Source organism: Pseudoalteromonas shioyasakiensis, from assembly GCF_001550135.1.
Lineage (GTDB): Bacteria > Pseudomonadota > Gammaproteobacteria > Enterobacterales > Alteromonadaceae > Pseudoalteromonas > Pseudoalteromonas shioyasakiensis.
The window spans coordinates 1-57,671 of the sequence record NZ_LRUE01000005.1 but is presented as its reverse complement, the minus strand read 5'-3'; the positions used below and the strand labels follow the sequence as shown (position 1 = coordinate 57,671).

Below are 57,671 nucleotides of genomic sequence, written 5' to 3'. Positions count from 1 at the left end.
AGCTTGTTCATACACGCCAAAGGCAGCAAATTGAGAAATCTCTAAAAATGGCGAGCCTTCATCAAGTAGCGTTTCAATACGGTCACGAACAAACAACTTACCGCGGCCTTGGTGGCGCTCAATCAGGGCTGGGCCACCACCTAAACGGATATCAGCGACTTTTTCACGTAAATCACTTACGAGCGCTGCCATGTTGTCGTGATTTTGCAAAAATTGCGGATCGTGTGGATTTACACTCGATTTTAAAATCGTCATAACAAGGTCCTATCGGCTTTCAGTGAATAATTCGCGACCAATTAGCATGCGGCGGATTTCTGAAGTACCTGCGCCAATTTCATATAGTTTTGCATCACGTAATAAACGCCCTGTCGCATATTCGTTGATATAACCATTACCACCTAAGATCTGAATAGCATCCAGGGCCATCTTAGTCGCCAGCTCTGCGGCATATAAAATAGCGCCAGCGGCATCTTTACGCGTTGTTTCGCCGCGATCACATGCACGAGCTACCGTGTAAACATAAGAACGAGCTGCATTCATTTGCGTGTACATGTCAGCAATTTTGCCTTGAATCAGTTGGAACTGACCAATTGGGCTATCAAATTGTTTACGCTCATGAATATAAGGAACCACAATATCCATACATGCTTGCATAATGCCAAGCGGGCCTGCAGCTAAAACAACACGCTCATAATCTAGGCCACTCATAAGTACTTTTACGCCTTCGTTTAAGTTACCTAGAATGTTTTCTGCTGGTACTTCGCAGTTCTCGAACACTAATTCACAGGTGTTAGAGCCACGCATACCAAGTTTGTCTAGCTTCTGCGCAGTAGAAAATCCTGGTGTGTTACGTTCAACGATGAAGGCTGTGATCCCTTTAGGGCCGGCATTTAAATCTGTTTTTGCATAGATAACAAAGGTATCGGCATCTGGACCATTCGTGATCCACATCTTGTTACCGTTAAGTACAAACACATCGCCTTTTTTCTCAGCTTTTAATTTCATTGATACAACGTCAGAACCCGCATTTGGCTCACTCATCGCAAGGGCACCAATGTGCTCACCGCTGATAAGCTTAGGTAAGTACTTTTCTTTTTGTGCTTGTGACCCATTACGGTTAATTTGGTTAACACATAAGTTTGAATGAGCACCATAACTTAAACCAATCGATGCACTTGCACGGCTAATTTCTTCCATTGCGATTACGTGCTCAAGGTAACCAAGGCCAGCACCGCCTAATTCTTCAGGCACTGTCATTCCTAATAAACCCATTTCGCCAAGCTGTGGCCAAAGTTGATTAGGGAAGGCATTGTCTACATCTGTTTGTTCTGCAAGTGGGGCAATTTCTTGGCTAGCAAAGCTATTAACGTGATCGCGGATCATGTCTGCTGTTTCGCCAAGTCCGAAGTTCATTTCTTTATAAAGTGAAATAGTGCTCATAATGTGTGTTCCTGTGAGAGTCTGTTGACGAGATTGTTGTCAGGTTATTCGTCTAAATTATTAAGGGTTTCACGACAGCGGCGTTCTGCTGTAACCAATTCCATTAGTACAACTTTAATGTCGTCCATTTGTTGGCTCAGGTCCGCTTTTTTCTCTGCGATAAGGTCAAGCATAGTGACTAGCTGTTTAGCGCTCGATTTATCTGCATCGTAAAGTTCAAACAAACGGCCCGTTTCAGCCAAGGTAAAACCTAAGCGTTTACCACGTAGAATAAGTTTTAGTCTTACTTTGTCGCGTTTTGAATAAATACGGGTTTGACCATTGCGATCAGGTGAGATCAGGCCTTGGTCTTCATAAAAGCGGATAGAGCGGGTGGTAATATCAAATTCTTTTGCTAGTTCGCTGATACTAAACGTTTGCTCATTGCTAGCAGGTTCAACTGCTGCGCTTTCAAAGTTTGTTTGATTGTCTTGTTTCATTATTTATTTACCTCATTCGAATAACACCAATATAAGTGAAGTTTACGTAAAGGTAAAGGGTGATTTGGGAGTTATACTTTAGACTTATAAAGATAACTGGTTGGATTTGTTGAAAAGCTTTATTTATCTAGCCTTGTAAGCAGATGTTCGATTTTTCATACAACAAAATACAGATAAGTTTACAGTTTTGCCGGCCGCAAAAATGTTGATTTTAGATTTACGTTGGCGTAAACGTAAATATTATGTATGCTGAATTAAATCGAAATTAAACTATAACAAATTAACTGTTTGGTTACACATGATTTGAACACATGATGATAACCACTTACATGGAGCCAATTATGACTACTGAAGCCGTTGTTATTGTTGCCGCAAAACGTACCCCTATGGGTGGTTTTATGGGCGCACTAAGTGGTGCACACGCAACTGATTTAGGTGCTACAGCTATTAAAAGTAGCTTAGAGCAAGCCGGTTTATCTGCCGATAAGATTGACGAAGTGATCATGGGCTGTGTATTACCAGCTGGTCTTGGTCAAGCACCGGCACGCCAAGCAATGTTAAAAGCGGGTCTTAATCAAGGTACTGGCGCTACAACAATCAACAAAGTATGTGGCTCTGGCTTAAAGGCTGCAATGTTTGCCCATGACTTAATTAAATCAGGCTCTATTAACTCAGCGGTTGCTGGTGGTATGGAAAGCATGAGTAATGCCCCTTATATGTTACCAAACGCACGTTCAGGTATGCGTATGGGTCATGGCGAAGTAAAAGATCACATGATGTGTGATGGCCTTGAAGATGCTTACGACAACAAAGCAATGGGTTGTTTTGCACAAGACACTGCCGATCAATATTCAATTGGTCGTGAACAAATGGATAACTTTGCACTTAGCTCACTGACTAAAGCAAATAGCGCAATTGAAACAGGAGCATTTGCAAACGAGATTGCCGCGCACACTATTTCTACACGTAAAGGTGATGTGACCGTTGCGATTGATGAGCAACCAGGCAATGCACGTCCTGATAAAATTCCAGGTTTACGTCCTGCATTTAAAAAAGACGGCACTATTACAGCTGCAAACTCATCATCAATTTCTGACGGTGCAGCAGCGCTTGTGTTGATGCGTGAGTCAGATGCTAAAGCACAAGGTTTAACACCACTTTGCCGTATCGTTGCTCACAGCACACATTCTCAAGCACCAAGCAAATTTACTTTAGCACCAGTTGGCGCAATGCAATCGCTTTTAGAAAAAGCCGGTTGGTCTGTGAATGATGTTGATTTATGGGAAATCAACGAAGCGTTTGCGATGGTGACTATGCTTGCAATTAACGAGTTAAAACTTGATGAAAGCAAAGTAAACGTAAACGGCGGTGCCTGTGCACTTGGTCACCCAATTGGTGCAAGCGGCGCGCGTATCTTAGTTACCTTAATTCATGCATTAAAGAATCGTGGTCTTAGCAAAGGTGTTGCCTCACTGTGTATCGGTGGTGGTGAAGCTGTTGCTATGGCTGTTGAAGCTATTTAATCGCTTTAGAATTTTAATCTCTCACAGCCGCAACGTATTTTAAAAACTATCATGTTGCGGCCTCTTTATACCCACTGGGGAGGAGTGCCTCATGCACCAAGTACCTTTATTTATCAACGGCGAATTTACCCAATCAAGTTCATCGCAACTGATTGATGTTATCAATCCTGCGAACCAAGAAGTGTTAGCTCAAGTTCCGTGTGCAACAGATGCTGAAATGGATGCAGCCATTGCCTCTGCAAAAGAAACATTTAAAACGTGGAAAGAAGTGCCAATTTCTGAGCGTGCGCGCATCATGATGAAATACGCTGCACTACTAAAAGAAAACCATGACGAGCTTGCGACGATTATTTGTCATGAGCTGGGTAAAACATTTGAAGATGCCAAAGGCGATGTTTGGCGCGGTATTGAAGTTGTTGAGCAAGCAGCCAATGCACCATCACTGATGATGGGCGAAACAATGGAAAACGTAGCGCGTAAAATCGATACTTACTCTTACATGCAGCCACTAGGTGTATGTGCGGGTATTACGCCATTTAACTTCCCTGCGATGATCCCATTATGGATGTTCCCACTGGCTATTGTGTGTGGTAACACCTTTATTCTTAAACCATCAGAGCAAGATCCACTAACACCGATGCGTTTAGCTGAACTATTTGTTGAAGCGGGCGCGCCAAAAGGGGTGTTACAAGTTGTTCACGGTACAAAACCACAAGTTGACCGTTTATTAGAAGACCCAGCAGTACGCGCTATTTCATTTGTTGGTTCGTGTGGGGTAGGTGAATACATCTATTCAAAAGGCACAGCAAACCTTAAACGCGTGCAAGCTTGTGTAGGTGCAAAAAACCACATGGTTATTATGCCTGATGCAAGTAAATCGCATGTTGTAAACAACCTAGTAGGTGCGTCTGTAGGTGCTGCGGGTCAGCGCTGTATGGGTATTTCGGTTGCTGTATTTGTTGGCCAAGCAAAAGACTGGGTTGACGAAATTAAAGCAGGCTTTGAAAACGTACGTCCAGGTGTATGGGATGATGCCAACGCGGCTTACGGCCCACAAACATCAAAAGCAGCTAAAGATCGTATTTTATCACTTATCGCAAGTGGTAAAGAACAAGGTGCAACGTGCTTAATTGATGGCTCTGACTTTACTGTCGAAGGTTACGAGCAAGGTAACTGGGTTGGTCCAACGCTATTTACTGATGTAACCACAGAGATGGATTTATACAAAGAAGAGATCTTTGGTCCTGTACTGGCTTGTATGTTTGTAGATACTCTAGAAGAGGCGATTGAGCTTATCAATAACTCGCCTTACGGTAACGGTACTTCGTTATTCACATCAAGCGGCGCTGCTGCACGTAAATTCCAACATGAAATCGAAGTAGGTCAAGTTGGTATCAACGTGCCAATTCCTGTGCCACTACCGTTTTTCTCTTTCACAGGTTGGAAAGGCTCATTCTACGGTGACCAACACACCTACGGTAAGCAAGGTATTCGTTTTTACACAGAAACGAAAACAATTACTTCACGTTGGTTCGAGGATGATATCGCCTCAGGTCCGAACATGAGTATCAACCTTAAATAAGCCGTAATTAATTTACTGCTGAGCGAGCACACGCTCGCTCAAAGAACACACATTTAAACGACAATAATCGTTATTCACACAAGAATAAGACAACAAAATAGAGGTCTACTATGGACTTTAATTTAACCGAAGATCAGCAAGCGTTTGCTGAAACAGCCCGTCAGTTTGCAGAGTCTGAACTTGCCCCACATGCAGCAAAGTGGGACCAAGAGCACATTTTCCCTAAAGACACCATTAAGGCAGCCGGTGAGCTAGGCTTTTGTGGTTTATATACCCCTGAAGAAGCGGGCGGCTTAGGTTTATCTCGCCTAGATTCAAGCATTATCTTTGAGCAGCTTGCCATGGGTTGTACAGCAACCACCGCTATGTTGACCATTCATAATATGGCAACCTGGATGATTGCAAGCTTTGGTACTGATGACGTTAAAGCCCAGTACTGTGAACAATTAGTAATGGGTGAGTTACTTGCTTCTTACTGTTTAACAGAGCCTGGCTCTGGCTCTGATGCAGCATCACTAAAAACCAAAGCAGTTAAAGAGGGCGATGAGTATGTGATCTCAGGCTCTAAAATGTTTATTTCGGGTGCCGGTGAAACTGATTTACTTGTGGTTATGGCGCGCACTGTTGGTGAAGGCGCAGCTGGTATTTCGGCATTTGTTGTGCCTGCAGATGCTGCAGGTATTGAATACGGTAAAGCTGAAGAAAAAATGGGCTGGAATGCACAGCCAACACGTTTAATTAGCTTTGAAGGTGTCAGAATTCCTGCGGCTAACTTACTAGGTCAAGAAGGCGAAGGCTTTAAGTTTGCAATGCAAGGCTTAGACGGTGGTCGTATTAACATTGCAACTTGTTCAATAGGTACAGCTCAAGCAGCTCTTAATACTGCACGCGAATACTTAAAAGAGCGTGAGCAGTTTGGTAAGCCATTAGCTGCTTTCCAAGCACTGCAATTTAAGATTGCCGATATGAACACCGAGCTTGTTGCTGCTCGTCAAATGGTGCGCTTAGCCGCATTTAAACTAGATACAGGTGACAGCGAAAAAACCACTTACTGCGCGATGGCAAAACGTTTTGCTACAGATGTTGGTTTTAAAGTCTGTGACGACGCACTACAAATTCACGGTGGTTACGGTTACATCAAAGAATACCCATTAGAGCGTCATTTCAGAGACGTACGTGTGCATCAAATTCTTGAAGGCACAAACGAAATCATGCGTGTGATTATCGCACGTCGTATCTTAGCTGAGTCAGCTGGCGACATTCTATAAGGAGCAACCTATGTCTAATCCATCGATTGATTTAAATATTGAAGGTAATGTAGCGGTTTTAACCATGAATAACCCGCCAGCGAATACCTGGACACAAGATACATTAACCGCGCTTAAAGACACTGTGACTGAGCTAAATGCTAACAAAAATGTCTATGCATTAGTGATTACAGGCCAAGGTGAAAAGTTCTTTAGTGCTGGTGCCGATTTAAACGTGTTTGCTAGTGGTGATAAAGGCGTTGCAGCCACTATGTCTAAAGTGTTTGGTGATGCATTTGAAGCTTTAACCAATTTCCGTGGTGTATCAATCGCGGCAATTAACGGTTACGCCATGGGCGGTGGTCTGGAAGTAGCTCTTGCGTGTGATATTCGTATTGCTGAAGAGCAAGCTCAAATGGCACTTCCTGAAGCGAAAGTTGGCTTACTGCCATGTGCTGGCGGTACGCAAAACCTTGCATGGCTTGTTGGTGAAGGTTGGGCAAAACGCATGATTTTATGTGGTGAGCGCTTAAAAGCAGACAAAGCACGTGAAATTGGCCTTGTTGAAGAAGTGGTTGGCACTGGCGAAAGTTTAGCTGCGGCAATGAAACTTGCTAACCAAGTTGGCGAACAAAGCCCGGTTGCTGTGACTGCATGTAAAGAACTTATTCAAAGAGGTCGCACACAGCCAATGTCTCATGCATTGCCATTAGAGCGTGAGTTATTTGTACAGTTGTTTGATACGCAAGACCAAAAAGAAGGCGTGAATGCTTTCTTAGAAAAGCGTAAAGCAAATTGGGTAAATGGCTAATGACTAATGTAACACTACTAAATCATCAAGATGCGCCTGTGGTGTTTGAAACTGCAGAGGCCGAAAGCGGCCTCATTGCAATTGCGACACTCAATGCGCCTAAGTCGTTAAATGCCTTAAATTACGACATGATCCAATTGCTAGAGCCTCAGCTTAGAAAATGGGCTGACGATGACGCCGTTGCCATGGTTGTTCTAAAAGGGGCTGGCGAAAAAGCATTTTGTGCTGGTGGCGATGTAGTAAGCCTGCATAAAGCAATGAGCACAGGTGAGCCTGCTAACTTCATTGAAGACTTTTTTACCCTTGAGTACAAGTTAGACTACCTAATTCACTGCTATGAAAAGCCAATATTACTTTGGGGTAATGGCATTGTTATGGGTGGCGGCCTTGGCTTAATGGCTGGTGCAAGTCACCGAGTGGTAACAGAAACATCGCGTATTGCAATGCCTGAGCTAACCATAGGTTTATACCCTGATGTGGGCGGCAGTTACTTCTTACATAAAATGCCTGAGCAAGTGGGTCTATTCTTAGGGTTAACTGCTGCGTCTATCAATGCTGAAGATGCCTTGTTTGTTAATCTTGCTGATCACTATGCATCAGCAGATAAATATGACGCTATTTTAACGGCTATCACCGCTGAAAACTGGGGCAAAACAGCCTCATTAAACCACGAAAAGCTAACTAACATTTTAATCTCTATTGATAATATTTCAGGCCGTGTTCCTAAAGGCAATGTAAAAGATAACTTAGCGGTTATTCAAAAGCTGGCTGAGTTTGATTCATTGCAGGGAAAAATTGACTACATTCAAGCTTTAGAAACAGAAGATAAATGGCTTAATCGTGCGCAAAAATCATTAGCGCATGGTTGTCCGCTTAGTTGTGCGCTGGTTGAACGTCAATTAGCTAATTCAAAAGAGATGACGTTAGCACAGTGCTTCAAAATGGAGCTAGGCATGTCAGTTCGTTGTGGCGAAGTAGGTGAGTTCCAAGAAGGAGTTCGTGCGCTACTAATCGACAAAGACGGTGCACCAAACTGGCAGTTTAAATCGCTTAGCGATATCGACGAAGCAGTTGTAGATAGCTTCTTTACAGCACGCTGGGATGAGCAATCTCATCCACTTAACTCATTAACGTCATCTTAAGTCCAAGGGGTAAACAAATGGCTAAATTAACAATAGGATTTATTGGTTTAGGCAACATGGGTGGCCCAATGGCGGCAAACCTTGTCAATGCAGGTCATACAGTTCGCGTGTTTGACTTAAATAAAGCAGCGGTTAATGAGCTTGCCGATAAAGGTGCAATTGCTGCTACCGATGCAGCTGAGTGTGCCATTGGTGCTGATATTTTTATCAGTATGCTACCGGCAAGCAAACACGTTAAATCGCTTTACTTAGGTGAAACGGGTCTTATTAACTTACTTGATAGCAAAACCTTAGTGATTGACTGCTCAACCATTGATGCAGAATCAGCGCGTCAAGTGGGTAGTGAGCTTGCTCAAAAAGGCATTGATTTTGTTGATGCGCCGGTATCAGGTGGTGTTGCAGGTGCAACAGCAGGCACTTTAACCTTTATCGTCGGTGGTGAGCAAAGCCACTTTGAAAAAGCCAAACTGGCTTTAGTGGATATGGGTAAAAACATCTTCCATGCTGGTGATATTGGCGCAGGCCAAGTCGCAAAAATCTGTAACAACATGCTGCTAAGCATTTTAATGGCAGGTACTAGCGAAGCACTACAAATGGGCATCAACAATGGGCTCGATCCAAAAGTGTTAAGTGACATCATGAGCGCAAGCTCTGGTCGTAACTGGACACTTGAGCTTTACAACCCATGCCCTGGTGTAATGGAAACAGCACCAGCAAGTAATGATTATAAACCGGGCTTTATGGTTGATTTAATGGCAAAAGACTTAGGTCTTGCTATGGAAGCGGCTCAGCAAAGTAATTCATCTACCCCAATGGGGTCAATGGCGAAGAATCTATACACTATGCTTCAGCATCAAGGTGCGGGTAGTGATGATTTTAGCGCTATTTTTAAATTATTCTCGAAGTAGGAGATTGTTGTGGAAATTAAAAACAACAACATCGTAATTACCGGTGGTGCGCAAGGTTTAGGCTTTGCGATGGCCGAGAAATTTGCATCCCTTGGTGCGAACATCGCTCTTATCGATATGCAACAAGACGTACTAGATACTGCAGTATCAGCGCTTGCTAAGTATGGCACAAAAGTCATGGCGTATGCTGCTAATGTGACCGACGAAGACGCTGTGGTAGCAACGTTTAATACTATCAACAAAGACTTTGGCCATATCGGCGTGTTAATTAACAACGCGGGTATCTTACGCGATGGTATGTTTATCAAAGCAAAAGAAGGCAAAGTAGTTGATAAAATGTCGTTGGCTCAATTTCAATCTGTTATTGATGTGAACCTAACAGGCGTATTTTTAGCTGGTCGTGAAGCTGCAAGCCACATGATTGAGTCTGGCAAAGGCGGCGTTATTGTTAATATGTCGAGTGTTGCCCGTGCTGGTAACATTGGCCAAACAAACTATGCTGCGTCTAAAGCCGGTGTTGTTGCGATGACAACAGGTTGGTCGAAAGAATTAGGTCGCTTTGGTATCCGTGTTGGTGCAATCGCACCAGGTGTTATTCGCACCGCGATGACAGATGCAATGAAACCAGAAGCAAAACAACGCATGATGGCGGTTACGCCAGTGGGTCGTTTTGGTGAAGCAGAAGAAATTGCTCAAACAGCACAATACATTGTAGAGAATGACTTCTTTACAGGTCGTGTTGTTGAAATTGATGGCGGTATCCGCCTTTAGTTTGAAATGGTAACCCTTTACCCATTGAAAGTACCAAAACGGTAAGCCTAGCTTGCCGTTTTTTTATTTTTAAAGTATTTTAAATTCATAATGATAAGGAGATTTGTTATGAACACGGATGGCATTACAGTATCAATGAGCAAGGGAATTAAAGCCAACTTCAAGCTGGGTGAACATTTAATTCAATACTGGGGTTCTGCTTACTCAGGTAAAGAAGTTTTGAAAGTAGACAGTGAATTAATAGCAGAATCACGTAACTTTAAAACTAAATCTGTTCATGAGTTTAATGTTGATGGTAAAGTCTGCCAATTAACAATTTCAGTGACTTTATTCAGGAAGTTTTCTTCTACCATTACATTAGAGTGTGAGGGTGAGCTAGTTCACAGTTATCAACTCACATATGGTAAAACCCGACAAATTGCTTGGTATTTAAAAGCAATCCCATTTTTATTTGCAGGGGTTTTAGGCTGGTGTTTTGCCGCTGATATTCTTACCTTATTAGAGTTGGTTATCTTTTTTTGCTTAACCTTTGCAGTATCAGAACTGGTTCTGAAAGATCAAGGCTGGATCATCGAAGAGCAAAAGCCTTGTAATTAACTGTTTAGCATTCAATAATTAAGCGGTTAAAAGCCGCTTAACTTTGAGAGATGCAGTGAATCCCAAACAAATCCGCAATTTTTATATCAATGAAGAACAGTCTGTTTATTTACTGTCTCACCATGATGCTAAAAAGCACCGTCAATGGCTTAATATTTGTATTAAACAGCTTACTTTGCTTGGTTACAGTGACGTTGAATTAATTGGCTCTGGTGCATTCGGATTTGTTTTTGCCGGTGTTGATGATGAAAACCTACCTTGGGTATTTAAGTTTTCCCGGATAACCCTTGCACAAAGTGTGCGTGACCGTCTAGAAGACGAAGCGTACATGCTCTCGCAAGTTAATAATCCGCTGGTGCCAAAATTTTATGCCTTTGAACGCATTAAAAAGCAAGGCATTTTAATGATGGAGCGCGCTCTAGGTGAAGACTTAGAAAAAATCTCTATCAAACAGGGGCGTTTTAGCGCAGCAAAAGTTATGGCGCTGGCTCTTAGACTACGTAATGTGCTTTTAGATTTACGTGAACACAAAAATGGCTTAAGCCCTCAGCCAATTGTGCATGGCGATATTAAACCCTCTAACATTGTTTATGATGAACAAACCAATAAATTGTCATTGGTAGACTGGGGCAGCTCTGTTTACGCACAAATAGATGCTGAAGGTAATCCGGTTGCCAGCAACTTTATGGATCTTATGTCTGCTGATATTAGCACCACTAATGCACGCATGGGTGATGTGTATTTTATTGGTGATGAGCAAATGTCTGGCGGGCAGTCATCGCCACGTTTTGATGAACAAGGTGTCGCATCAACCCTTTATGCACTGGCCTCTGCACAATCTTGTAGATTTGGTGCGGCGGTTATTCCTGCTACAAGCCTGAATTTACCTATGGAGCTTGCCCGTGTTATTGACGGTATGCTTTCAAAAAATAAGGCCACTCGCGATGGGGCTGGTGATTATTTTATGCGAAACATGCCTACAATGGCTAAAGCTTATCTCCCTGAGCTGCCCCGTAAAGTCATTCGCCCTTATATTCCTTATTGGTTTAGTGAGTTTGATGAACACCCAGATACGGTTGTTTATAGCTCGCGTAAACAATTTTTAAGACAAGCCGACCATAATCAACAATTACTTGATGTAAACGATGCCCAGCTCGACAGATACTACAAAGAGTTTTTATTTGATACCGGCGACACCGAAAAAGCATTTTTAGCTTCTATAAGCCGATTAGCAAAATATCCGGTAGTAGGGGGCTTGAGTTTTCATTGGAAAGAAAACTCACTGTTTGTTGAGTCTTCCCTTATTTTGCATGATGAAACGCTCGGCACAGCGTTTACTGATGCGATCAACAACACAGTAATGCTAGCACAGGGGATTGAACAAAAAGGTCTCTTTAAGTGTTGCTTGTTTGATGCGCGTAAAACCATTCAGCTCGAGCGTGATGGAACAGGTGCGTTTAAATTTGAACACTTACCAGAGCTTGATTATGAAGTGATGGATGTACAAGCCTCAGATGTAACCAGACCGCATTCTTACTTTGAAGATGGTAAAGACCCAGATGAGCAATTACAGCTCCCGAAAAAGGTCATAAAGTGTGTATTTGAACTTAACCAAATACACCATACGGGCTGTATTATTTTCGAAGCCTTACCTGATAGGATGAAAATACATCATTACTATCGACTGCTTGATGCCAGTAAAGAGCCTGAATTTAAACGTTTATTAAGTAAGCTCATGCAATATGCGGTTAGTATCACAGATGTAGGTGTGGCAGGCTTTATGAAGCTACCTTACAAAAATACCCGTGAATTTGATTTGTGCACTAAACAGCCCGATGAGTTTTATCCGCGAGATCCCAAAAGAGTGGAATGCTAAAAGCTGACCTGATTCAAACAGTTAAGGAGAATAATAAACATGGACTACATCCCAAATTATAAAAATTATTCATTAGATGAGCTATTAGATGCTCAAAAGTATATTGATAAAGAAAGCTACCCACAAAGAGCACAAGAGTTAGAATTAGAGATTGCAAATAAATTAAAAGACCCAGAAATAAAAGCAGAGTTTGAAGAGCTAGAAACGAGTAAAAGGTATGCTACTTTTTGGCCTCGTTTTTGGGCTGCTATTATTGATGGCTTAATTTTTACAGCATTACTTTATATCGAATGCTTACTCTTTGACGTTGAATATTCTTACGAAAACTCGATTTTACAAGCTGTTAATGGCTTTCAGTACATTGGCTATGTTGTTTTCATGCATGGGTTTTATGGTCAAACACTTGGAAAGATGGTGATGGATGTTAAAGTCCTCGATCATGAAACCGAAACGAGCATTACGCTTAAGCAATCGGTTCGCAGAGAATCTGTTAATATTGCTATTAACTCGTCTTGGATACTCCTAGTTTTTTCTATTTCAATATCGTTACAACAACTTGGTAGCGTACCTGCGGTTTTAACTTATTTAATTATGGGTCTGAATTCATTAGCTACAGTTTGGGCATTGTCAGAATTTATAACCATGCTGTTTAATGAAAAGCGTCGTGCAGTACATGACTTCATCGGTAGAACGGTTGTTGTTAGATTGTAATAAGGAGATCTACAATGACAACCGTAAAAAACACCTTAATTACCTAATGATGTAGTCGTTAGTTCTTTTTGTAGTGGCTAATAATAGGTATTGTTTATTCATCCTTTCAATTTATCTAAAGGCTTTCAGTGAATGCTAATGTCTAAAGTCCTTGTCGAAAATTTATATTATGATGGGCCAAGAGAGGGTATCACATCTGTTGAGGGGAGACATTACAGGTTTGTTTCAGACTTCAATGATGACAGTGGTTTTACTGATGAGTTTTCTCTTTATTTAATATCAGAATCTGAACTTCAATTAGAGATTGAGCAATGGCAAATTTTTGTTAAATGGAATAAAAAATATCAGTCAGGTGAATTAAAAGCCGATAGTCATCCTGGGCATGGTGGTATATCTCAAAGATGGGATGAAATAGAACAAGCTTTGGCAATTAACAGAAAAGATACGTCAAACTTTAAATTTAAAGCTACAGCGACCTTTACCCGGAATGATCAAGAACTGCAATATGATTTAAATGGCCCTTGTTATGATGTTTCTTGGCACTTTCTTTAATTATAAGTGTATTTAAAAAACGATGGCTACTCGCTAAAAGTTACAGTGTTTTTATTCATTCCAAATAAAAAGCTTTTTATAGAGCCTGACATTCACTTGCTAATGCAAAACATACAAACACTGACTACTACATATCAAAAGCGTAAATTAAAAAACCTGCTAAATAGCAGGTTTTTGGGTAATTAGCTTTTACTTATGCTCTTCAATTATCTCAGTGATCCCTTCAGCAGAAAGTATCTCTATCCAATAACCATCAGGGTCTTTTATAAAGGCTAGACCTTTCATAGAGCCATCGTCTGGTTTTTTGACAAACTCAACATCGTATTTTGCAAAACGCTCGCATGCTGCGTATACGTCTGGCACACTAATACCGATATGACCAAAGCCTTTTGGTTCATCATTACCACTATGGTAACCAGCAAAGCTGTCGTCGTTTTCTGTGCCCCAATTGTGTGTAAGCTCGATAAGAGCAGGGCGGCGAAATACCCACTGTGCTTTTTCTTTATCGCTGCCTGTTGGCATGTCTTGCTCATAACCTAAAAAGTACAGCGTAAACTCCATTTTAGGGAAGTCATATTTACCCAGTAACTTCATGCCTAAAACGTTTTGGTAGAAATCTAAAGAAGGCTTTGGATCTTTAATGCGCAACATTGTTTGTTGCATTACATAACCTTGCGTTGCATTTGCGATTTGTTCAGGTGATTCGTTGTAGTTAGACATACACATCCTTTTTTAATGACATTAATGATGATGAAAGCAGTCTAACATAATCAAGTTACCCTTAAATTAATAACAGATAAACTATGAGCCCTTTGTACTATGGTAAGTTAAAAATCATGGTGCTATAAATTGAAAATAGGGAACGGAGTTTTTGAACTAACGAACAAATGGAATAGCGAGCACATTATGGAAGATTTACAAAATAAAAGAAGCATTTCACAACGGTTCTTTGGTGAATACGCCAGCACTCCAAAGGTTTTGTGGACTATGTCTATCTGTATCATTGCTTTTTTATGGTTGACACGTGAAGGTGGACTTTTTGACATGCTTATTGCTGGTGATTTCAACTCTGCTTTCTTGCTGACAATAATTGGTTATTTATCAGAATTTAGATATCGAATTATAAAAGAATCAAGAAATGATTGACGTATTTAGGTAACCCTTCGATTCTCAACTGCTAACTTGCTAACTTGCTAACTTGCTAACTTGCTAACTTGCTAACTTGCTAACTTGCTAACTTGCTAACTCAAATAAAAAACCGCCCTTAAAGGCGGCTTATTTCAACTAACAGCTTATAGCTCAAAACTTTAAGCTTAATTACCCCAAGGATTACTCGCACTTGAACGTTGTTTACGGGTGCGGGCTTTTTGCTTGGCTTCTTTTTTAGCGTGAATACGTTTAGCGTCGGTAAAACTTAACTCACAAGGTTCACCTGGTTTTTGATCAGCAGGGATCACACGATCGCGCGGCGGTAATTCATAGTTTACATCGTCTGGGCGTGGTAAATTTTTGAGACGATACAAATAAAAGTTCTCGACTTTTTCTTGTGCCCATTGGGTTTTACGTAAAAACTTAACCGCAGATTTTACATCTGGGTTATTCTTAAAGCAGTTCAAACGCATATAGGCGTGGAGTAATTCCCAGCCATATTGCTCGACAAGCTCTGTAACGACTTGCTCGATACCAACACCTTGCAGTGGGTTATTGCTGAAAATTTCTTTATTACTCATTAGACTTTCCGGGATTACAAAACTAGGGTAAGTATAATTGCCTTTACCCTAGTTTTATAGCTAACTTGCTAAGAATGTTTATATTAGAGCTTATTCTTTACAATTGACCACTACACGGCCGCGAATTTCACCTTTTAATAGGGCTTCTGCGTTTGCAACGGCTTCAGAAAGAGGAATCTCTTGCGAAATAGCATCGAGGTACTGAGCTTCAACTAATTCGCTTAAACGTTGCCATGCTTCAATTCGGTCAGCTTTAGGGCGCATTACACTATCTATACCCATTAGACTAATGCCACGAAGGATAAACGGCGCTACCGTTGCCGGAAAGTCCATACCTTGTGCTAAACCACACGCTGTTACAACACCACCGTATTTAATCGATGCACACACATTTGCAAGGGTGTGGCTACCCACAGAATCAATTGCGCCAGCGAATTGCTCTTTAGCGAGTGGTTTCCCAGGTGCTGAGAATTCTTCGCGAGATAAAACGCGTTTTGCGCCTAATTTTTCAAGGTGATCTGCTTCGTTCATTCGTCCTGTTGTCGCAACTACATCAAAACCTAGTTTATTTAACAAATAGATAGCAAAACTACCCACGCCGCCATTAGCACCGGTAACAAGAATTTCGCCACTTTGGGGTGTGATACCTTGTTTTTCTAAAGCGATGATACTCAGCATTGCCGTATAACCTGCAGTACCAATTTGCATAGCCTGTTTTGGTGTTAAATTAGCAGGGAGGGGGATGATCCAATCAGCACTCATAGACGCTTTTGAACTCAAACCACCTAGGTATTTTTCCCCAACACCAAAGCCATTTAACAGAACTTTATCACCTACTTTAAATTCATCGCTTTTAGAGTCTGTTACTGTGCCTGCAAGGTCTATCCCGGGGATCATAGGAAATGTTCTTACCACAGGTCCTTTACCTGTAATGGCTAGGGCATCTTTGTAATTCAATGTACTGTAGTCAACATCAATATTTACATCTTGCTGGTGGATGCTTTCTACAGGAAAGTCTGTGTATTCGGCACGGTAGCCTTGATCATCTTTGTTGATAACTACCGATTTTACTGATGTTGTCATATTGACTCCTTTTAGACCGATCGTCTTTTAATGGTTAAAATAAAACCGTATTTAAACGGCTTTATAAAATTAAGCGTAAAAATTGTGCTGTATAAAGGGTAAGCGGTTCACTTGATTTATCAAGTTTAGAGCGCATCACTGCGCCTTCCCAGCCAATCCAGAAGAACTCAGCAAGCATTTTGCAATCTGATGATTGAGGAATTTGCTTTTGCTTCTTAGCATCAACTAAGCATTGCTCGATTAAAGCTTGCCAGTTGGCGTAAGCCTGTTTTATGCGGTCAATCATAGGCTCATCAAGGTGACTGATTTCTTGGTTTAAATTACCTATTAAGCAGCCGCGTTTAAACTCAAACTTTGCCATGCCTTGTTTGGCGTCATTGGCAAATAGCACAATCCTCTCAAGAGGGGGTGTTGAATCGTTGTTTAGGTGGCGTTTTAACTTTGCATGAAAATAGCTGTCGTAAGCATCAATGAGTGCTAAGCCAAAATCATTCTTACTTTTGAAGTAATGATAAAAAGAGCCCTTAGGTACCTGAGCTGATTTTAATATTAAATCAATGCCGGTTGCGCTAAAGCCTTTTTCGGTTAATACAGCTAGTCCCGTATTAATTAAAAGGGCACGGGTATCTGCATTAGAACGAGCTATTTTTGGTGGCCTGCCACGACGGCTTGGCACAGAGTTATTTGTTTCCATACCGACCATATTAGACCGATCGGTTTTTAATATGCAAGCATTAAATTGACTAAATTGTAATCATCATAAATTTGTCATGATTACAATTTAATTGGGAACTTTGCCGAAATTGGCTTGGTCACAAATAATGAAGCTAAAAGAGCTGTATCGTTTTTAGCTGAATTTAAGTGTATTAATAGATGGTTTTAGTTGAAGAGGTACGACCACCTAGTCATTTAAAATGTTAATTCATTTGAGCATCAGCACGTTAGTTATTGTCAATTTATTTAATTGCTTTTTGCTATTTGAATTTAACAGTTTTATTAACTATTCATTAAATGTAGATGTCAATTTCGCTACATATCTATAAATATAAAAAGGTGAGGATATTACCTATGAAGAGACAGAAAAGAGATCGTTTAGAAAGAGCTCATTCTCAAGGTTATAAAGCAGGCTTGGCAGGCCGTTCCAAAGAACAATGCCCTTATCAACAAATCGACCCTAAATCTGAGTGGTTAGGTGGCTGGCGAGAAGCCATTGAAAACCGAAACATGTTTAAAACTTAATATAGGCACCTTATTTACGCAAAAAAGCCCCATCTAGGGGCTTTTTTGTATCTGCTATTTTGTATCTTAAATTAAAGATTAAAACGCAGATGTATCTTGGAAAAGACCTACTTTAAGATCTTTTGCTTCATAGATTACTCGGCCATCTACTTCTACAGTACCATCAGCCATACCCATGAATAATTTACGTTTAATAACACGCTTCATGTCTAAACGATAAGTTACTTTTTTAGCTGTTGGTAAGATTTGACCTGTGAATTTAACTTCACCTACACCTAGTGCACGGCCAAGACCTGGGCCGCCAGACCAGCCAAGGAAGAAACCAACTAATTGCCACATTGCATCAAGGCCAAGACAACCAGGCATTACCGGATCACCTTTAAAGTGACAATCAAAGAACCAAAGATCAGGGTTGATATCTAGTTCAGCAACAATTTGACCTTTACCGTGCTCACCGCCGTCAGCAGTGATAGAGGTAATGCGGTCCATCATTAACATGTTGTCACTAGGTAAACGACAGTTGCCTTCACCAAACATTTCACCTTGACCACAAAGGACCAATTCTTCTTTTGTATAGCTGTTTTTAGGTTCCATAACTCTCATTCATCGCTTAGAAATTGCCCCGTACTTTAGCGTACACTTGTACGCTAAACAACTCGGAGCAGTTAATTATTTGCTATTTTTAGCTTATTTTATGACCATTTAATTAAACTGTCGCTGATAAAGGGAGATAAAACCGCGCATTGTGAAGTAAAAATCATTATAATTGCTGTGATTCTTTAACCAGTCTAAAGGAAATTTATGATCCTTTTTGTAAACTCACTGACAGTGATTGATTTTTCTTACTTGTGTAATAAACGCGGCGCAGTTGGCGAGAGCTGGATTGTGGATTTAACTCTGCACGGTCAATTAAATGATGAGTCGATGGTGCTTGATTTTGGTTTAGTTAAAAAGCAAATCAAGGGCATTATTGATAACTGTATCGACCATAAACTTGCTGTGCCAGCCACTCTAAACGGTTCACTAACACAGCATGCTGATCACAGCGTGCTAGATTGTCACTTTGGTGATAATTATCACTTAGCTATGAGCGCTCCTAACCAAGCATATTGTTTAATCGATGCTGATGTTATTGATGAAAAATCGGTAACCGAGTTTTTAATTAAAACTATTATGCCTGAGCTCCCTAGCAACATCGAAAAGATTGAAATAAATTTATACCCAGAGCATAGCCAAAGTTTTTATTATCATTACAGCCATGGTCTTAAAAAGCACGATGGTAATTGTCAGCGTATTATTCATGGCCATCGCTCACAAATTGGTATTAGCCTTGATGGTATGGCTATGCCTCGCTTACAAAAAGAGTGGGCAGATAAATGGGAAGACATTTATCTAGCAACAGCTGAAGATGAAATCAATAAATCAGAGCTCAAGCATGTAACTGCACAAGAGAACGATGTGTGCTTTGCATATACATCACAGCAAGGTTATTTTGAAATGGCGATAGACAAATCACGCTGCGACATTTTACCTTGCGATACTACGGTTGAGTGCATTGCAGACTACTTAAGTTCACAAGTTAAAAACCAATACCCTGATTCAGAAGTTAAAATTACAGCTTACGAAGGGGTTGGCAAGGGGTCAATCAGTTATGCTTAAAGGATTATTAATAGCAGCATTTGCAGGGTTGTTTTCTTTAACTGCAAGTGGTGTTGAATTAAAAGGACATTTAACTCAAGGCGGTTTAGTAACAGGCCAAATTGAAGGCGCTAAAAGTGTTAGCTTCAATGGTGAGCCTCTTAAGCTTTCAACAAATGGTGAGTTTGTGTTTGGTTTTGGTCGTGATGCCAAGACAAATCATAGCCTTTCTTGGGTTGATAGTGCTGGTGTAAGCCACGAACAAGCAATTGTGATCACTAAGCGTGATTACAAAATTGATAAAATCACCGGTGTAGCAAAAAAATATGTTTCGCCACCTAAAGAAGTATCTGAGCGTATTAGCCGTGAAGCTGTTGCTGTACGTAAAGCTAGGCAAGTTAATTCTGACCTACGGTACTTTTTAGACCCTGTTTATAAACCGGCAACTGGGCGCATTTCAGGTGTTTATGGAAGCCAGCGTTACTTTAATGGTGAGCCTCGCCGCCCGCACTTTGGTTTAGACATTGCCAATAAAACGGGTAGCCCAGTGTATGCGCCAGTGAGCGGCACAGTTGTTTTTGCTGATGCTGACTTATATTACTCTGGTGGTACCTTGATTCTTGACCATGGCCATGGTGTTACCTCTACTTATATTCATTTAAGCAAATTAGATGTAAAAGTAGGGGACGAAATTAAGCGTGGCGATAAAATTGCCGAGATCGGTGCGACCGGTCGCGTAACTGGCCCTCATTTAGACTGGCGTTTTAATTGGAAAAATGAACGCCTTGACCCTGCGCTAATGATGCAAGACACATTAGCTAATAAAAAGTAGAGACTATGACACAACAAATCGATCGTGACGCTATTATTGCAAAGCGTATTGCTGACTCAACAACGTCGGTAACAAAAACAGTTTTTCCTGGCCGTACCAACCACCACAATACTTTGTTTGGCGGTGACGCGTTGGCATGGATGGATGAAGTAGCGTTTATTGCTGCTACACGTTTTTGCCGTAAGCCACTTGTAACGATTTCGTCTGACCGTGTAGATTTTAAAGAAGCCATTCCGGCTGGTACATTTGCAGAGCTTATTTCTAAAGTGGTACACGTAGGTAACACTAGCCTTAAAGTAGATGTTGAAATCTTCTTAGAAACAATGCACAAAGACGATAAACACTTAGCTATTTCTGGTAGCTTTACGTTTGTTGCTGTTGATGATAACCACAGACCAACTCCGGTAGTGTGCGACAAAATGATCAACGGATTCGAATAAGACTTATAGTGAGTTTTAAATAAATTAAGTACCTTCGGGTACTTAATTTAATACAAAAGAAGAACACATCATACTATATCTATTTTAAGTATATCTCAGCAAGGTACAAAATATGCGGCTATAAATTATCAGAGGGGGAGTGCGATGCGTTTACTATTTTTATTCAGTTATATAGCTATATTAGTGTTAGCTTTTAATCAATTTGATAGTTATTTTTTTGATTTGGCGGCCTCTTTGCGAGGGTTGCTAATTGTATTTAGTTTTCTACCTGCATTTTTTTTGTTGTGGTGGAACAAAAAACTATCTTTGAGTTTAATTGCTCTAAGTATTTGCTTAGTAATATTTCATTTTAAACCTTACTCAACTGATAGAGAGGTTCAAAACACAGATATCAAAGTCGCCCAGGTAAATTTGCAATATAGTAACCCTAACTTAGCAAATATCATCACTAGCCAATTTATAAATGCGCAAAATGATATCTTAGTACTGTTTGAATTTAATGATACGCAGCGGCATGTGCTTGATGAGCTAAACACACAATATCATTTATTTGGTTATGCTGAAGTAGAAGGGGCGCCATTTGGCATTATAGTTCTCTCAAAACTTCCAATCGTACAAAGGCAAATTAAACGCTTTGATAATCCTAAACTTGGCTACGTAAAGCTTAGTTTCTTACACAATAACGTTATGTTAAATAGTGTGTTTTTACATCCTCCATCACCTAGAACTCAAAGTTTGTGGGGTCAGAGAAACTTAGTCTTAAGTGAAGTTGCTAAAGAAATTAAAAATTTAAAGGGCAGTTGGTTAGTTGCTGGTGATTTTAATACAGTACCTTGGTCACGGTTCTTTATAAATAATAAAAGCAGTTGTTTTAATCACGCAGGTTTTTATACGTCTTGGTCTTTGAAAAACCAGCTAAGTGATTTAAAAGTTTTGGGTTTACCAATAGATCATTGTTTAGTGAGTGAAGATGTTTCTTTATCTAATATTGGTGTTAACTCAGTAAACGGCAGCGACCACAAACTGCTGCACTATGAACTCACATTTTCTACGCATTGATTAAATTTAAGGTGACTATTTTCAATTAATATATCAACCAGCATAGTTAGCTCAAAATTATCCCAAGGTTTTGCAGTAATCATATTAGCAATATTATCGTTAAGCGCACTTTTAGAAGCTTCTAGCTCTGCATAGCCGGTAATCAAAAGGCGAGAGCAGTTCGGCTGTAGCAGTTTAATATCCTCTAAAACAGCAAAACCACTGATTGCAGGCATTAACAGATCACAAATGACTAAACTAATTGGGTTCTGTTTCGCATACTCAATAGCCGATAGAGGATCGCTGAAACAAATCACATGGTTATTAGTACCTAATAATCGTTTTAGCGAACGTAAAATTGCTTCATCATCATCGATGATTACAATGTTTTTTTTCATGAATGTGCTCCAAATAAGTGCTTCAAGTCATAGAGCATATGTTTAAAATTTCGTTTATGAGGGAATAGCCAAAAGGCTTTGTTCGAATACATAAGTGCCTTTGAATACTGACCAAGTTCACGGTAGAACTCGCCATAACATTCACTTAAACGTGCTTTGATTTTTTTAAGTTCATTGTTTGATACAACAGATTGGTTACGATTAATAATTTCAACCATAGCCGCTAGTCTATTTTCTCTATTTGATGTTATAGAGTTAGCACGCATTAGATAGTGCATTGCACATAGCGTTGAATAACCAACATAACCTTTTTTAGCTATTTTTAACCAGCAATCTAAATCTGTAGCGCTACTTAACTTATTGTCAAAACCACCCACATCAACAATGGTTGAGCGTTTAACCATGACCGACGAAGTGCCAACGATATTGGTGGTGATCATTTGGCTTATTGGATTATCTAAAAACTGGAAGTCTGTGTTTTCTTTATTACATTTAAACTCTGGCCAGTAATCAAAACAGCCAATTATATCTTCGTTATTTTCATTAAAATGCATGTAGTCAGTAAAACTTAACACACAGTCTGGGTGTTTTTTATGAAATGCAAACTGAGCTGCAAGCTTATCGGCTGACCAATAATCATCGGCATCTAAAAAAGCTAAGTACTCTGACTTTGCTTGTGTAATTGCAAGGTTACGAGCAGCGACAACGCCTTTTCTTTGTTGGCTGAATATGCGTACCTCACTTTTGTCAGCAGCAAGTTGCTCAAGGTATTCTTTACTGCCATCTGTAGAGCCATCATCAACAATAATGATCTCGAATTGCACATTTTTTTGCTGGTAAATGCTGTTAATACAGGTATCTAGATACTGCAAGCAGTTGTAGTTAGGAATGATAATACTGACTTGGCTGTTCATAATATGCTCCAAAAGCATTTCTTCACGTAGTAAAGGATACGCAATTTAGACGCCAGCTTTAAATCTGTATTTTCTGTGAAATTACTCAGCCTTTTCTCTTTGTGCGTTGCATTTTGCAAATCTCCAGCAAAATTTAATCTCATTTCGGGAATTTAAAGGTTTAATAGCCGGGTATGGAACTTGCCATAACTCTTATAACAGTTTTTATAGGAGCGTTTTTATGAAGCACATTGCTATTTTGGTCCCAAGCTTTCCAATTGCATCTGAAACATTTGTTGTAACGGAAATTAAAGCTCTTCTCAATGCAGGGCATAAGGTGACAGTTCTTACATTTGAAAAAACCAGTGTGATGATTAATTTAACCAGTGCTATTGAAGTTAAAAAAATTACTAAACCTGCGTTTAAATTGATCTTACCTTCTATGTTTAACATTTATAAGTTAGCAAGGGCAACGCATACTGCAGCTCAATTTAAATCAATTTCAACACAATCCTTGCTTGCTTATGGTTATCAAATTGCACGTTATATAAAAGCTGCAAAGATAGATCATTTACATTGCCATTTTATGCATGGGCCTCTTGCGTACGGTATCGTTGCGGCAAAACTTGCAGACATTACAGTATCTTCTATTGGTCATGGCCATGATGTTTACGTAAACAACGCAGACTTAAAACCCAAATTAGCTCTTTGTGATTTTTCAATAGCAGTTTGTGAAGAAATGGCTATGCAATTTAAACGCTTTTCGAAGAGCAATGTTAAATTGTTGCATTGTGGTATCGATACTAGCCAATTTAAGTTTGTACCATCGTCCCTAAATGAATCTGTGCGTTTAATTTTTATCGGCCGTCTAGTTGAAAAGAAAGGGCTGCAATTCCTATTACCGGCACTTAAGCATATTCCAAAAGAGTTTGGTATAACCCTTGATATAGTGGGGGACGGGCCAATGCTTAACGATTTAATGTATATGGCTGAAGAGCTTGGTATTCGTAAATCTATTCGCTTTCTAGGTGAAAAACCTCATGACTGGGTTAGCTCAAACCTAATTTATTATTCTGCGCTTATCGCCCCTTTTTGTGTCGCAGAAAATGGCGACCGTGATACAGGCCCGTTAGTTTTAAAAGAAGCCATGGCTTGTGGCCTTCCTGTTCTCACTACCACCTTAATGGGAGCAAACGAAATTGTAACCCCAAGTGTTGGTATGAAATGTATGCCAGGTAGTATCTCAGGACTCAGCAAAATGCTTTATAAATTTCACCAATTATCTCCACATAAGCGTTATCTACTTGGTCAAAATGCTAAGCAACATGTTAACGAGCATTACAACGCAGTTAAGCAAGCTCAGCAACTTTCCAAATGGGTTGAATCTTTATAGGGAGGTTTTATGAGTAACTTAAAACAAATTGGTTACTTTGCTTTAGCCATTTTTGCAGTAAAAGGGTTTGGCTTTTTACTATTACCAATTACAACTCGCTTTTTAGAAAAGAGCGAGTTTGGTGAGCTGAACTTTTTGGTGACCATGTCGGCGCTATGCTCTTTAGTGGTTTCTCTTGGTTTACCTGAGCTACTACTAAAACAACAGTACCCAACTTTTCGTGAAAAAATGGCGTTATTTAGAGACTCTCTGGTATTAACAATCTGCTTTAGTGCGCTTTTTTTAGGCTGTAGCTTTATATTTAGCGAGCAAATTATTGCAACCTTACCTGCGCAAATAAAGGTGATTGATTTTAGGTTACTTATTTTAAATTTAACTTTTGCCTCGGTACTTGCTATCCCGTACACCTACTACAGGTTATTTGGTCACGCGCAAAAGTATTGTTTTTATAGTATTGCGCATGCTGTCATACAAACTTGTTTAACAATCACTTTGTTAGTTCTTGGTTTTAATGTAACCGGTGTAATGGTTTCAGGTGTTGTCTGCACGTTCATTATTATGTGTTTAACCTTAAGTGATATGCGAAGTGCACTTAAAGTGAGTTATTCTCGCTTTAGCTGGAGAATAAAAAAATCACAGACTGCATTCTTAACTTCAATTATCGCATCAGGTTTATTTGTTTATGCCGGTAATGGGGCAGAAAACTGGTTTATCGTTGCTGAATTTGACGAGAGTGTTTTAGCGAGTTATTACGTTGCAGCGCAATTTGCCATTATAACTTCGTTCACATTTGAGCCGATTAGACTTTGGTGGTTCGCCAAACGTTTTAGCTTTATTAAGCAAGATAAAAAGCAATATCAAAATTATGCAATAACCTCATTAAATGCAGGCTTAGCTATGTGTGTTTTGATGAGTTTACTGGCACCAATCGTATTAAACTCAGTACTTCCTGCTCAATACCATGGCAAAGATAGCTGGCTGATTTTATTAATTATTGTTGTTGCCATACGCCATCACAGCGATATTTTCAATATTGGTTGCTACATGCATAAGAATGGTGTGTTTGTATCAATTATAAACTTCTTTACAGCACTTTTAGGTCTTAGTCTGCTGTACTTTTTAGTGCCAAAACTTGGTGTTGAAGGCGCTATTTTGGCGCTAATCATTATGCAAAGTTTTAAATTAGTTTGCCTTTACTCAGTTAGTCAGTATTTCGAGCCTCTAAAGCTAAACTTTGCAGCATTAGTACCAAGCTGGTTAGCATTGGGCTCTATAACAGTGATCACTTTACAGTTTAGCGAACTTAGTTTGGCTAAATGGATCGTATGTTTTATCTATATTGTTGGTTTGGCTTATCAATATAGAGCATTAATTAAGCAAGTAATAAAAAGCTTAATGAAGGAGCATCACCATGCTCAATTACTATAAACAAAATCAGTTATTAATTAATGGCATTTTAGTAACCTTACTTGTGGTTATTACCTATGCCATTTTGGGCCCGATAGCAGTTTTTGCATTGCTGCTATTACCTTTTGCCGCTTTCACTGCAGTAAAGGTAAGTGTGGCTTTTATAATTTTGTTTATTTTATTTAGCTATTTTAGATTACACGAAGCTTTTCCTTTTTTAATGCCTTTTAAAATTCCTAAGTTACTCGCGCTTGCGTCGCTATTGGGAATAGCCTGGCATCTATTTATCTCACAAAAATTAAAGCCACATTGGCATACCAATCATCTGATATTTTTTGTTTGGTTTATTTGGCTGACTGTTTGCGTTTTTAGTGCCTCAAATCGCGGTTTAGCGATGGAGTACTGGTCAGGTGTACTAACAAAAGTACTCATTATGGTATTTGCAATCTCGTGGTGGATGAGCACATTAAAGCATTTTAATGTGGTTAGAATTGGCATCATGATCTCAGGTGCCGCCATTGCTTTAGTTGCCCTGAGTAACAAAATGAATGGTATTGGCCTAGTAGAAGGAACTCGCGTCACTATTTCGCGAGAACTTCGCTCACAACTTGGTGATCCTAACGATTTATCACTTGTAATGATGTTTCCCGTGTCTTTTTTAGCTGCTGAAGTATTTGATTCAAGTGCCCATAAATTTAGACGCATCATTGCATTTATTTGCTTAGTTATTGCAATCAGCGGTGTTATTGCAACGCAGAGCCGAGGAGGCTTACTTGGCATTGCTGCTGTACTTAGTTTCTTTATTTACCAGAAAGTTAAAAATCCTGTAGTGGTCGGCTGTATTGGTGCCGTGGGCATGTTAGCCATGGTTGCTTTTGCAGGTATTGCAGATAGGCAAAGTGGCGGCTCCCATGAAGGCGGTGTTGATGAATCTGCAATGGGTCGTATCTACGCTTGGCAAGCTGCAATCAATATGGCAATACATAATCCATTAACTGGGGTTGGGGTTAATAACTTTGTCGTTAATTACTATTTTTATAGCCCACATTGGGATGGCAAGAATCATGCAGTACACAGTACGTGGTTTCAGGTATTAGGTGAAACAGGCATCGTAGGAATATGCATTTTTGTGCTCGTGATTGCCTGTATTTATCGCACCTTGAACCGTGTTTTCTTAATGAATAAACAGATTAATGACAAACAAATTGATGTAAATGCGAAAGCGCTAAAGGGCGGCCTAATTGGCTTTATGGTGTCAGGCACCTTTTTAACTCAGGCATTTACATGGCCTATTTATATCATTCTTGCTTTAACTATTGCCTTAGAAAAGCTTGTAATTGATAAACAACGGGAGAGCTCACATGAGTGAAAATATTAAACAATGGCTTAAATCAAGTGACAGCCCATTTGCAAAATCACTTTTTCAATTTGCAAAATCGATTCGCAATCCGCAAATGTGGGTTATCCCAGGTATTCATTCATTTATATATAAATTGCATTTATTGGTTAAAACAGTAGTGAGTGAGCTAGGGCGCATTTTTTATTACACACCAGTATTTAAAAGCCAAATCAAGGGCTCAAAAGCAAATTTATACCTGTATTCTGGCATGCCGCAAATTTTAGGAAAACTTGAAATTAGCTGTAATGACAACACACGAATTAGTGGCATCAGTACTTTTTGTGGGCGTAGTCATGGTAATTACACACCCAAACTTATAATTGGCAGTAATGTTGATATTGGTTGGCAGAATGCGTTTTCTGTTGGTCGAAAAATTGTTTTAGAAGATGATGTTCGCCTTGCAGGTCGGGTATTTTTAGCTGGCTTTCCTGGTCACCCTCTAAACTCTGAACGACGTGCTCTTGGTGTGCCTGATGACGAGTCACAAGTTGGCGATATCATTATAAAACAAGGCGCTTGGATAGGCACCGGCGCAACTGTGCTTGCAGGTGTAACAATAGGCGAGGGTGCTATAGTTGCTGCAAGTGCTGTAGTTACTAAAGATGTGCCAGCAAATACTATTGTTGCTGGCAATCCAGCAAAAATTGTTAAACAGCTGGAGGGGACGCTATGAAATTTATTGTATTCGGCGAAGATTGGCAAAGTCACCCAAGTAGTACACAGCACCTATTTAAACAACTAGCAAAACAACATCAGGTTATTTGGATTAACTCGATTGGTATGCGAAAACCAACATTTCGCTTGATTGATGTGAAACGAGTTTTTAATAAATTAAAAAGCCTTTTTTTATCTAAGCGCAATAGGCCAAATGCTAAAACAACGAATACTAGCCAAAACATTAATTTAACAGCACACACATTAGCGGTTTTACCTTGGCACGATAGCGTTATAGCAAGGCTATTTAATAAATGGATTTTTAATCGAAAAGGTTTCATAGATGATGAGCCAATTGTTTATTGGCTTAGTGTACCTACGGCAATTAGTTTAATTTCACCGCGAGAGCAGGATAAAGTCATTTATTACTGCGGAGATGACTTCTCGGCACTTGCGGGTGTTGATCATAAAATGGTCGCGCCTTTTGAAAGTGACCTTATTGCCAAAGCAGACACCATTTATGTTGTGAGTGAGTTTCTTGCCAACAAAATGCCGAAATCTAAAGTTAAAATGCTTTCTCATGGTGTCGATTTAGAACTTTTTACCGCGCAAACCACAAAAGCCGTTGAACTTGAGCAAATAAGCAAACCTATTATTGGTTTTTATGGTTCCTTGAATGCTTGGCTTGATAAAGCCTTATTGTTGAAGCTAGCTAAAGAAAGGCCTGAGTATCAATTAGTATTGATAGGCCACCTTGTCGAAGACTTCTCTGATCTACTCAAGTTAGACAATGTAACCCATATACCGGCTGTAGAGCATGATCGTTTAGCTTCATTTTCTCAGCATTGGCAGGTATCTATATTGCCATTTGTTGATAATGAGCAGATCAGAGCCTGTGATCCACTGAAATTAAAAGAATACATAGCCACAGGCACACCTATTGTGACAACACGCTTTGCTGCGGTTAATCCATACCAAGAGACCATATTAATAGCAGACAACCACCAAGGCTTTATTCAGCGATTAGACTATGCTGTAAGCCTAAGTAAATCAAACAACTTGAATTGGCGAGCAAACCAATCTCAGCAAGCAAAGGATCATAGCTGGCAAGCAAAAGCCAAGTTAGTCTGTAAACAACTTAGGTTTTGCTAAATAAATCTTTCAACCCAAAGCCGCATCTTGTATCGCTACAAGATGCGGCTTTTTTCATTTTGGCTCACTAACTGCAATTAACTAACTATCTATAGAAATCTCGGTTGTTTTTATCAATTTGCAAATTAAAACCGAGCAATTTCGCAAAATGCAAAGCAAAAGGTAAAGTATGTTAGTTAAAGAGCAGATCAAACGGTTAATTTATTTAGGGCTTTATGCGCTTTACACGCGTATTAAGCTCTTTATTATTCCGTTTTGCATTGTGCCAATCGTCGTCATTGCACTTGGTTTATCTGCGCAAAAACAATATACCAATCACGCAACCATCTTAATCGAAGAGTCTGCACTACTTAATCCTTACTTAGATGATCTGTCTTTTTCGTTTCAACTTTCTGATCGTATGGCAGCACTGCGTACCTTAGTTATCAGCCGTAAGGTACTTATTGCAGTAGCAAAAGAAACCCAATTAATAGCTGAAGATGCTACGCCAAAACAAGTTGAAGAAATCCATCAAAAACTATCTAAAGCGTTATCACTTTCGTTAATTGGTGATGAGCTGGTACGTATAAACTTTATTTGGCATGACCAATCACAAATGAAGCCAGTGCTTGAAAAGGTGGTAGAAAAATTTATTGAACGTTTATTAGCACCTACAAAGGCGTCACTTGATACTTCTGAGCAGTTTTTCTTTAAACAGCTTGATAGTTTACGCGAAGAACTTGAATTATCTGAAGAAGCACTGGCTGATTTTAAAACCAAAAATCGTAATACCTTACCCGATGTATTACATAGTAATCGCCAAACCTTCGACAGCTTACTAAGTGAAAAACAACAAAAGCTGATTGCTCTTTCAGGGGCTAAAGCAAAACTGAATGCCTTAGTGAGTAAAGTAGGGCAAGCCAATCCAATTTTAGGCAATTTAGAAGAAAAGATAATTCGTACTGAATCAGAGTTAAGTCTTTTGAGAACACGCTATACCGATAAACATAGCAAGATTATCGAGAAAAAGCGCACACTGGCAAACTTAAAAAGTCGCCAACAGGCGCTGTTAGAATCTAGTGAAGAGCTAAACACAACGGATCTTGATCAGTTATGGCAAATGGTTAATACGCTTCCGTCTGGTGATGGTAAAGAGAGCAGCGTTTTAGTTTCACAACTTCTTGCGCTTGAAGAGGCCCGTAATAATTTACTTCAGCAAGAACAAGAATTTGCAATGCTCGAAGAGCAAGTGCAGCTTGTCAGTGAACGTCTGTTAGTAACCAGTGATGTAGAAAAACAATTACGTAAACTAGAGCGTGATTACGATGTTAAACAGTCACTTTATAAAGACATGCTGAGTCGTTACGAAATGGCCAAAGTTACGGGCAAATTAGTTAAATACGAAGGACCAGACAAAGTTAAAACTATCGAGCGAGCTTATAGCCCAACACAACCTATCAATACCTCAATGCTGATGACCGTTATCGTTGGCATTGTGCTTGGGATTTTCACAGGTAGTGCAAGCGTATTTGTTGCTGCACTTTGTGATAGTCACTTAAAAGATATTAAAACCATCGAAAAACTTACCAGCGCAGAGGTGGTAACAGTACTTCCTATCGTCAATGCCGAAACTAACTTCGGTAATATTGAAGGAGATAAATCATGAATGTCATGCACTTAGTTCAACACCTACAAGTAGGTGGCCTAGAAAAAATGGCAATTACTTTACTCAAAAACAGTCAATTTAGTAGCTCGAGTATAATTGTTTCTCTTGAAGGAGACAGACAATCTGCGTTTGAGCAATGGCCAGAGCTTGAACAATATAGCCATCGAGTGATTTGTTTAAACAAAAAACCAGGCGTGAGTATTTCTGTTATCGCAAAGATAAAGGCATTAATAAAAGAGCATGATATCGATATTATTCACAGTCATCATGTTGGCCCTGTTATTTATGCAGGCCTTGCTTGTGCGTTGACCGGTGATACGGTTCGTCATATATCAACAATTCATGATGCCTGGTATTTAAATAACGTTAAACAATGTACTTTCACTAAGTTACTTAACTCATTAACGAATATTTATTGGGTCGCAGATGCACGAATTGTTGCCGATGAATTTAGAGCTAAAACAGCAATCATTCCTGAGCGCACCATTTTAAATGGTATAGATTGTGATAATTTTGTCGCAATTAATCAATCAACCGCCAGAAATCAGCTCAATTTACCCCACAAAGTTAAGCTAGTTGGCTGTGCTGCAAGGTTAATTGCAGGAAAAGGACACAAAGATCTTATTCATGCATTGCATTACTTACCTGAAGATTACCATATGGTGTTTGCTGGAGATGGCGATCAAAAAGTCATTTTAATGAATTTGGTACGTAATTTAGGGCTTAACGAGCGTGTGCACTTTTTAGGCAACGTTCACGATATGCGAGCCTTTTATTCGAGTATCGACGTGATGTGTTTGTATTCACAGCGTGAAGGTTTGCCATTATCGATTATTGAAGCCATGGCATGTGGTATTCCAGTTGTAGCGTCTGATGTAGGTGGAATTCATGAAGTTGTCACCGATAACGAAGGTGAGCTTGTATCGTTGAACGAGTTTAACAAGCTTGCACCGGCTATTTTGAGAGCATGTAAACTGCCACATGGTCTTTGCATTCGTCATCATGCAATTGCAGTCGCTGATGCAAGAACCATGAGTAGTAAATACGACAATTTATATTCTGCATTAGCAGTGTAGGAGCCAACCATGACTATTTTTACTACATTATTTATCATTTTAATGTGTATTGCTGCATATCATCATATTGGCTACCCATTATTACTAAAGTGTGTTGCAGGCAAAAAGCAAAAACCAAGCAAGCAAACCGTTTTTGATAACAACTACACACCGAATATTGCTGTTTTGATGTGTGCTTACAATGAACAACAGCATATTGCAGAAAAGCTTTATAACCTAGCATCACTAGTATATGACACTCATCATTATTCTATTCATGTTTATTTTGATGGTTGCACCGATAAAAGCTATCAACAAGCTCTTAAAGCACAGCAGGTATTACATAAGCAAGGCGTGCAGTGCTATTTTCACCATCGTGATGAAAACCAAGGGAAAGTACAAGGGTTAAATACCTTGATGGGGATGGCGAAATATCACAATGATATTTTACTGTTCACTGATGTTAGTGCTTTATTGAGCATTGATACATTAAACAAAGTAGCTAAGCAATTTAGTGATCCGCAAGTGGCAATTTCGACAGGTGTTTACACCTTAGATGAAAATGCACCAGATGCGCAAAAAGCCTACTGGCAGTACCAAAACCAAGTGAAAAAATCAGAGTCAAACCTTGGCGCTGTGATTGGCGTACCAGGGGCAATGTTTGCCATGCGCGCTGAGTATGCAAATGAATTAGAGAAAAACACGATTAACGACGACTTCGTGCTATCAATGAAAGCTTTAAGCAAAGGCGGGAAAGCTGTTGTTGATGAAGACGTTGTCATTTACGAGCGAGAATGCGATGAGCAAAGTGAAGATTATAAACGTCGTGTAAGGTTAGGTGCTGGTAATTGGCAACAAATAAAAGCGCTGCTTTTATTACTTAACCCGCGTTTAGGGTGGACATGTATGAACTTTTTCTCGCACAAAGTATTACGTGGGATTATGCCAATTATTTTAGCCTGTATTTATGCTTGTGTATTTATAGAAGTTATCGTCACGCAATCTGTATGGTCACAATTGATTGCTACAGGCATTTTATCGCTTCATACAGTGCAAGCGGTTAAAACTATATTCGCCTTTAAAAAACGTATTCCTATCGTCGATAAAGTTAATTACATCTTAAACAGCTACTTTTTAGCACTTTGGGGGATCATTCGTTATGAACAAGGTTACTTTGACACTCCTTGGCAACGTGTAAAATCTGCGAGTAAAGCACAAACCAAGTCTGTTATTAAAGTCATCAAACGAAGCTTAGATATTGCAGGTGCCTTATTTGCGTTAAGTCTAGTTTGGCCTGTTTGTTTAATTGCAGCGCTGGCTATAAAGCTTACATCTAAAGGTCCTATCATCTTTAAGCAACTTAGAGTGGGTGAAAGCTCAGATGACTTCGTTGAGTTATTTTATGTTTATAAGTTTCGCTCTATGGTGGTTGATGCTGAGTCGCGTTCTGGTGCTGTGTGGGCCAGTAAAGATGACCCAAGAATAACGGCAGTAGGGCGCTTTATGCGTAAAACACGAATTGACGAACTTCCGCAATTAATTAATGTGCTTAAAGGCGAGATGTCGCTAATTGGTCCAAGACCAGAGCGTCCTGTGTTTTATGGTAAATTAGAAAAAGACATCCCTTATTTTTGCCAACGTACTTACGGTGTTAAACCAGGTATTTCTGGCCTTGCTCAAGTGATGAATGGCTACGATGAAACCATAGATGATGCACGAAGTAAAATTGGCTGGGATTACGCCTATTCACTGAGTATGTCATCACCGCGTGCTTGGGCGAAGCTTGAGTTTTCAATTGTGATTAAAACATTACAGGTCGTTTTTACCGGTAAAGGGCAGTAAACCACCTCCATTTTGCAAAATGAATTAAGCAAATCACGTTGCATAATGCAAATTAACAGCAAAAAGTTAATTGCATTATGCATCACCCCATCATTTAGCCTTTAAATTTCAACACCTTATAAACTGGCATTTTAGTTGTACTAGTTACTATGACTAACCAATTTAACTAAGGTGAAGATCATGGCTAACAACACATCATTTTCTAACGATACCAAACTAATTTCACTACCTAGTGACTTTTCTGGTCTAGCCGTCGATGGCTTTAAAGATCAGTTTGAAGAAGTTGCACATGGCAAACAGCAAAGTGTGGTACTCGATTTTAGCTCTACTACGTTTATTGATTCATCTGGCATTGGTGCCATGGTGTTCCTATACAAACGCATCGAGAAAAAAGGGCAAAAATTATCACTGCTTAATGTGTCTGGGCAACCACACAAACTAATGAGTCTATTAAGAGTTGATAAGACGATTCCATTTATCGAACAAGCTGATATCGCGTGAGGTGATTTATGAAGCACATACTATTTACAATCATTTTGCTAACGCTTGGTGGATGTGCTTCTTGGCCTGATGAGGGGCAAGGAGGCTGGGCTGAAAAATATCAAAATTATCCGCTTACTGATGAACAACACGAGATGATTTACGACACACAAGAAACCGTGGTGCTAAGCGAATTTGAACATCATGTTTTAAAGTTAGATTTATTAAAAGCACAAGGGATACAGCAATGTATGCCAGCACAACTGCTAAAAGCACAAATATACGAAAACCGTATAAGACGTCTAATAGCAGCGCAAATGTGGTCTGATGCTGAGCATGATTTACTGATTCACTATCACGGTTTAAATCAGCTTGCGAAGCACTTTGAAACTGTTAATGCGATGAGCCAATGTGCAGGTGTTACTGATACTGAAAAAAACATGACAGCATCTCTTAAAGACCAGATCACTGAGCTTTTAAATAGTGATAACCAGTTCTCACTGAATGATTTTCAGGTTACTCCTAAATACATCACACGTTTAGCACAAGCGGCTGACTTAATTAAACAAGTTGATGAGGTTAACTTACTGCTTGTTGGTCATGCCGACATTAGTGGTCAGCAACAAAACAATTATGAGTTAGCACTTAAGCGTGCCGAAACAGTAAAACACTGGCTAGGTATTTATGGTGTAAACCCAGCAACAATAACAACCTTAACGCAAGGTAGTTTAACACCGTACAGCGACGAACCTGACTCACGCTCAAAACGTCATTCAGATAGACGAGTAGAGGCAATTATTATCGACATGAGTGACGATAAAGCCACTAAACAAAAACATGCATTATCCAGCTGGACCAAAATCTTAAATGGTCCTAAGGAGCAATAACATGAAACAGTTAATCTTACTTTGCTTACTTATATTCGCATTACCTACTTTCGCAGAAGAGATTGAAGTCGGTAATAAACTTTACTTATACCTACCAGGCGAAGCTGAATTTAGCGAACCGTTTGAAGTTGATAAAGAAGGTGCTATTACCTTACCAGAGCTAGGTCGTTTTAAAGTAGCAGGCTTACAGCTTGATGATGTGCAAAGCCAGCTACGCACAGCATTAAGTGAAATGTATGTGGCGATGGATGACTTTTATGTCGAAATTCATTCACGAGATATTTTTATCAATGTGATGGGCTATGTGAACGACCCATCACAAGTAAGTATTCCTAAAGATGGCAACATTCAAATGGTCATCGCCCGTGCAGGCGGCTTAAAACCAGGCGCTCAATTAGACCGTTTACAAATTCGCCGTGGCACCGAGATGATTGAGTTTAACTATAAAGCCTACTTAGATTCAGGCAACATTGACTTATTACCAGCATTACAAAGCGCTGACACAGTCTTTGTGCCAGTGTCTCCGCTGTTAGGTAACGTACAAATTGACTTTGATGCACAAACCTTAAGTGCATCAGGTGATGCAAGTGATAACAGCGCTATTACTTTGCTTGGTGAGGTGCACAACCCTGGTAGCTTTTCATTTAAAGAAAACATGAGTGTACTTGATGCGCTAATGCGTGCTGAGGGTGTAACCCGCTATGCAGATGTAACCAAAATTCGTGTTATCGTAGATAAAACCCCAGTCGTGTTCGATTTAAAAGCGTATTTAGATAAACCTAATAACGACACTATGCCTGAGCTAAAAGCGGGTTCTACTATTTATGTGCCTATCATGGTTGATGATGTAAATACCACTTCAAGAACAGTTTATATCATGGGAGAAGTGCAAAAGCCGGGCGCTTATGAAGCAGGCGAAAGCACAAGCTTTTTAGATATTCTGGCTAATGCAGGTGGCCCAACCCGTTTTGCAGAAACTCGTCAGATTAAGATCTTAACTCCAGCAGGCGAAAGCATCTTATTTGACTTACAAGGTTACAGCGAAGGCATAGTCACAGTAAAAGTGCCAAGCCTTAACCCAGGCGATGTGATTTTTGTACCAGAGAAAACCGATCAAAACGAAAAAAGCTGGTTAAAAGTACCGCCAAAACGTGCCATCAAAATTATTGGTGCCATTTTATCTCCGGGTCGTTATGAGTGGAGCCCTGAAATGGACTTTACTGATTTACTTGCCCATGCCGGCGGCCCAACTAAGGGTGCCAATATCAATGATATTAAAATTGTAAGAAACGGTGAGGTGACCAAACGTTTCGATTTAGAGCAATACACTATTAATGATTCGGGCAAATATGAACTGCCAAATTTAATGGCTGGCGATACCATTATTGTTGAAGAGTTACCAGTTGACCCTGCAGACAATAAATCTCAATGGATCCGTCAAGAATCAAGCAAGTCTATTTACATTATGGGGCAAGTGGGCTCACCAGGTCGCTATGCATTTAATACTAATATGCACTTTATCGACATTTTAGCCGCTGCTGATGGCCCTACAGATAACGCCGATTTACGCAATATTCGTATTACACATCGTAACGGCAATGCAGCAAGAGTCAGTAAATTAAACCTTGCACTGTATTTTGAAACCGGTGATGAAACCTTATTTCCACATGTTTTACCGGGCGATACTATCTATATCCCAGAAAAAGATAAAGACTGGTTACGAACGCCAAAAGAGCAGGTAGTTCGCATCATGGGTGCTGTTGAAAAGCCAGGTCGTTACAGCTTTGATGACACTATGACGGTACTTGACGTATTAGCAGAAGCGGGCGGCCCATCAAGCTCAGCGCTTATCGACAAAATCGTGGTGGTCAATCATTCATGCTGTAAAGAACAGTCTCGTGTATTTGATTTAGAAGAATTCGTTAAAAACCCTAACTCAGCGTATATCCCTGTGTTACGTGCTGGCGATACTTTGTATGTACCAGACAAAGGCCAAGATTTAATGAGCCAGTTTAAATCAAACTTCTTAGACTTTATTACTGTTGTAGCTTTAGTGGTGGGCTTATGAAACTAATACCAGCGCAATACCAAGAACTTGAAGCCGTGTGTAACGAAATAGATAACAGTAAAGCCCGTTGCATCTGCTTTATTTCGTTAACCGGCAACGAAGGCTCTACATCACTTTGTGCTAGTGTTGCACAGCGCTTAAGTTTGCAAGCTGCCAAAGTGCTAATTATCGACTTAAATCCGTTAAATCCATTTAAGTTTGATGAACCAAAAAAACCAGAGTCTTGGTGCTTCAGCGATATTTCGTGTCAGCTTAATATCATCAATACTGAACAGGTAGACTTGCTCACCATGGCGCACCTTAAAGAGCTTGAATCGGTGAAAAATAAAAGCGTACTAAATGATGCAATAGAACGCATAAAACAAGAGTATGACTATATTTTTTTAGATATGAGCCCAGCTCTTAAATGTAATCGGGGCAATGTACCGCTGCATGCGCTTAGTTTATGTACCGAACTGACATTTTTAACGGTATCACTTGGTTATAACGACGAAGAAGCTCTATGTCACGGTATGGCAAATCTAGAACACGCAGGCGTTAATAACGTAAAAATTGTTGTCGCTCAGCATCAGTTTGCTCCATTGGGTAGCCGCATCGTGAAAACGCTCAAAGCGTTTCAACCAAAATGGCCTAAACTCACAGAGTACTTATTAAACAAAGTTATTAAACAGCGTTGGTTGTTTTTACCTTATTGAGAATCTGAATGGACTGCTTATATCAAAAATCATTTAGTTTAGACTGGCCTACAGTTAGTGAGATTCGTCATATTTTAAAACATGTTTTAACAGCGATTAGTGTTAAAAATCAAGATATTGATGCAGCAGGGTTAGTAGCAACCGAGTACCTAACTAATCTGTTACGCCATAGCCAAGAAACGTCAATGCATGTGCAGTTTGCTATGCATAAACTGCCCGATAAACAGCTGCTAATAGAATTTAAAGACAGCATGCCAAGCTATGATTTATTTAATCAACAAGCATCAGGGTGGCAATTAGACAGTGGCGAGTTAGTGGAAGGTGGCATGGGGGTGGCGCTCATCAAGCATTACTTTCCAAACGCTTGTTATAAAACTGTTGGCCAACAGAATACATTCTCTTTTTGTTTAACCAATATAGATAAACGACCCACGCTTATTTACATAGACGATGATAAGGCACAACTTGCTTTACTGAATGCATATTTATCTGAGCATTTTCAGGTTATTTGCTGTGAGGACAGTGAATCTGGTTGGCAAGAAATCCTAACCTCTGGGGCAACAATTTTATTGCTTGATCATAAACTTAAAAATGGCACCAGTGAGCCTTTACTTAAAAAGCTTAATCAATCTAACCTAAAAACTAATTTATCTGTGGTTATGCTGACAGGTGATGACAGTGATGAACTTATAAAACGTATAAACCTTCTAGGGGTTGATGATTATTTAGTAAAACCCGTAAGCAAAACTCGCTTATTGCAAAGTATTGAACGCATTGTGCATCGTTTTTCTGCATTAAAGTATTTAATTAACGAAGAGCGTATGCAAACAAGGCAAAAAATAGGGGAGTTTAATGCCTATAATTTTGGCTCTATTATAAGCCAAAATGGTGGGGATTTTTGTATGTATCCCCACCAGCAGCAAGCGCCCGTGATCATTGGCGATATGATGGGGCACGGTATAACAGCACTAAAAGAAAGTTTTGCCATAAAGGGCTTTTTAAGTGGCTGTTTAGCGACAGAAATCCCGATACAAAACGTTTTAACAACCTTGAACCAAGCCCTGTATGAACAGCGGTTATGTAAAACTAGTTTAGTCACTTTACTAATAAGTTTTATTGAAAATAACATACTTCATTGGTTTAACGCAGGTCATCCAGCCCCCTGTGTGATAACCAAAAATGGTAAATTGATCCAGCTAAGCGGCACTGATCCCTTGCTTGGCCTTAGTGATGATCATGTTTATCAACATTATAGTTATGACTTAAAAGACGTTGAACACATTTTATTGTTCACCGATGGTTGGCTTGATAATCAGCAATTAAGCGATGTTGACCAAATTATTACTAAATTAACTGACGAAAATGTGCAAAGTGAGGAGTTTGCTTATGCACTTTGGCAGGCAAGCCAAGTTGAGTTAACTGCTGAAATAGACGATGCCTCGTTAATTGTGATCAATAAACACTAAAGTTTGAGTTTACAAACCGGTCAAATACGCACTAAGCTACTAATAAGGAACTGTTAAATAATCACTTTATCTCAGCATAAAACGATAATAAAGGAAGTCTGTAATGCCACCTAAAATACTCATTGTTGAAGATACAGAATCGCTAGCGCTGATGTACCAATCATATTTGATCCCAACCGGGGTCGAAACACGCATTGCCTACAATGGTGAGCAAGCTGTCTTTGCATTACAGGAGTTTGAGCCTGACTTAGTGATTTTAGATGTTATGCTGCCAGATATGAACGGGCTAGATATTTTATCCTCTTTAGACCCAGATACAGCTCCACAAGTGATTGTTTTAACAGGGCATGCCACTAAAGAAATGGCAATAAAAGCCATCAAACTCGGTGCCAGTGACTTTCTAGAAAAACCAATCGAAGCCGATCGTTTTCGCATTACAGTAAACAACGCATTAAAACTTAAAGATTTAAAACAAACAGTCAAAAGCTATCAAACAACTTACGAGAACGGTAAATACTATGATTTGATTGGTAGCTCATCAGAAATGCAATCTGTTTACCAAATAATAAAATCAGCATCAGCAAGTAAGGCCACCGTGTTCATTACCGGTGAAAGCGGGACAGGTAAAGAGCTCTGTGCCCGTGCGGTACATTTAGCGTCACCGCGTGCGAATAAACCATTTGTAGCCCTTAACTGTGCAGCAATACCAAAAGATCTAATCGAAAGTGAAATATTCGGTCACTTAAAAGGGGCGTTCACTGGCGCGATTGCCAATCGTGAAGGGGCGGCTGGCCAAGCTGATGGTGGTACGTTGTTTTTAGATGAACTATGTGAAATGGACGTCAATCTGCAAAGTAAACTACTGCGCTTTATACAAACCGGTTGTTACCAGCAAGTAGGCAGCGAAAAAGAAGTTAAAGTGGATGTACGCTTTGTATGCGCCACCAACCGCGACCCATTATTAGAAGTGCAAGAAGGCCGTTTTCGTGAAGACTTATATTATCGCCTACATGTTATCCCAATTGCCTTACCGCCGTTGAATCAGCGTGGCAAAGATGTGATCGAAATTGCCGATGCATTATTTAAAAAAATAAGTAAAGAAGAAGGCCGTGCATACAAAGGCATGTCAGAAGGCGTTAAAAATCTATTTTTGAGTTATGGCTGGCCTGGTAATGTTCGCCAATTAGAAAACACCATACGTAACATTCTCGTTTTGCATGATGAAGCTTATATTGAAGCGAGCATGATCCCAGCATTACCAAATGCACAAAATCAATCACAACCAGTAGCAGCAACTGTTAATACTGTAACCCCAGAGGTGATGCCGTCACAAAGCTTTACATCGCCATCAATGGAAGCAGCTCCTGTTATCAGCGAAGTTGCAACAGCATTTTCTCAAGCCGATATTGAACCGCTTTGGTTGGTAGAAAAACGTTATATTGAGCAAGCCATTGATGCTTGTGATAACAATATTCCTAAAGCTGCCGCTCTTTTGGATGTGAGTCCATCTACGATTTATCGTAAAATTAAAAGCTGGGAAGAGATGCAAGTAAGCTAGAGTTATAGACTCTATCTAGCTGCTTAAATTGCTGCTCTCCAGAAAAACGTTGTTTAACAAGTCTTTGTGCATTGCCTAGCATGTAATTTCTTTGATCAACACTCAACATAAGTACGTTGTTTAGCTGTTTATGCAAAGCATCGCTTGTACTTTCAGTCATCATTAACCCATTTGATAGGTGATTAATTATCTGTGGTAACTGACCAACAGGCGATGCAATAACGAGTACCCCGTGTGCCATTGCTTCTAATGCCACCATAGGTAGACCTTCAGCCCGAGAGCAGATCACCAATACATCAAGTTGTTGCCATATTTGTTGTTGCTCACACTGGCCATGATAACTCACCGCTGACAAATCAAGCTCATTGACCATAGGGCCATCACCAAACATATGAAATTTTAAGTTAGGTGTGTTGAATCGTTTGGCTGTTTCAATAAAAATGTCAGGGCCTTTTTCATGGGATAAACGACCAACAAATCCAACGTTTAATTGATCATTATTTTTTAGACCTAAAACTTTAGTAGGCTCATTTACTTGAATAAAATTTTCAAGTAATTCAGCATTGTAAAGCTCTTCGGTGAGTTTGCTAGAAACAGCAAAGTTAAGTGAAAAGTAACTTAGCAATTTGTCGAGCTTATTGTAAAAATAAACCTTACCCGTTCCTGCTTCTCCAGCATGATAAGTTGAAATACAAGGGCGGTTTTGCCAGCGACACACTAACTTGCCCATGATACTTGCCTTGTACCCATGGGTATGGAGTAACGCTGAGCGAGGAAACATTTTTAGTATTTCGTTCAAGCTTTTTAAATTTCCGCCAGCAAAACCGAAAGTGATATTTGCATTTTCTAAGCGCTTATATAATTCACGGTTATTATGATCTTGATAAAATAGTACCGAGCTCATAATATTATATCGTTCTAATAGCTTACTCATGGCAATCAAATGGCTTTCGATGCCACCAATTAAGCTTGAATCTACGAATAAAATAACACTATATTTCATATTCACTCCAAGGTGAGACCATGATAGATACTGCGACCTTTACGCAATTACAACAGGATGTTGGTGACGACCTAGCAAAACAACTTTTGCAGGTATATATCACTGAGTCCCGCCAAATCGTTGCAGATCTTGCTGACGCAACGAAACAGTCCGAAATCGAAATAAATGCCCACAGTTTAAAAAGCAGTAGCCGTAGTTACGGGGCATTAGCCGTAGGCGGCCTTGCAGAACAAATTGAGCAAAAAGCGAAGACATCACAATATGACGATGAATTACAAAGCTTAATAGCCTTACTGCAAGACCAATTTGCACAAACGCTAACTCACGCGCAAAGTTTGATTGCTACTGACTAGTTGCTCAGCTTCTAGGCTTAACGGCATTTTTAATATTTCGCCAAATACATTACTTAGCTGCTCAATGTCGTGCTGCTGGTTTGGCGATTTAACAACATCGTCAAAGTGAGACACAATTTCACTAAGCGCATCTAAAGAGATACTCATGTCACAAAACCGGTAACCAAGCATGCCTTCGAGCCAATCAACCGGTTGCATATCGAGCGATTTAATTACGCTGGCTTCTTTGGCAATATTTTCGATAAATAATGGGCATGCTGATGTTTGTTGCACCGCTTTAGCTATGTCTTCAACTAACATGGCAGGCATTACACTGGTAATTAAACTTCCAGGGCCAATTATTAGCATATCGGCGCTTTCAATAGCTTGAACCACACCAGGAGCAGCATTCACATCTTGTGAGAGCGTTAAATAGTCTGGGAGCTCTTCTTGTGAATCAATATCGCATTCACCAAATACTTTGATGCCTGATGACATAACCGCTAGTAAATCAGTCGGTTCGTCTGACATAGGTAGAATCGTTTCTGAATTACCCAACATGGCATTGAACCATGCAACCGCTTGAGTTGCTGAGTTAGTTTGTTGGGTTAAGCTTAATAAGGCTAAATTACCAAGGCTGTGACCATTAAGTTCACCACCATCAAAACGGTGGTGAAAAACTTGATGGATTAATGAGTCACTATCAGCTAATTGCAAACAACAACGTCTAATATCACCAAGGGCTACTACATCTTGGCTTTTACGTAATTTACCTGTGCTTCCGCCGTTGTCTGTGGTTGCAACGATAGCTGTCAGTTCGGCGCAGTGAGGTCTAATTGCACTTAACATATGGGATAAACCGTGTCCGCCGCCTATGCATACTATTTTCATAACAGTCACCTTGGTTAAACTTGATTAATATTTAGTTAGCATGGGCCGTACCAAGTGTTCGGATTTATATAACACAATGAAATTTAAATAATTTATTTTGATATTTTTATGGCTAAACTGAGAACTGTTTTCTATATTTGCAATATGCGATGCAATATTAACTAGGAATGGCAATGGCAGAGTTAAACTTAGAGCAATTACAACTTGAGCTAACGGCATTTCATGGCATAAACGATAGCCGTGCATTAAAAGCTCAACTTGAAAAAGTGCTTCTGCCATATTTTTCGTTTAAAGAGTTTTGCTTAATAAACTTCGAAGATTCAAAAGCATCCCTCGAAATGCGTACTATTAAGTACATTGAATTTGACGAAACAATATTAAAGTCAAAGTTACAACAAGCGCAGTCACAGTGGTTATTTAATGAAGATAACTCACTGTTTTATAGTAATGAGTTCGTAAATAATCTAATTTTTCATGTTGATATCTCTGAACACACAACGCAGTGTTTGGTCTTTTTCGATATAAAAGAGCAGGCTAGTTTTAATGATAAATCACAAACCGCAATTAAAATCTTATTACAGCAAGTAGCGGTTCAATTAGCTGCGCAAACAAGGCTTAACAGGCAAAAGTTTCACTCAACCTCTTTACTAACAAGACTAGGCGAGTTATCTGAGTTATTCAGAGACTTCGCCAGCGAATGGTTTTGGCGTACTAATAAAGATGAGCACTTTATTAATGTTTTAACTACCGCCAGCCACAGTAACTTATACAAGCGCCATTTTTTACATAAAAATTTCGATGCCATCATCACTGAGCAGGAAAAAAATCAGTTAAAAAAATGGTCACACTTTAAACACTTGCTGGCAGATCATGCTGAATTTTTAGATTTTGAATTTGAAGTTAATTCGTCGCCTCCGGCCTGGGTCTCTTTGAGTGGTAAGCCACAATTTGATTCAAGCGGGAAATTTCGCGGTTATTTAGGTATTGCCAAAGATATCACTGTAAATAAAGACCGCGAGCAAGCACTACAATTAGCAAAAGAAAAAGCCGAAGAAGCAAACCAAGCAAAGTCTCAGTTTTTAACGGTGATGTCTCATGAGATCAGAACACCTATGAACGCCATTGTAGGCATGTTGGAGTTGTTAGCCGATTCAGAACTTAATGACAAGCAAACACGTTGGCTCGATTACGCAAACTCAAGCGCTGACTTATTACTTGATTTGATCAGTGATGTACTGGATTTTTCAAAAATTGAAAGTGGCTCGATGGAGCTTGATGTTAAAGCAACAGATATAAATGCGCTGGTTAAAAATATTACTGCACAGTTTCAAGAAACCACTCAAGGCTCTAATGTATTATTTACCACAGAGATAAGCGATGGCTTACCAAACAAAATTAATATCGATGGGGTTCGGGTCGGGCAAATTCTGTTTAATATTTTAGATAATGCCTTTAAGTTTACCAAAGTAGGCACTGTCAATTTCAGAGCCGATTTTAATGACACCCATTTGTTATTTGAGATAGCAGATACTGGTCAGGGGATCTCTCAATCTCAAATAGCCAGCATTTACGATGCCTTTAAACAGCATGATTACGGTGTAAATCGACAAGTAGAAGGGATTGGCCTTGGGCTTAGCATTACCAAAAGCCTAGTTGATTTAATGAAAGGCGAGATAAGAGTGGCAAGTGCAATCAATATTGGTACTAAGTTTAATATTTACATACCATACTCTATCGTCGCCGATGATCAGCAAGCTATTGAACATGAGCAAACTCTTGAGCCAATGGCTATTCTTGTTACAGAAGATAACAAAACCAACCAAGTACTTATAAAAACCTTTTTAGAAAAGCTCAATCACCATGTCACCCTTGCAGATAATGGCCAACAAGCAATTGATAAAGTACAACAGCAAAGCTTTGATTTAGTTTTGATGGATATGATGATGCCAGTGATGGATGGTATTACAGCAACTAAATACATGCGTGAAGAATTAAAAATGACTTTACCCATTGTCGCCTTAACAGCTAATGCATCTCATCAAGATAAAGCCACTTGCTTAGAAGCAGGGATGAACAAAGTGCTGACAAAACCCATTCGCTTTCATGATCTAAACCGCGCACTGCGTATTTTGTTTAGCCAATAAAAAAGCCCCAAATGGGGCTTTTAACAAAAAGTAACTCGACTCTACAACACCATTGCCGCAACCCAGCCAGCAACAAGTAGCGGAATATTAAAATGGATGAAAGTAGGCACCACTGAATTCCAAATATGGTCGTGTTGACCATCTGCATTTAGGCCAGATGTTGGGCCAAGTGTTGAGTCAGAGGCAGGGGAGCCTGCATCACCTAGCGCACCAGCAGTGCCAACCAGTGCAGCTGTGGCCATGACCGAAAAGTTTAATTCCATACAAAGTGGTACAAACAGGGTGGCTATAATTGGCACTGTCGAAAACGAGCTACCAATGCCCATGGTGATCAATAAGCCAACGAGTAAAATTAATGCTGCGGCAAGTGGCTTGTTACCCTCAATCATTCCTGCAGCAGAGCTAACTAATGAAGCAACATCACCCGTTGCTTTCATCACCGAAGCAAAGCCTTGCGCCGAAATCATAATAAAGCCAATCATCGCCATCATAGCAATGCCTTTGCTAAATACATCGCCGTTTTGCTCAAGTTTTACAACACCAAATAAGGTAAATATAGCTACCCCAACAAGACCACCTAGGATCATAGAGCCGCTAATATTTTGTGCCACTAATGAACAAAGTACGGCGGTAATTCCCACTGCTAACACCTTTTTAGGCTGCTCAATTACAACCTCTTGCTGTTGCTCTGTTAGGCTGTGAGACTCGTAACTACGGCGTTTTCGATAAGATATAAACACCGCAACCAATAAACCAAATAACATCCCAATGGCTGGAATGATCATTGCCATCGGCACTTGAGTATTAACAATTTCTAGGCCATTTTCAGTGAGGTTCTTGTGTAGTATCGAGTATAAGTAAATGCCACCAAAACCATAAGGTAGCACCATGTAAGAGGTGGCTAAGCCGAAGGTTAAGATACACGCAATGGCACGTCTATCAAGGCGTAACTTGTTAAACACCACAAGTAGAGGCGGAATTAGAATTGGTATAAAAGCGATATGTACGGGTATCAAATTTTGTGATGAAATCGCACACAGTAAAATAATACTTAATATAAGATAACTAAGCGTTGTTTCGCCTTTATGGCTATTCTCGTTCACTTGCTTTAGTAACTTAGACGCTAAAATACGTGTTAAACCTGACTTAGAAATAGCCACCGCAAATGCACCTAACATCGCATAGCTCAGTGCTATTTCAGCGCCGCCCGATAAGCCATCATTAAATGCATTAACGGTTTGTGATAAACCAAGGCCTGCGGTCAAACCCGCTACAATTGCGCTTACCGTCATCGCCACAATGACATTAATTCGACAAAGTGTCAGGATCAGCATCAACATAACGCCGACAATTACTGCATTCATATTGTTCTCTATTTGGCTGTTTTGAGAGAGTTTAACAGAACTCGTACGCGGTTTTTGCGATTTTGGTTATATGATTGCTGTTGATAACGTACTTCGATGATTATTTGCTCAAACTCACTTAAATATGCCTCTGATCTAGGCTTTTGCTGTTTAATTAAAGCAATATTTTGTAGTGGCGTGTTGGTATCAACTGGCTCAATGCCTTGCTTTTTTGCCCACAGGTAAAGCTTAGTGATGTCATCAACCAGCGGCTCTCTACTTCGAATAGGGCGTTTGTTATATAAGAAATAGCCAGTAAAGCTCAGTAATAATGTACCTAACACAATTAAAGGTGTTAGCCATGCTGACTTATTACCAAAAAGTGAATCAAATAGACTTTGTTGTGATTCTTGGTCGAACGTAAGCACCCAGTTAGTCCATTTATAGTCGAGTTCTTCAAGATGAATTCTAAGCCAGTTTATTGCTTTAAAATGGCTCCAGCGTTTTAGACCAAAGTTAAGATTATCGTTAAAGCTTTCGTTTAAATCACCCAGTTGTGATAACGAACCGTTTAAACGTTCCGGGGCAACAACAGCGGTAGCATCAAATATGTGCCATTTTTCATCAAAGAACACTTCAACCCATGCATGGGCATCATATTGGTAAATGTTCAGCGTAGCGGCTTTAGTTTGTTCTCCGCCTAAATAACCAGACACAACACGGGCAGGGTAACCGGCTACACGAAACATAAATGCAGCGGTGCTGGCATAGTGACCACAAAAGCCACGTTTGGTATCAAACACAAACTGGTCTAGCGTATTATCACCATTCATGGGTGTAGGAGTTAATGTGTAAGCAAACTGCTGCTGATTAAAGTAATCAAGCAACGCGTTAAAGTAAGCTTGCGCATTTTCATGCTCAGCAGCCAGCTCGTTTGCCAGTGCCGTCGTTTGCGGATTAGTTGTTTTCGGTAAGCGGGTATATAAGCGTTTTTCAAAGTCATTTAGGCTCAGCTTAGCCTCACTACTAGTTACCGCGTATTTAATGTTTTTGTTTAAGTTACCTTTACGTTTTAACAAGCCATTGTAGGTTGAGTGCACATCAGAATTAGCACTTTGCGCAAAGCCAAGCCCAAACAGCCAGTTTGATGATGAGGGCTCTGCAATAACCTGATAATTAACGCTATTACTTTGAGTAATTGTACGGCGAATTGGGTTAAATTGTTGAGACTTCAAAATGTCCGATATTAGCCATTCACTACCATTAAACTCATCATGAATAAGGCTGCGCCAGTAATAGGGGGCTTGTAAGGTTTGCCCTGGCTGTTGTTCTACCCGAAAAACTAAGTCATCAGATTCCGCTAATTTCGCAATAGAAAAGGGGTTAACTTGCTCTGATAAACCCGTCTTAGCAAGCTTTGGCCCCGGTAGCTGCCAAAACGCTGGAATTTTAGGTAAAAATAAAATCAAAAACGCCGCTATGGGTAAGGCTAGTAGTATGGTTTTAAAACTTTGTTTGTTAGCGGCCTTAAAGCTTTGCGGGCTAGTTAAATAGCCAAGTACCGCGAAGTTAACAATGTAAAGTACACTGACTACCAAGGTTTCAAATAACCCTTGATGAAACAAATACACCGTTGAAAGGTTAAAAAATACTAGTAAACAAACGGTTTGATACTGTTTAACGGTTTTCGCTTGTAGCAATTTAAAACTGCTAGCAAGTAGCATCATGGATACAAATAACTTGACCGTATCGCTCACGCCGACCAGAACAAATAAGGCAACTAAGCTAACCGCAGCCAAAATATTCGCCACCAATCCATTTAGTTTTTTATAAAACTTACCTAAAAACAGGTTTAAAAAGCTAAGGCCAGCCAATATGGCTAAGAATGGAGTAGGCACTTCAGTAAATAAAAAGCCACTGGTAACAATAAACAGCAGTGATAAAACGGTATTTATAAGCGGTGTATTCATAATTAAAACTCCGCTAATGCTTGCAAGCAGGCTTTTTGATGGTTGATCCCTTGGCCTTTCGCAATGTGTTTATTGGGTAAGGTTAACGAAAACGCCATTTGTTGGTCGGTTAATTGGTTCACCAAAAAACATAACTGGCTTAATCTATGCTCATTATTGCCACTCAACATATTGAAATTAAGTGCTAATTCCTGTGATGCGTCACTGGTAAATTCTTTCGTTAATAGCTGCTGAGTTTTAGCGTAGTGTTTCCACGATACCTTATTAAGCGCTGTACCTTGCACAAAAGGAGCAAGCTGATAAAAGTCATCATTACCGGCTTTAACTTGTGCGTTATCGCCGTCGTGTTCGTCATTGTCATGGAGCTGAGTATCAAGCTTATCAGTGGCGATAGGCTGAGGGTAAACATAAACCGTTTCGGTTGGCTTTATATAACTCCACACAGACACCAAACCAAATGGAAAATGACTAATGATTTTGATTCTATCAAAGCCATATGCACCACGTTCACTGCATTTGAGCGCTATTTCAACGGTCTTTTTATCTTTACTTTGCAGTGACACAGTTTCAGATTCAAGGTTGTCATTAATCAGTTTTATAAGTTCACAGTATGATTGTGCTTGAATTTGAAAACGCGCAATAGGGGCTTTTGGCGCATAACTTTCGTTTACTGACTGGTATTTAACCGACAAACCTCGCACATTTTTATAGCCGGTGAGTATCGCAAACACCAAAACAACCACCATTAAATACGCCATGGCTAAAATCAGGTTGTTTTGATAGTTAATGCCCATCACAAAGTTCAGTAATGCAATTAGTAAAAACTGCCCACCAAGTTTTGAGGGTAATACATAAATCGTTTTATGTTGAAGCTCAATTTCGTTGGTTTTATGCTTATTTTTTAATAACTTATTAAAAAATAACTGACGAAATTGATCAATAAAAGCAGGGCGCTTAAACATGTTTTATAAGCTTACAGGTACATGTTTAAGTGCATAGCCACTGTCACCAGCGTTTAAGCCAAGCCTGTGATCAGTCACGCTTGGGAAAACCGCTTGTACATCTTCAGGCATTACAAAATCACGACCTTCAATATACGCCCATGACTTTGCAGCTCGGGCAAGCGCAATGCTGGCTCTTGGAGATAGTGGGTTTACAAAATGGTTATCTTGGCGAGTAAACGCAACTAGCTCAAGGATATAATCAACCACCGAGTTGCTGATCGTTACTTTGTTAATTTCTTTTTGAATAACAGCAAGTTGCTCAGGATTAATACGAACAGGCAAGTCGTCATAATTACGGTTGTTTAGGCCTAAAATGAGGTTTTTCTCAGCTTGTTTATCTGGAAAGCCTAAACTAATACGCATGAAAAAGCGGTCTAATTGCGACTCTGGTAACGGATAAGTGCCAGATTGATGCACTGGGTTTTGCGTAGCAATCACAAAAAATGGTGATGGTAGGGCGTGTTTAACCGAATCTACCGTAACTTGTTTTTCTTCCATTGCTTCTAACAGTGCACTTTGTGTTTTAGGACCTGCACGGTTAATTTCATCACCTAAAACAACTTGGCTAAATACCGGACCTTGATGAAAAGAAAAACTATGTTCTTTAGCATCAAAGATATTTGTACCAAGAATGTCAGAAGGTAATAAATCGCTAGTGAATTGAATGCGTTGATATGACAAGCCAAGAACTGCGGCAAGTGCATGAGATAAAGTGGTTTTTCCCATGCCTGGTAAATCTTCAATTAACAGGTGGCCTTCACTAAATAAACACGTAAGGGCGAGTTTGATTTGTTGTTGCTTACCAAAAATGACCGTTGATAGGTCGTCTATAATGAGTTGGATTGTCGAATTCATAAACTACTTAATTTGTTATGGTTTCCATCAATTCTAGACGTTTCATAACAGAGTCGACTTTTTTTGCGTTGAATGGTTTGGCGATAAAACCTTTTGCACCTAATTCCCAGGTGTTTTGCACATTCTCAAGACTATTATGGCCAGAGCACATAACAACATGAGTATGAGGATGGCGGTCATTTAAGTATTCAAGAATTTCCGTACCGTCAGTATTAGGTAGTTCAATATCAAGAAAGATTACGTTAGGCGACTTTTCTTCAATAACGGTTTTAGCTGATTCAAAATCTCGACTTTCTAAAATATCGTCAAAACCAAGACCAGTTAAAATTTGATTTAGATAGTCGCGGATATCTTGCATATCATCGATTATCAGAATAGGTTCTAACGGCTTCACAAATTCCATATCGTTTACATCTTATCGTTACATCTCAAGTTGATAGTTTTAATATAAGTCATGAGATAACTAAGCTCAAGAAACATACACTAATAAAATGAATAATATGATAAAACACCACCTTAATGTCCGATACCGTCTAGTATTGGACTTAACATGCGCGGAGAATAGGTATAGCTATGTATAGATAGTTAACTTCCTATAATTTGAAACGTGTTATGTTGAGAAAGTGCCGCGCCAAAATGGTTTATTGGCGGGGCGCTTGTGGTATTCGTTGTGCAAAATAGCGAAGCGCACAACGATTGCAAGCTCCCCAGAGCAAGCAACCCGTAACATAATGCCAATTATGGGTATGTTATTTTTTACGTACCAACTCAAAAGGTACGTAATTTATTACGTAATATTTAACTCGTTACGTAATAATCAACTCCGATATTACGTACCACTGGGGACTTGTTCGTAAGAACGTAGGCCACACTCATAAGTAATTTGAAAAGCTGTAGGTTATTGGCCGTAACCAAGCGAAGCGCAAACCATCTATTTTTGGAAGAAAAACCCCGCGCAGCCATGCGCCCCTGATAAACCTAACCCATGTTTCAGTAAAAACCGATGTACCAGAATAGGTACGGTAGGTGGGAGAGTCCACATACTTTAATAGTGGACTCTTGGCCGAAATTCGGATTTATTTTTCAAATTGCCTCGATAGTAATTTTGTTTGATATTTGAATGCTACGCTTTCAATCATCATTATTATCGATTCTTTTTCCTTTTCTCCCAGCTGTTTAATAAGACCTATTTTACTTATTAATCTTTCATCTATATCAGTTTCCTGATCACTTATTATTTCTTGTGGGCTCATACCGTAAAATTTGGCCAGCTTTTCTATTGTGCTTAGTTGTGGCGACTGAGTTCCTTTTTCATATTTTATATATGTTGTTTTAGTAGTCCCTATCGCTTTTGCAACATCTTCTTGGGTAAGATTTCTAGCCAATCTCAATGACTTTATTTTTTCTTCAAACATCACTTTGCTTCTTTAGGGTTAAATTAATAGTCATTATAAGTAGTGTTTTTTTATCCAGTATCTTGAAAGTAAAATTATTTTATCCTATATTGGCAATATTATTTAACTTGACAGTTTTTCCGATGATAGACCTCTTAAGGATTAAGATACCTTTTCACGAATCAGTTGTAGCTGCTTCTCCAGATGGAGCAAGTGGTTTAATTGATTTGCGAGAGTGTCAAAAAAGAGGTTGTAAGATGGAAGCGGGTGACGTGATTTTTACACCTAACGATTATCGATTAGATAGTGAAAATATCTGCTTGGCCGAAGTGTCTGCTTTGCGTCACCCTTACGAATCACTCCCAAGCTCTTGGGCTAACCTTGCTTTCAAAGTGAGAGCAGGGGGCAGCAACTACTATCCACACATAGAACTAAAAGCTAGTCCTGCAAAATTACTTCAAGGTCATAACGTATTTGGCACATGTGATGTGATGCTATGTATTGATGCACTTATTACCACATTTGAATATGCACTCCCTAAAATGGGTGAAATTCTTGAGTACCACAACGCAGAACTAGCACAAATCGATTGCACATTTAGCGCTCACTTGTCGACCGAGTCAGATAGTCGGAACGTAATTCACGCATTACGCAACATATCTAATGGTCAAACGAGGGGCGCTAAATCTGCATTTGATACGACCGCTTATTTCGGTAAGGGGTCACGACATAAACGTTTAAAAGCGTACTTAAAACAGTTTGAGCTACAAGATCAAACCAATAAAGCACAAGCAAAATTCGACAAAACTAAAGACCAAATTTTCAAACGTCAGCTTGATTCAATGACAGCACCAGAAGTACAACAGTTTGCTAAAAATGCACTTCGTTTCGAAGCTAGTGTAATGCCTCGCATGTTAAACCGTTTAGGCATACCTACTAATCTTTGGCTATTCGAAGAATACAGCAGCAATTTTGATGGGTGTTTAATACAAAAGTTATGGGAGCAATCTTGGTCTGACATATTCAAAACGTTCGAGGGTGCAACCATGCGTACATACTCAGATGATGAAGTTCAGGCTCAACTAAAAGAGCATTATAAAAAAGTTACATACTCACGTGATAAGGTCACTGATATTGTCATGGAAAAAGTTTCATACGCTAAGGCTAACCGCCTTTTCCGCTTTTTCCGTTTACTTAAACATGAAGGTTGGGAAGAAGTAAAAGCAACTACTCCAAGTTCAACCTTCAATGACAATATTAAGTTGATCACCAATGTAGTACCAAAAGCCTACTTACAAAATCTACAAGCAACAGCGTCAAATGTTGTTCCGCTTATTCGTATGGTTAACGTTGATTTTTCAAAACAGCACCCGACTGGATGGCAAGAACCTGACCGTTTATCAAATCAAGTTTTACTTAAAGAGAACCAAGGTTTTCTAAGGTTGGTGTCATGAACCCATTAATTATTACATCAATATTCTTTGGTTACGTGCTTTTGGCATGTAGCTACACCCTAGAATCAATAGCATGTTTTTCTATTGCTATCGTCGCTTATTCATTCGATAGATTCATTGAATACGCAAAACTTCAACTACGCACAAATCAATTTACTGACGGCCAACGTGCCGCGATTGATGACTACAACAAGGAATCAGACAAATGAGAATCCAAATTATCGATACAAACGGCGCACACATTCCAACGCCAAGAACTTTCCCAGCTAAAGGTGATAAACCAGCTCGTACTGTTTATGAACAGAAAGCTTATGCACATATGGGTGGTGTTTTTCCTGTGGAATTTAAAATCACACATGATGACCACAATGATGCATATCAAGTCGGTGAATATGAATTAGCACCATCTAGTTTCAAGGTTAACCAATACGGACAACTTGAGTTAGATCGTTTTGGCTTACAACTAATTCCTGCATCTAATGTACTAGATAAAAAGGCAAGTTAATCATGGCTACTTGTGTCCAGCTTGAGTACGGCGAACTAAAACCAACCGCGCAATCAATCCAAGACTGCACTGGCTTTGTCATGCTTGAGCCGACCGAGTACCAACAATTTTTGTTAGGTTCTTCGTTGTTTGACCCTAACGAAATTTCTAGTGAAGAGGCAACCGCATTATTCGTTGCTGGCTTTTCACTAGTCATCATCTGTTACATGACCGCTTGGGGCTATGGAACAGTAATCAACTGGTTTCGACCAGAAAACGACAATACTTAAAAATTAATCTTTTCAAGCTAAAAGGAAATCATTATGGATTTTACAGGTGTTACAGGCGCAATTGACGCAACAGCTATCGTGGCAGCAATCACAGCAATCGCAGCTATCAAGATTTTACCCGGTGTAGCTAAGTGGGGTTATAACAAGGTTATCGGTTGGTTCCGTTAATCATCGTTTAACCTGTTTCAAAAATCGCACATCAAGCCACGTTTCTTTGCAGGTGCGTGGCTTTTTTAATGGAGTAATTATCATGATTTGGGGACTCTACTATGCATCACTTGGCATTGCTTGCGCCGTTGCGGTCATTCGTGGTTTCGAAAGCGAGTAAATTTTTATCATGGTGTTTTCGAGGTTTTAAGTACGCAGTAAGACACCCAATTAAGCTAACTTTTTCACTCATTAAACTGTGGCTCTGTTTAATGATGTTTAGCCTGTTTGCAACACTGGCCATTGCAGCAGATGAACCTCAAGACTTGGCCGACCAGTACTATGTTGGTGATGGTGTTACACCTAAACAAGAAATCAAGTACCAATACGTATGTGACTCAAATGATTTAACACCTAAACCTGCTGATAATGTATATCAAGCCTGCCAAGGTTATTGGCTAACAAAGGCACAAGAATATTTCGCAGCAAGAACGGACGTATGTTCACCACCTCAATTTGAATGGGATGCAGCAGAACCTAACAAACTTCATCAAAACTTTGGTCAAGAAAAGTGGAACGGTGACTGTGAGTACACAGTAAGTAATCAAAAATTTTATGGTACTCAAGTAGGTTCTATTCCTGAGAACTCATGCCCGCCTGATGATTATCCAAATCATACGCATCTATTAAGAATTGGTTTTAATCCGAATTTACAGATTTGGGAAATACAACCAGAACAACCTGAATACTGCTACATGTCAGCAGAACCCGACCAAGTTGATAAGTCTTGCAAAGGCGGCGTAGGTGAGCAAGCTGCTTTTAACTCAATCACTGTTAACAATGAAGATTACCCAGACGGCGGACACCCTAATTGCTTATCTCGTCACGGTAAAATATGTGAAGTAACGGGTGGCCCTTGGTTGGATACTGTAGTTGGTGAAACTACCACAACTTGGTCAGTTGGCTCTGGGACTTTCACAGGCAATGAGTGTGACCCAACAGGTAAGCACGTAGTTGATGATTCTAATAATGGTGAAGATAAATTTTGCTCAGCTCAGTCATCTGGGGGAGTTTATCAAGTTAGCTGTCCAGAGAGCGGTATCTCAATTAACTGGAATCAAGTCACCGGATTAGAGCAAACAGTTAGTGAACACGACACAAGAATCACTGCAATTGAAGCATCATTCATCACTGAAACAGAATTAAATAACTTAGTTTCTAGTGGTCAATTAAAGGGCGAAAAAGGCGATAAGGGTGATAAAGGTGAACAAGGGATTCAAGGAATACAAGGCGCAGCTGGTGCACGCGGTGCTGATGGTGCCGATGGCCTACAAGGAGAGCAAGGCATACAAGGCGAAAAGGGAGAGCAAGGCGAACAAGGTGAAAAAGGTGAAAAAGGTGAAAAGGGCGACAAAGGTGAGCAGGGCGTACAGGGTATTGCAGGTCAAAGCGGCGCTGACGGCCGCGATGGTATCAATGGCATTAACGGCATTGATGGTAAAGATGGCCGAGATGGTATTGATGGGGTAGACGGTGAAGATGGTGAAAACTGTAGTGTTGTAGCAACCCCTGATGGTGTTCAAATTGCCTGTGCTGATTCACTGGCTCAAGTAGAAAATGGCGATTCGTGCACTACCCAACAATTAGCTAATGGTGACGCACAAGTTACTTGTGAAGATGGCACAACATCAACCATAAACGGTGTTGATGAAGATGCAATTATTGCTGCACTCGATACCCAGTTAAGCGAAATGAAGAAACAAACGGGCGAACTTGAGAAGCAATCTAAAGCACTAGAAAGTTTAGGCAAATATGACGGCGACAAGCCAAAAATTGACTATGAAACAAAGCCTGACACTTGGACTGAAATAGCCGAGTTTGATTGGGAAAATCAGAATTTCGGAACAGTCTTGGAAGAACATACCGACCAGATGAAAGCACTACCCATATTCACTGCAATAGACAATTTCTTTGTAACGTCTTTTGGTGGTGCATGCCCAACATGGTCTACAACAGTCGATGTAATGGGCGCAACTTTTCGTATTGATATAGACCAGTTTTGCTCACCAGCAGTACAAAATATCTTACCTGCTATACGAGCGATTTTACTTTTAGTAGCTGGCTTTTTTGCATGGAGAATAGCAATTGAATGATTTAATTGACTGGTTTGCCGAGCAATGGCAAGCATTCGTAGACTGGGTTTATGAGATATTAGATTTCTTACTAAACGCTTTACTTTGGCTATCACTACAAACCTTTGAAAAATTACTTGAAGGCTTCAGGTTCATATTTGCCATGATAGAACCACCACAATTTATACAAGCAGGCATCAGCCAGTTTACTGGGGGAATTTCCTCAGATGTAGGTTACTTGCTAGGTGCAACGGGGTTCAGTGAAGCCCTAGGAATAATCGGAATAGGGTATACATTTCGATTAACCCGCAAAGTATTAACCTTATTCCAGTGGTAATGTCATGATTATATTTCACGAAGGTTTGCCAGGCTCTGGTAAAAGTTATGAAGCACTAGTAAAGCACATCATTCCTTCATTAGAAAAAGGCCGTAAAGTATTTGCACGACTTAACGGCTTTAACTATGAAAAAGTGAGTGAACTAACAGGCCGAACAGTAGATGAACTTAAAGAACTTTATACCGAAGTGACTGAGGAACAAGTTCACACAGTCTATGAAATTGTAGAAAACGACTGCCTACTTGTTCTTGATGAACTCCAAAACTTTTTCCCCAGTGGCAGACAAAAGCTATCTGACGAAATGACACAATTCATTGCTGAACACCGTCATCGAGGTATGGATATAGTTTGTATGGGTCAAGCGCTTGCCGATTGTCATACAACATGGAAGCGAAGGATTGAACGTAAAATTACATTCCTAAAACTTTCAATGGTTGGACTTGATAACAAGTACAAATGGGAAATGTACCAAGGTTCAATTAATGGTGTTAAAGGTGATGTAGTATTTAAAAAGATTAAGTCAGGTACTGAAAAATACGACAGTAAATATTTCGGCTCATATCTAAGTCACCAGCTAACAACAGATAACACGGATGTTTATTCTGATGACCGTGTGAACATATTTAAAACAAAACAGTTTATGCTTTACTTGCCAATTTTCTTAGGTGTAATTGGTTTTGCAATTTATTTCTTAAGTTCGTTTTTTAGTGGTGAAACTCAAATTGTTAAACAAGGTGCTAACGAACCTAGCAACAGGCCAGTAGCAAAAGTTGAAAATCAACCCGCAACACCTGCAACTGGACAAAGTAAAGCAGCACCTAAACAAACGCAAAATCCTAAGCCGCCAAGCACTGACCCATATCAGCGAATTAGGGATATGATCCAAAATAACAATGCGATGATCACGTATGAAGAAATTTATAAAGGCCGTATTGTTGATGTGTTAGTGGTTGTTGAAAATAATACTAAGCAAGTTCTCGATACTTTCAATAGGGATGAATTATTGATGCTCGGTTATCGACTTAAGAAAACCTTATTAGGTGTTGAAGCTTATAGAGGTGAGCACTTAGCGGCAGTTTTTAGATATAAACCAACTAATCAATATTTTGATAATCAAGTGCCCGATGAAATGTACCACGATTTGTATACCAATAATTAAACGCTAAAACCCAAGCCTTTCAACTTGTTGAAAGCCTTGGGTTAGCGTTTAACGTCTAACAAATTCATTTATTCATACCTACCACTAACTACCCATAATTT

Annotated in this window: 59 protein-coding genes (1 of these 59 running past the window's edge); 41 read left to right on the top strand and 18 right to left on the bottom strand. The window is 39.7% G+C overall.

All coding sequences use genetic code 11. The features are described 5' to 3' along the window. The 3 genes in view from PASHI_RS02135 to PASHI_RS02125 are tightly spaced (at most 44 nt apart) and all read right to left on the bottom strand, a layout consistent with a single transcriptional unit that may run on beyond the window. Positions 1–255: the 5' portion of a carboxyl transferase domain-containing protein gene (locus tag PASHI_RS02135; RefSeq protein ID WP_054561520.1), read on the bottom strand. It extends 1,353 nt beyond the left edge of the window; only the first 255 of its 1,608 coding nucleotides appear in the window; the start codon lies at positions 253–255; its stop codon lies beyond the left edge, outside the window. Between the two features lie 9 nt (positions 256–264). Next, positions 265–1,440: an isovaleryl-CoA dehydrogenase gene (locus tag PASHI_RS02130; protein ID WP_062564428.1), complete on the bottom strand. Its 1,176-nt coding sequence runs from the start codon at positions 1,438–1,440 to the stop codon at positions 265–267. Positions 1,441–1,484: 44 nt separating this feature from the next. Further along, entirely contained in the window at positions 1,485–1,919 is a 435-nt protein-coding gene (locus PASHI_RS02125; RefSeq protein ID WP_054553803.1) for a MerR family transcriptional regulator, read from the bottom strand. A gap of 341 nt (positions 1,920–2,260) precedes the next feature. Between PASHI_RS02125 and PASHI_RS02120 the strand changes: the two genes are divergently transcribed. From PASHI_RS02120 to PASHI_RS02070, 11 genes are all read left to right on the top strand, one after another. Continuing rightward, entirely contained in the window at positions 2,261–3,442 is a 1,182-nt protein-coding gene (locus PASHI_RS02120) for an acetyl-CoA C-acyltransferase (RefSeq protein WP_062564427.1), read from the top strand. Between the two features lie 91 nt (positions 3,443–3,533). After that, positions 3,534–5,024 carry a CoA-acylating methylmalonate-semialdehyde dehydrogenase gene (locus PASHI_RS02115; protein WP_055197193.1) on the top strand — a complete coding sequence of 497 codons (1,491 nt, stop codon included), beginning with the start codon at positions 3,534–3,536 and terminating at the stop codon, positions 5,022–5,024. A gap of 110 nt (positions 5,025–5,134) precedes the next feature. Continuing rightward, entirely contained in the window at positions 5,135–6,292 is a 1,158-nt protein-coding gene (locus PASHI_RS02110) for an acyl-CoA dehydrogenase family protein (protein WP_062564426.1), read from the top strand. A gap of 10 nt (positions 6,293–6,302) precedes the next feature. Further along, positions 6,303–7,082, top strand: a complete 780-nt coding sequence (locus PASHI_RS02105) for an enoyl-CoA hydratase (protein ID WP_062564425.1) — start codon at positions 6,303–6,305, stop codon at positions 7,080–7,082. Beyond that, positions 7,082–8,224 (top strand): enoyl-CoA hydratase/isomerase family protein, encoded by a 1,143-nt coding sequence (locus tag PASHI_RS02100; RefSeq protein ID WP_062564424.1) that lies wholly within the window; start codon positions 7,082–7,084, stop codon positions 8,222–8,224. The genes PASHI_RS02105 and PASHI_RS02100 overlap by 1 nt, the downstream gene beginning before the upstream one ends. A 17-nt stretch (positions 8,225–8,241) precedes the next feature. Next, entirely contained in the window at positions 8,242–9,132 is an 891-nt protein-coding gene (gene mmsB / locus PASHI_RS02095) for a 3-hydroxyisobutyrate dehydrogenase (protein ID WP_062564423.1), read from the top strand. Between the two features lie 9 nt (positions 9,133–9,141). Next, the gene (locus PASHI_RS02090; RefSeq protein WP_062564422.1) at positions 9,142–9,903 is read left to right on the top strand and encodes an SDR family oxidoreductase; all 762 of its coding nucleotides are present in this window, start codon (positions 9,142–9,144) and stop codon (positions 9,901–9,903) included. Positions 9,904–10,011: 108 nt separating this feature from the next. Beyond that, positions 10,012–10,500: a hypothetical protein gene (locus PASHI_RS02085; RefSeq protein WP_062564421.1), complete on the top strand. Its 489-nt coding sequence runs from the start codon at positions 10,012–10,014 to the stop codon at positions 10,498–10,500. A gap of 55 nt (positions 10,501–10,555) precedes the next feature. Then, positions 10,556–12,376 carry a protein kinase domain-containing protein gene (locus PASHI_RS02080; RefSeq protein ID WP_062564582.1) on the top strand — a complete coding sequence of 607 codons (1,821 nt, stop codon included), beginning with the start codon at positions 10,556–10,558 and terminating at the stop codon, positions 12,374–12,376. Positions 12,377–12,415: 39 nt separating this feature from the next. Beyond that, positions 12,416–13,087 (top strand): RDD family protein, encoded by a 672-nt coding sequence (locus tag PASHI_RS02075; protein ID WP_062564420.1) that lies wholly within the window; start codon positions 12,416–12,418, stop codon positions 13,085–13,087. A 138-nt stretch (positions 13,088–13,225) separates the two neighbouring features. Next, positions 13,226–13,639: a hypothetical protein gene (locus tag PASHI_RS02070; protein WP_156426444.1), complete on the top strand. Its 414-nt coding sequence runs from the start codon at positions 13,226–13,228 to the stop codon at positions 13,637–13,639. A 189-nt stretch (positions 13,640–13,828) separates the two neighbouring features. Here PASHI_RS02070 and gloA read toward each other — a convergent pair whose 3' ends face one another. Continuing rightward, the gene (gene gloA, locus PASHI_RS02060; protein ID WP_062564417.1) at positions 13,829–14,359 is read right to left on the bottom strand and encodes a lactoylglutathione lyase; all 531 of its coding nucleotides are present in this window, start codon (positions 14,357–14,359) and stop codon (positions 13,829–13,831) included. Between the two features lie 186 nt (positions 14,360–14,545). Here gloA and PASHI_RS02055 point away from each other — a divergent pair, with 186 nt between their 5' ends. Then, positions 14,546–14,785, top strand: coding sequence for a hypothetical protein (locus PASHI_RS02055; protein ID WP_138519570.1), 240 nt, complete (start codon positions 14,546–14,548; stop codon positions 14,783–14,785). A gap of 167 nt (positions 14,786–14,952) precedes the next feature. Here the strand turns inward: PASHI_RS02055 and PASHI_RS02050 are convergent, their stop codons facing one another. The 3 genes from PASHI_RS02050 to acuR all read right to left on the bottom strand — a co-directional run bounded on the left by PASHI_RS02050 (position 14,953) and on the right by acuR (position 17,146). Further along, the gene (locus PASHI_RS02050; protein ID WP_055021352.1) at positions 14,953–15,369 is read right to left on the bottom strand and encodes a VF530 family protein; all 417 of its coding nucleotides are present in this window, start codon (positions 15,367–15,369) and stop codon (positions 14,953–14,955) included. A gap of 90 nt (positions 15,370–15,459) precedes the next feature. Continuing rightward, positions 15,460–16,452 (bottom strand): acrylyl-CoA reductase (NADPH), encoded by a 993-nt coding sequence (gene acuI, locus PASHI_RS02045; protein WP_058585041.1) that lies wholly within the window; start codon positions 16,450–16,452, stop codon positions 15,460–15,462. 61 nt (positions 16,453–16,513) lie between these two features. Next, positions 16,514–17,146: an acrylate utilization transcriptional regulator AcuR gene (gene acuR / locus PASHI_RS02040; protein ID WP_062564581.1), complete on the bottom strand. Its 633-nt coding sequence runs from the start codon at positions 17,144–17,146 to the stop codon at positions 16,514–16,516. A 374-nt stretch (positions 17,147–17,520) separates the two neighbouring features. On the opposite strand from acuR, the gene rmf reads away from it, so the two are divergent. Next, the gene (gene rmf, locus PASHI_RS02035) at positions 17,521–17,691 is read left to right on the top strand and encodes a ribosome modulation factor (RefSeq protein ID WP_036968408.1); all 171 of its coding nucleotides are present in this window, start codon (positions 17,521–17,523) and stop codon (positions 17,689–17,691) included. Positions 17,692–17,769: 78 nt separating this feature from the next. Here the strand turns inward: rmf and fabA are convergent, their stop codons facing one another. Further along, on the bottom strand, positions 17,770–18,285 hold the full coding sequence (gene fabA, locus PASHI_RS02030) for a bifunctional 3-hydroxydecanoyl-ACP dehydratase/trans-2-decenoyl-ACP isomerase (RefSeq protein WP_062564415.1): 516 nt from the start codon (positions 18,283–18,285) through the stop codon (positions 17,770–17,772). A gap of 207 nt (positions 18,286–18,492) precedes the next feature. On the opposite strand from fabA, the gene PASHI_RS02025 reads away from it, so the two are divergent. The 4 genes from PASHI_RS02025 to PASHI_RS02010 all read left to right on the top strand — a co-directional run bounded on the left by PASHI_RS02025 (position 18,493) and on the right by PASHI_RS02010 (position 21,660). Continuing rightward, on the top strand, positions 18,493–19,350 hold the full coding sequence (locus PASHI_RS02025) for a 6-carboxytetrahydropterin synthase (RefSeq protein ID WP_062564414.1): 858 nt from the start codon (positions 18,493–18,495) through the stop codon (positions 19,348–19,350). Next, positions 19,343–20,161: a M23 family metallopeptidase gene (locus tag PASHI_RS02020; RefSeq protein ID WP_062564413.1), complete on the top strand. Its 819-nt coding sequence runs from the start codon at positions 19,343–19,345 to the stop codon at positions 20,159–20,161. Before PASHI_RS02025 ends, PASHI_RS02020 begins: the two co-directional genes overlap by 8 nt. Before the next feature lie 5 nt (positions 20,162–20,166). Next, complete coding sequence (locus PASHI_RS02015; RefSeq protein ID WP_054561502.1) at positions 20,167–20,601, top strand: acyl-CoA thioesterase; 435 nt, start codon at positions 20,167–20,169, stop codon at positions 20,599–20,601. A 144-nt stretch (positions 20,602–20,745) separates the two neighbouring features. After that, a complete protein-coding gene (locus tag PASHI_RS02010; protein WP_062564412.1) occupies positions 20,746–21,660 on the top strand; it encodes an endonuclease/exonuclease/phosphatase family protein in 915 nt (304 codons plus the stop codon). Here PASHI_RS02010 and PASHI_RS02005 read toward each other — a convergent pair. Both PASHI_RS02005 and PASHI_RS02000 read right to left on the bottom strand, forming a co-directional pair. Next, entirely contained in the window at positions 21,633–22,037 is a 405-nt protein-coding gene (locus tag PASHI_RS02005) for a response regulator (protein WP_062564411.1), read from the bottom strand. The two genes, PASHI_RS02010 and PASHI_RS02005, sit on opposite strands and share 28 nt — an antisense overlap. After that, a complete protein-coding gene (locus PASHI_RS02000; RefSeq protein WP_062564410.1) occupies positions 22,034–22,951 on the bottom strand; it encodes a glycosyltransferase family 2 protein in 918 nt (305 codons plus the stop codon). Before PASHI_RS02000 ends, PASHI_RS02005 begins: the two co-directional genes overlap by 4 nt. Positions 22,952–23,171: 220 nt before the next feature. Here PASHI_RS02000 and PASHI_RS01995 point away from each other — a divergent pair, with 220 nt between their 5' ends. The 14 genes from PASHI_RS01995 to PASHI_RS01930 all read left to right on the top strand — a co-directional run bounded on the left by PASHI_RS01995 (position 23,172) and on the right by PASHI_RS01930 (position 40,631). Beyond that, positions 23,172–24,323 (top strand): glycosyltransferase, encoded by a 1,152-nt coding sequence (locus tag PASHI_RS01995; protein WP_062564409.1) that lies wholly within the window; start codon positions 23,172–23,174, stop codon positions 24,321–24,323. A 9-nt stretch (positions 24,324–24,332) separates the two neighbouring features. Continuing rightward, positions 24,333–25,751 carry a lipopolysaccharide biosynthesis protein gene (locus PASHI_RS01990; RefSeq protein WP_062564408.1) on the top strand — a complete coding sequence of 473 codons (1,419 nt, stop codon included), beginning with the start codon at positions 24,333–24,335 and terminating at the stop codon, positions 25,749–25,751. Further along, positions 25,735–27,099, top strand: coding sequence for an O-antigen ligase family protein (locus tag PASHI_RS01985; RefSeq protein ID WP_062564407.1), 1,365 nt, complete (start codon positions 25,735–25,737; stop codon positions 27,097–27,099). Before PASHI_RS01990 ends, PASHI_RS01985 begins: the two co-directional genes overlap by 17 nt. Next, positions 27,092–27,802 (top strand): acyltransferase, encoded by a 711-nt coding sequence (locus PASHI_RS01980; RefSeq protein WP_062564406.1) that lies wholly within the window; start codon positions 27,092–27,094, stop codon positions 27,800–27,802. The genes PASHI_RS01985 and PASHI_RS01980 overlap by 8 nt, the downstream gene beginning before the upstream one ends. After that, complete coding sequence (locus PASHI_RS01975) at positions 27,799–28,935, top strand: glycosyltransferase (RefSeq protein WP_062564405.1); 1,137 nt, start codon at positions 27,799–27,801, stop codon at positions 28,933–28,935. The genes PASHI_RS01980 and PASHI_RS01975 overlap by 4 nt, the downstream gene beginning before the upstream one ends. A 169-nt stretch (positions 28,936–29,104) precedes the next feature. Next, positions 29,105–30,580, top strand: coding sequence for a GumC family protein (locus PASHI_RS01970; RefSeq protein ID WP_062564404.1), 1,476 nt, complete (start codon positions 29,105–29,107; stop codon positions 30,578–30,580). Next, complete coding sequence (locus PASHI_RS01965) at positions 30,577–31,656, top strand: glycosyltransferase (protein WP_062564403.1); 1,080 nt, start codon at positions 30,577–30,579, stop codon at positions 31,654–31,656. Before PASHI_RS01970 ends, PASHI_RS01965 begins: the two co-directional genes overlap by 4 nt. 9 nt (positions 31,657–31,665) lie before the next feature. Beyond that, positions 31,666–33,477, top strand: a complete 1,812-nt coding sequence (locus PASHI_RS01960) for a sugar transferase (protein ID WP_062564402.1) — start codon at positions 31,666–31,668, stop codon at positions 33,475–33,477. 180 nt (positions 33,478–33,657) lie between these two features. After that, positions 33,658–33,978, top strand: a complete 321-nt coding sequence (locus tag PASHI_RS01955; protein WP_054561490.1) for an STAS domain-containing protein — start codon at positions 33,658–33,660, stop codon at positions 33,976–33,978. 8 nt (positions 33,979–33,986) lie between these two features. Beyond that, positions 33,987–34,844 carry an OmpA family protein gene (locus tag PASHI_RS01950; protein WP_054561489.1) on the top strand — a complete coding sequence of 286 codons (858 nt, stop codon included), beginning with the start codon at positions 33,987–33,989 and terminating at the stop codon, positions 34,842–34,844. A 1-nt stretch (position 34,845) separates the two neighbouring features. Continuing rightward, positions 34,846–36,912, top strand: a complete 2,067-nt coding sequence (locus PASHI_RS01945; RefSeq protein WP_062564401.1) for an SLBB domain-containing protein — start codon at positions 34,846–34,848, stop codon at positions 36,910–36,912. Continuing rightward, positions 36,909–37,607: a cellulose synthase operon protein YhjQ/BcsQ gene (locus PASHI_RS01940; protein WP_054561487.1), complete on the top strand. Its 699-nt coding sequence runs from the start codon at positions 36,909–36,911 to the stop codon at positions 37,605–37,607. The genes PASHI_RS01945 and PASHI_RS01940 overlap by 4 nt, the downstream gene beginning before the upstream one ends. An 8-nt stretch (positions 37,608–37,615) precedes the next feature. After that, entirely contained in the window at positions 37,616–39,073 is a 1,458-nt protein-coding gene (locus tag PASHI_RS01935; protein ID WP_062564400.1) for a SpoIIE family protein phosphatase, read from the top strand. Between the two features lie 103 nt (positions 39,074–39,176). Next, positions 39,177–40,631: a sigma-54-dependent transcriptional regulator gene (locus PASHI_RS01930; protein WP_062564399.1), complete on the top strand. Its 1,455-nt coding sequence runs from the start codon at positions 39,177–39,179 to the stop codon at positions 40,629–40,631. Here the strand turns inward: PASHI_RS01930 and PASHI_RS01925 are convergent. Next, on the bottom strand, positions 40,600–41,634 hold the full coding sequence (locus tag PASHI_RS01925) for a glycosyltransferase family 4 protein (RefSeq protein WP_062564398.1): 1,035 nt from the start codon (positions 41,632–41,634) through the stop codon (positions 40,600–40,602). The genes PASHI_RS01930 and PASHI_RS01925 overlap by 32 nt on opposite strands. Positions 41,635–41,654: 20 nt before the next feature. Between PASHI_RS01925 and PASHI_RS01920 the strand changes: the two genes are divergently transcribed. Further along, positions 41,655–41,987 carry an Hpt domain-containing protein gene (locus tag PASHI_RS01920; protein ID WP_062564397.1) on the top strand — a complete coding sequence of 111 codons (333 nt, stop codon included), beginning with the start codon at positions 41,655–41,657 and terminating at the stop codon, positions 41,985–41,987. Here PASHI_RS01920 and PASHI_RS01915 read toward each other — a convergent pair. Then, a complete protein-coding gene (locus PASHI_RS01915) occupies positions 41,952–42,857 on the bottom strand; it encodes a gluconeogenesis factor YvcK family protein (protein ID WP_062564396.1) in 906 nt (301 codons plus the stop codon). The genes PASHI_RS01920 and PASHI_RS01915 overlap by 36 nt on opposite strands. Positions 42,858–43,030: 173 nt before the next feature. Here PASHI_RS01915 and PASHI_RS01910 point away from each other — a divergent pair, with 173 nt between their 5' ends. After that, positions 43,031–45,001, top strand: a complete 1,971-nt coding sequence (locus tag PASHI_RS01910) for a response regulator (protein WP_062564395.1) — start codon at positions 43,031–43,033, stop codon at positions 44,999–45,001. Between the two features lie 41 nt (positions 45,002–45,042). Here PASHI_RS01910 and PASHI_RS01905 read toward each other — a convergent pair whose 3' ends face one another. The 6 genes from PASHI_RS01905 to PASHI_RS01880 all read right to left on the bottom strand — a co-directional run bounded on the left by PASHI_RS01905 (position 45,043) and on the right by PASHI_RS01880 (position 51,588). Further along, positions 45,043–46,365, bottom strand: coding sequence for a Na+/H+ antiporter family protein (locus PASHI_RS01905; RefSeq protein ID WP_062564394.1), 1,323 nt, complete (start codon positions 46,363–46,365; stop codon positions 45,043–45,045). Positions 46,366–46,373: 8 nt separating this feature from the next. Next, a complete protein-coding gene (locus PASHI_RS01900) occupies positions 46,374–48,314 on the bottom strand; it encodes a transglutaminase TgpA family protein (protein WP_062564393.1) in 1,941 nt (646 codons plus the stop codon). Between the two features lie 2 nt (positions 48,315–48,316). Further along, positions 48,317–49,276, bottom strand: coding sequence for a DUF58 domain-containing protein (locus PASHI_RS01895; RefSeq protein ID WP_062564392.1), 960 nt, complete (start codon positions 49,274–49,276; stop codon positions 48,317–48,319). 3 nt (positions 49,277–49,279) lie between these two features. Further along, entirely contained in the window at positions 49,280–50,173 is an 894-nt protein-coding gene (locus PASHI_RS01890) for an AAA family ATPase (protein WP_062564391.1), read from the bottom strand. Positions 50,174–50,180: 7 nt separating this feature from the next. Beyond that, the gene (locus PASHI_RS01885; protein WP_054553848.1) at positions 50,181–50,576 is read right to left on the bottom strand and encodes a response regulator; all 396 of its coding nucleotides are present in this window, start codon (positions 50,574–50,576) and stop codon (positions 50,181–50,183) included. Between the two features lie 673 nt (positions 50,577–51,249). Continuing rightward, a complete protein-coding gene (locus PASHI_RS01880; RefSeq protein ID WP_062564390.1) occupies positions 51,250–51,588 on the bottom strand; it encodes a helix-turn-helix domain-containing protein in 339 nt (112 codons plus the stop codon). Between PASHI_RS01880 and PASHI_RS01875 the strand changes: the two genes are divergently transcribed. The 8 genes from PASHI_RS01875 to PASHI_RS01845 all read left to right on the top strand — a co-directional run bounded on the left by PASHI_RS01875 (position 51,564) and on the right by PASHI_RS01845 (position 57,570). After that, on the top strand, positions 51,564–53,021 hold the full coding sequence (locus tag PASHI_RS01875) for a phage/plasmid replication protein, II/X family (protein ID WP_082710852.1): 1,458 nt from the start codon (positions 51,564–51,566) through the stop codon (positions 53,019–53,021). The two genes, PASHI_RS01880 and PASHI_RS01875, sit on opposite strands and share 25 nt — an antisense overlap. Next, positions 53,018–53,230, top strand: a complete 213-nt coding sequence (locus PASHI_RS01870) for a hypothetical protein (protein WP_062564388.1) — start codon at positions 53,018–53,020, stop codon at positions 53,228–53,230. The genes PASHI_RS01875 and PASHI_RS01870 overlap by 4 nt, the downstream gene beginning before the upstream one ends. After that, positions 53,227–53,526 (top strand): single-stranded DNA-binding protein, encoded by a 300-nt coding sequence (locus PASHI_RS01865; protein ID WP_062564387.1) that lies wholly within the window; start codon positions 53,227–53,229, stop codon positions 53,524–53,526. The genes PASHI_RS01870 and PASHI_RS01865 overlap by 4 nt, the downstream gene beginning before the upstream one ends. A gap of 2 nt (positions 53,527–53,528) precedes the next feature. Continuing rightward, positions 53,529–53,795 (top strand): hypothetical protein, encoded by a 267-nt coding sequence (locus PASHI_RS01860; RefSeq protein WP_062564386.1) that lies wholly within the window; start codon positions 53,529–53,531, stop codon positions 53,793–53,795. Positions 53,796–53,828: 33 nt separating this feature from the next. Continuing rightward, a complete protein-coding gene (locus PASHI_RS22310) occupies positions 53,829–53,963 on the top strand; it encodes a hypothetical protein (protein WP_279625936.1) in 135 nt (44 codons plus the stop codon). 251 nt (positions 53,964–54,214) lie between these two features. After that, on the top strand, positions 54,215–56,095 hold the full coding sequence (locus PASHI_RS22305; protein ID WP_167542011.1) for a collagen-like domain-containing protein: 1,881 nt from the start codon (positions 54,215–54,217) through the stop codon (positions 56,093–56,095). Beyond that, positions 56,088–56,411 (top strand): hypothetical protein, encoded by a 324-nt coding sequence (locus tag PASHI_RS01850; RefSeq protein ID WP_062564384.1) that lies wholly within the window; start codon positions 56,088–56,090, stop codon positions 56,409–56,411. Before PASHI_RS22305 ends, PASHI_RS01850 begins: the two co-directional genes overlap by 8 nt. Positions 56,412–56,415: 4 nt before the next feature. After that, positions 56,416–57,570, top strand: coding sequence for a zonular occludens toxin family protein (locus tag PASHI_RS01845; protein WP_062564383.1), 1,155 nt, complete (start codon positions 56,416–56,418; stop codon positions 57,568–57,570). Positions 57,571–57,671: the final 101 nt, after the last annotated feature.

Coding starts and splice junctions, on each gene's coding strand:
- PASHI_RS22310 (WP_279625936.1), top strand. CDS start 53,829: ATGGATTTTACAGGTGTTACAGGCGCAATTGACGCAACAGCTATCGTG.
- PASHI_RS01865 (WP_062564387.1), top strand. CDS start 53,227: ATGAGAATCCAAATTATCGATACAAACGGCGCACACATTCCAACGCCA.
- PASHI_RS01990 (WP_062564408.1), top strand. CDS start 24,333: ATGAGTAACTTAAAACAAATTGGTTACTTTGCTTTAGCCATTTTTGCA.
- PASHI_RS01935 (WP_062564400.1), top strand. CDS start 37,616: ATGGACTGCTTATATCAAAAATCATTTAGTTTAGACTGGCCTACAGTT.
- PASHI_RS01925 (WP_062564398.1), bottom strand. CDS start 41,634: ATGAAATATAGTGTTATTTTATTCGTAGATTCAAGCTTAATTGGTGGC.
- PASHI_RS01995 (WP_062564409.1), top strand. CDS start 23,172: ATGAAGCACATTGCTATTTTGGTCCCAAGCTTTCCAATTGCATCTGAA.
- PASHI_RS01975 (WP_062564405.1), top strand. CDS start 27,799: ATGAAATTTATTGTATTCGGCGAAGATTGGCAAAGTCACCCAAGTAGT.
- rmf (WP_036968408.1), top strand. CDS start 17,521: ATGAAGAGACAGAAAAGAGATCGTTTAGAAAGAGCTCATTCTCAAGGT.
- PASHI_RS01940 (WP_054561487.1), top strand. CDS start 36,909: ATGAAACTAATACCAGCGCAATACCAAGAACTTGAAGCCGTGTGTAAC.
- PASHI_RS02070 (WP_156426444.1), top strand. CDS start 13,226: ATGTCTAAAGTCCTTGTCGAAAATTTATATTATGATGGGCCAAGAGAG.
- gloA (WP_062564417.1), bottom strand. CDS start 14,359: ATGTCTAACTACAACGAATCACCTGAACAAATCGCAAATGCAACGCAA.
- PASHI_RS02120 (WP_062564427.1), top strand. CDS start 2,261: ATGACTACTGAAGCCGTTGTTATTGTTGCCGCAAAACGTACCCCTATG.
- PASHI_RS02025 (WP_062564414.1), top strand. CDS start 18,493: ATGATCCTTTTTGTAAACTCACTGACAGTGATTGATTTTTCTTACTTG.
- PASHI_RS01920 (WP_062564397.1), top strand. CDS start 41,655: ATGATAGATACTGCGACCTTTACGCAATTACAACAGGATGTTGGTGAC.
- PASHI_RS01965 (WP_062564403.1), top strand. CDS start 30,577: ATGAATGTCATGCACTTAGTTCAACACCTACAAGTAGGTGGCCTAGAA.
- PASHI_RS02105 (WP_062564425.1), top strand. CDS start 6,303: ATGTCTAATCCATCGATTGATTTAAATATTGAAGGTAATGTAGCGGTT.
- PASHI_RS01930 (WP_062564399.1), top strand. CDS start 39,177: ATGCCACCTAAAATACTCATTGTTGAAGATACAGAATCGCTAGCGCTG.
- PASHI_RS22305 (WP_167542011.1), top strand. CDS start 54,215: ATGATGTTTAGCCTGTTTGCAACACTGGCCATTGCAGCAGATGAACCT.
- PASHI_RS02055 (WP_138519570.1), top strand. CDS start 14,546: ATGGAAGATTTACAAAATAAAAGAAGCATTTCACAACGGTTCTTTGGT.
- PASHI_RS02115 (WP_055197193.1), top strand. CDS start 3,534: ATGCACCAAGTACCTTTATTTATCAACGGCGAATTTACCCAATCAAGT.
- PASHI_RS02130 (WP_062564428.1), bottom strand. CDS start 1,440: ATGAGCACTATTTCACTTTATAAAGAAATGAACTTCGGACTTGGCGAA.
- PASHI_RS02020 (WP_062564413.1), top strand. CDS start 19,343: ATGCTTAAAGGATTATTAATAGCAGCATTTGCAGGGTTGTTTTCTTTA.
- PASHI_RS01945 (WP_062564401.1), top strand. CDS start 34,846: ATGAAACAGTTAATCTTACTTTGCTTACTTATATTCGCATTACCTACT.
- PASHI_RS02015 (WP_054561502.1), top strand. CDS start 20,167: ATGACACAACAAATCGATCGTGACGCTATTATTGCAAAGCGTATTGCT.
- PASHI_RS02125 (WP_054553803.1), bottom strand. CDS start 1,919: ATGAAACAAGACAATCAAACAAACTTTGAAAGCGCAGCAGTTGAACCT.
- PASHI_RS01905 (WP_062564394.1), bottom strand. CDS start 46,365: ATGAATGCAGTAATTGTCGGCGTTATGTTGATGCTGATCCTGACACTT.
- PASHI_RS02085 (WP_062564421.1), top strand. CDS start 10,012: ATGAACACGGATGGCATTACAGTATCAATGAGCAAGGGAATTAAAGCC.
- PASHI_RS01915 (WP_062564396.1), bottom strand. CDS start 42,857: ATGAAAATAGTATGCATAGGCGGCGGACACGGTTTATCCCATATGTTA.
- PASHI_RS01845 (WP_062564383.1), top strand. CDS start 56,416: ATGATTATATTTCACGAAGGTTTGCCAGGCTCTGGTAAAAGTTATGAA.
- PASHI_RS01875 (WP_082710852.1), top strand. CDS start 51,564: ATGACTTTATTTTTTCTTCAAACATCACTTTGCTTCTTTAGGGTTAAA.
- PASHI_RS01860 (WP_062564386.1), top strand. CDS start 53,529: ATGGCTACTTGTGTCCAGCTTGAGTACGGCGAACTAAAACCAACCGCG.
- PASHI_RS02000 (WP_062564410.1), bottom strand. CDS start 22,951: ATGAACAGCCAAGTCAGTATTATCATTCCTAACTACAACTGCTTGCAG.
- PASHI_RS01955 (WP_054561490.1), top strand. CDS start 33,658: ATGGCTAACAACACATCATTTTCTAACGATACCAAACTAATTTCACTA.
- PASHI_RS02110 (WP_062564426.1), top strand. CDS start 5,135: ATGGACTTTAATTTAACCGAAGATCAGCAAGCGTTTGCTGAAACAGCC.
- fabA (WP_062564415.1), bottom strand. CDS start 18,285: ATGGAACCTAAAAACAGCTATACAAAAGAAGAATTGGTCCTTTGTGGT.
- PASHI_RS01960 (WP_062564402.1), top strand. CDS start 31,666: ATGACTATTTTTACTACATTATTTATCATTTTAATGTGTATTGCTGCA.
- PASHI_RS01890 (WP_062564391.1), bottom strand. CDS start 50,173: ATGAATTCGACAATCCAACTCATTATAGACGACCTATCAACGGTCATT.
- PASHI_RS02010 (WP_062564412.1), top strand. CDS start 20,746: ATGCGTTTACTATTTTTATTCAGTTATATAGCTATATTAGTGTTAGCT.
- PASHI_RS01985 (WP_062564407.1), top strand. CDS start 25,735: ATGCTCAATTACTATAAACAAAATCAGTTATTAATTAATGGCATTTTA.
- PASHI_RS01900 (WP_062564393.1), bottom strand. CDS start 48,314: ATGAATACACCGCTTATAAATACCGTTTTATCACTGCTGTTTATTGTT.
- PASHI_RS02005 (WP_062564411.1), bottom strand. CDS start 22,037: ATGAAAAAAAACATTGTAATCATCGATGATGATGAAGCAATTTTACGT.
- mmsB (WP_062564423.1), top strand. CDS start 8,242: ATGGCTAAATTAACAATAGGATTTATTGGTTTAGGCAACATGGGTGGC.
- PASHI_RS01950 (WP_054561489.1), top strand. CDS start 33,987: ATGAAGCACATACTATTTACAATCATTTTGCTAACGCTTGGTGGATGT.
- PASHI_RS02100 (WP_062564424.1), top strand. CDS start 7,082: ATGACTAATGTAACACTACTAAATCATCAAGATGCGCCTGTGGTGTTT.
- PASHI_RS02075 (WP_062564420.1), top strand. CDS start 12,416: ATGGACTACATCCCAAATTATAAAAATTATTCATTAGATGAGCTATTA.
- PASHI_RS02050 (WP_055021352.1), bottom strand. CDS start 15,369: ATGAGTAATAAAGAAATTTTCAGCAATAACCCACTGCAAGGTGTTGGT.
- PASHI_RS01870 (WP_062564388.1), top strand. CDS start 53,018: ATGAACCCATTAATTATTACATCAATATTCTTTGGTTACGTGCTTTTG.
- PASHI_RS01885 (WP_054553848.1), bottom strand. CDS start 50,576: ATGGAATTTGTGAAGCCGTTAGAACCTATTCTGATAATCGATGATATG.
- acuR (WP_062564581.1), bottom strand. CDS start 17,146: ATGGAAACAAATAACTCTGTGCCAAGCCGTCGTGGCAGGCCACCAAAA.
- PASHI_RS01980 (WP_062564406.1), top strand. CDS start 27,092: ATGAGTGAAAATATTAAACAATGGCTTAAATCAAGTGACAGCCCATTT.
- PASHI_RS01910 (WP_062564395.1), top strand. CDS start 43,031: ATGGCAGAGTTAAACTTAGAGCAATTACAACTTGAGCTAACGGCATTT.
- acuI (WP_058585041.1), bottom strand. CDS start 16,452: ATGACAACATCAGTAAAATCGGTAGTTATCAACAAAGATGATCAAGGC.
- PASHI_RS01880 (WP_062564390.1), bottom strand. CDS start 51,588: ATGTTTGAAGAAAAAATAAAGTCATTGAGATTGGCTAGAAATCTTACC.
- PASHI_RS01970 (WP_062564404.1), top strand. CDS start 29,105: ATGTTAGTTAAAGAGCAGATCAAACGGTTAATTTATTTAGGGCTTTAT.
- PASHI_RS01895 (WP_062564392.1), bottom strand. CDS start 49,276: ATGTTTAAGCGCCCTGCTTTTATTGATCAATTTCGTCAGTTATTTTTT.